This is a genomic window from Bradyrhizobium sp. UFLA06-06, from assembly GCF_054820065.1.
Window position 1 is genome coordinate 1 of the sequence record NZ_JADFUD010000047.1, and the last position, 57,671, is coordinate 57,671.

The window sequence follows — 57,671 nt, forward strand, 5'->3', positions numbered from 1 at the left end:
ATGTGTATAAGAGACAGAGATGCTACAACGTGACGCTAGGTACGAATCAAGTTGTTTGAGCTGCGGCGCGCGCCATTAAAATCTGAACTCCGATTTCTAACAGGCAGCTAATCAATCCGCGAGCTGCCGCAACAGTGCATGCCATATTCTGCTTATGTGCCTGTGCTTGTACCACGTGAGCGCTTGGAGATTTTACCAGCGCGGTTTGTGGAGTCTCCGCACAGATCACTGCAGCGACGAAGCTTTGCGACCGCAGGTTAGGTCGCGCACGCTGTAATCACGCTCAAGTGGTTCCAGAAAGCACAGCCGAGCGAACGCGGCTGCAGGTCGAATAGCGTCGGTACGGATCGGAACTGGCGTGCGCTTGTTGATTTGCTTGTACGAAGAATACGAAGCGGCGGCCAAAGAAATTCAGCGCAGGAAGCATGAGCGCGGAATTCCCCCAGTAATTCGAACTGATCTCGCAGAAAATCAACAGCATGACCGTTCCATTCAATGAGCTCCCTACGCCTAAGCTCCGGGATCGTCCGATTCGCTTGCGCAGTCGAGAGGCCGCATGCATCGGCGACGTCTTGCTGCATGACGGGGACATGAAGACGACCATTGTCCAGCAGCCCACGAGCTCAAGCCGCGCAGATAAGAAAGGGAGGCGGCGCTTCTGCTCGATCGTGTTGGCCGTCATGCCCGCCAAGATTCTGTACGGAATGCTCGGATCTGTGACCGCAATGGCACACTGAGCCGAGGTAGCGAGATCGTCCGACCGCAGCGTACCGTGTTTAACGGCGTAAAAATACGGGACTCCAGTACAATCCAAGCGAAGGATGTGCTTGAGCCGTCGCTCGTGATCACCTACTCGAAATGAGGTCCAGCATGAGCCATGCGGCCGGGGACCGCTCCGAAGTGTCGATAGTGACAGAAAAAGAACGAGAGTTGGCGCGGTGCAGGCAGGAAATAGCGCGTCTCAAGAATCTGGTAGTGCAGCTTTCTCAGCTCGTCTTGCGGCACGTCGCGGAAAGTAGCGAGGACCGGAAGCCGCAATCCAGGTGAATCGCTTGGGCGTGTGATCATATGTGACAGAGGACGGCAACTAGACGATTTCCGCTGTGATCCGCAGCGCGGCGGCCCCAGGGGGAGGGGGAGCGGCCCCGCCTTGTTTCCCCGAGGCGGGGCCGCTCAATTTCCGGTCGAACTTTTTCGTGGAACGAAGCGCCCGAGCTAATGCGCGTCGCGTGGCCTGATAGCCGAAACTCTCCATAAGCCGAAACCGGTGACTACAGTCCGGCGAAGGGACGCCTTATTCGTGCCGCCGCTAAACGTCTGCGTTGGGCCAAGTCATCAGCTTCAATTGAGTCCGGCCCGTGAGGCGTCGAACCGGTGCAGGTTGTGCATCGATCGGAAACTAGATCCAAACTGCGCATATGCGCGGCGCTCGCTTTAGACCGATGGCGGTTTGCGGACACCGAGCTGCTCGATGACGCGCTTTGATATGTCTGCTGGATCGCCAACCCCGCTTGTGCCAATCTCGATGACCTTCTTTGCGACGATTTCGGCGATAGGGTCGTCTCGATCAACCAAGCGGAGCGAGCGCATTGTCCGAGCATACGCTGACCGCAGACATTCAATTTGTTCCGGCGGCAGCTTGCTGCCTTGGAGCAATCGATCGATCGAGATTGATCCCCGTCCTACCTCCATGGGGACGCTAACTTTGATATCTTGCACTAAGATACGTCAGAACGCGGTCGGGTTAGTCTCGCTATAGCCACCTTTGTCGTCCCACCTATAAACGACGTAGTCGAGCTGCTTGATGTCGCCCTTGGCGTCGTATTGCAGTGTGCCGATCACAGTGTCCCAAGAGCCCGCTTTAATCGTGTCCATCACCTGTTTCGGATCTACGGTGCCAACTTTCGTTGCGGCTTGCGTCCAGACCTGCACCGCAGCGTAGGTATATAGCGTGTAGCCCTCGGGGTCGATATTCTTGGCTCTGAACTTATCGACGATCGCAGCCGCCGTCGTCTTCTTGCGTGGGTCGGGCCCGAAAGTGAAGAGCGTACCTGCTCCAGCTGCGCCGGTAATCGAAGCATATTCCTTATCAGCCAACGCGTCACCCGACATCAGGACGGTCTTGAGGCCCTGATCGCGCATCTGGCGCAAGATAAGGCCCGCTTCTTGGTGATAGCCGCCGACATAGACGAGGTCGATATTGTCACGCTTCAGTCGCGAGACAATCGCATTGAAATCCTTGTCGCCCTTATTGTAGGACTCGTACATCTTTTCAATGACACCGGCCTTATTGAGTGCCTTCTTCGTCTCGTCGGCAAGTCCCTTTCCATACGTTGTCTTGTCATTCAGAATCGCGATGTTCTTGCCGTTGAATTGCTTCGCGATATACTGGGCGGCAACCTGGCCCTGCTGGTCGTCACGGCCGCAGACGCGCGCCACGTTCCATAGCTTGCGTTCGGTGAATAGCGGGTTGGTCGAAGCCGGCGTGATCTGCAGCACACCGCCATCCGCATAGGCTTCCGAGGCCGGGATCGATGACGAAGAGCAAAAGTGCCCAGCAACGAACGGGATCCTGGCGGCAGCGACCTTTTCCGCTACCGATCGCGCCTGCTTGGGATCGCAGGCATCGTCCTCGATGTCGAGGGCTAGCTTCTTGCCGAGTACGCCGCCGGAAGCGTTGATCTGCTCCACCGCCATCTCGGCGCCGTTCTTCATTTGCCGACCGAAGGCGGACTCGCCCCCGGTTATCGGTCCAGCGACGGCGATGGTGATTTCCTCAGCCAATGCCGCGGTGAATAGCACAATCGATGCTCCAAGTGCAAAGCCGATTAGCTTAAGTGATTTCATGGGGAGTCCTCACAGGGGTGAACGCGGCGGCGAGCAAGCTTGAGCAGAGCAAGGCGACCGCGCGGCGGTCAGTGGCAGGAAGCAGCCCGAGATAAAGTGACGGTCGCGCATCGAACCGTTCGATTGCGCCGCTATGTGAGAGCAGGAGTCTACCTTGACTTGATGAGACAACGGTTCGTACTGCAGGAATATACAACGGTTCGGGAGCTATCGGCAGACAGCCCATCGCTGCGCGTCCAATCTCATACCGCCCGCTAGCTCAACGAACAGGGCTATCTTAGTTGGAGACTAGCTGAATCGGGTGTTTATGAAAGAGATAGATCGGTCCGTAACGTACAGGCTCGTCGCGTCAGAAGCGTCGTCGCTTGAGCCACGCGGTCGATCGAGCCGAAACGAGAGACGGTCGTTCAGCTCGTGCGCGATCATCGTCTTTCGAGACGCAGAAACACTTGATGCTCGACGGCGTGATCGCCTTGATAACACGCGCAAGGCAACCAGCGCGGTTTCAAATGAAGGCAAAGACGAGCAGGCTCGAGCAGAGTAGTGCGAAGCTGGTCGCGGTCAGCACAAGGAGGCTACCGGAGACAAGATCATGATTGCCCATGAAGCGCACCCTCGATTGCAGCTAAGGAGAGACGCGCAGCAGCAGCTCGTCTCTTTGAGCTTCGACAGCAAATTATGCGATTCTGGTTGCGCTATTTCCGCGTCGTCCGGGTGAATGCTGCATTTTTGCGGCATTATTCAGCGGTATTCTGTTGAAGTTCGGCGTAAGAAGTGGGGCGGATGGAGGCTCGAAACGTCAGAAATAGACAGCTCTTATGCGGCGAGCGTCGAATGGTGATTTGGCGCCCGGGGCGAAGCTGAGGGCCCACCATCCAAGGAAGCGCCGCCGACGGCAGGCGAGCACAACGTATTGCTAGACTAGCTTGGTGACGCGACCATCGGGAGATGTACGGCTGGCCAACAGCAAAGCCACCGTACGCGAGTAGGCGCGTCGAACAAGAGCTTACAAAGCCCGAGCGTTTCATTGCGCTTGACGGAAATCGTCGCGCGATTATCGCTTAGTCGGCCTGACGCCTTCGTCGATTTTCGCGAGGGCAAGGCAAGGAGCGTCCAGCTAGGCGCCTTTCGTGTGATGAAGTGTTGATTGCTGCGTTCCGGCCCCTGCCAGCAGGCTGGGTCACTTGATTGGGCGGAGTGGCCGGCTACGTAATGCCTTCGTCGGGGTTGCGATCTCCCCTCGCATTTCGCCAGCTGCGTACTCGGTCGCATCGTCGTTCGAGTGTACCGAGCCGAACGGCCTTTCCAGCATACGACGGACCCGTATCGGCGCGGGGCCGACGTGGAAATGAATTGCCCGCTGCTCTAGTATACGTTCCGACCGCGTCGAGCGGTTCCGCCAACGCAAGTAGTCGAGCCAGGTCGGGCAATGATAGCGCTCGGTCCACATTTCCGGATCGGCAATGTCGCGCGCGATCGACCAGCCGTAGGCGCCGTTGCGCTGGCGAGACAATTGCACATCTTGCATAACACTATGAAACGCTCTGGCATTCTCCTGTGCAACGCGGTATTCGATCTCCACGACGAGCGGGCCGCTGCGTCCGGTCAAGGCGAGCCGTACCTCGGGGTCGGCGAGCGGCTCAGGCTCCTCACCCCGCGCTCCGATGCGGGGCATGGGCAGCCAGCGGCCGATGAGTGGTGAGGCAAGCATTAGGGCGGCCGATACCAGCAGCGCCGTTTCGACGCCGGCCGCGTCGGTCAGACGGCCCCAACCCCAGCTGCCGACGGCAATCCCGCCTGAGCTCGCCGCCTGATAGGCTGCAAGCGAGCGTCCGGCCACCCAGCGCGGCGCCGACAGCTGCACCCCAATGTTGAATACCGCCCACACCATCATCCATACGGCTCCCGCCAGGACGAGCGCCGCCGCGGTCAATACGGGCTCGTGACTGAGCGCAACCGCGGCCATCGCCGCGCCCATGGACAGCGCACAGGCGCGGATCGCGGCCTCGCCGCTCAATCGCTTGCGCAGCTCGGTGATATTCAGTGCACCGACCACCGCACCCAGGCCAAAAGCGCCAAGCATGATGCCGTAGGTCTGCGCGTCGCCATGCAAGAGATCGCGCGCCACCAGCGGCATCAGAGCGGTGATCGCACCGCCAATGATGCCGGTTACCAGGCTACGGATCAGCACAATCTTGATCGACGGCGAATTGCTGATATAGCGTACGCCAGAAACCATCGCGCGGCTCAATCTTTCAGGCGGCAGGCGTGAGGGTGCGCTGATGCGTTTCCAAAGCAACAAAGCGATAATCAGCGGCACATACAGCAACGTGTTGAGCGCGAAAGCGGCCACTGCACCCGCGGTTGCCACCACGACTCCGCCGATTGCCGGACCTATGCTCCGCGCGATATTGTAGCTGATGCCGTTCAGAGCGATCGCCGCAGGCAGCTGTGCTTCCAGGGGAACTTGTTCGCTAACCGACGATTGCCAGGCCGGTCCCATCAACGCCATGCCACTGCCGACAACGAGGCATAGCATGAGCAAGAGGTTTGGGGTGGCCAAGCCAAGCCAGGCAATCACCGTCAACCCGGTCGCTCCGGCGAGCGCCAATCCAATGGAGACCAGCGCCACGATGCGGCGGTCATACATATCCGCGATCGCCCCGGCTGGCATCGAAATCAGCATCACTGGCAGTAACAGCGCGGTCTGCACCAACGCGACTTTGTCGGCCGACGACGTCATCTGCGTCATGGCCCAGGCTGCGCCAACACCTTGAATCAGGATACCGACATTGGACAGGAGGCTCGCGAGCCAGATGCGCCTGAAGGTCGCGTGCCGCAGCGGCGCCGTGATGCCGTCGGCGCTACGTGTCTGGGCTTGAGGTGAATCGGTCATATCAGCTCGTGATAATCTACCATGATTTGATCTTGCTAGGGATCACAAGGGTGTTCCTGGCGCGATATCGCGTCAGATCCTGGCATGGTCGTGAAATGAGATGCTTCGATCGCGTTTGGTTGACAGTGATCTACTGCTTCTGTCGCCTTGCGCCTGATAGCAAAGGCAGCGGCGCAGAAAACAGGAACAGTCACCATCGCCGGTGCTGCAATCTCCTATCGCAGTAGGATCGCTTTCTAATCGTGATCGGATGACTTAAAGCCTGCCTCATACCTATTCGCTCCAGCACGCTGGTTGTATGCTCTTGTTGAGAGGTTGTGCTCGCTGGCAGATGCCCAGTTTTGTACGAGGCGGACAATGCGCGAGACCTCTAAGCGGGACACGGTCTGCATTGCGAGAAGCTGAACTAGCTCCCAGGAACCGCATCTCCATCTCGCGGGATTCTTTTGGGGCGGCGCATCAGTCAGCCTCTAAGAGAGGTCCGCCCGGATGATTTAGACGCGAAATGCCGAGTTCATTGCTGCAGCTGCATCCGCTTTTCGCGAGGGGCTGATGACCGCATTGCTGCGCTAGTGTGCCACGGCGGCATTTAGACCAGGCGCGGGATCTTAGGCTGGGTCATGATGTCAAAACCTGCTCGGGATGGTCAATTCTCGGGTGAAGGTGCACGTGAGACGCTCGGGGGATAGGAAACGAGCTGGTTCGTCCCTTGCGTACTGAGTTCGTTCGAGCGCAGCCGAAGGGAATCGAGGTATTCATTGCCGGCATGGCAGACGGACATGGCAGAGCCGCTCTAGATCATCGGGGACGACAGATGAGCAGTGGAAGAGCGATGCGCAAGCAGGAGACTGTGCGCCTCAAAGCGCATGTCGTGAAGATTTAAGATAACGTCACGTGACATAGCAATAAGGGCTGGGAGTGACCGGAATTGCTACAGCAGAATTCCAGGCCCGGAGGGCGCCAGAAATGACATTGTCATGAGATCATTCGCTTTTCAGCGGTTTTGGCCGAACAAGACTGGGGCGACCTCCATCGAGTACGGTCTGATCGCGGTGGCGGTCTCCGTTGCACTTATCCTTGCGCTCAACGGTCTTCGTGCAAACTATAACGCTGATTGCAGTGCTGTGCCTGCGCGCAGCGTTTCGACCGGCGAGTTCGACAAGATGGATCTCGCACGCGAACCCGGCACAGGCAAGCAACAGAACTTCGAAAAGGCCTCCGCTGGATCCTTGGGCCGATGATGTGAAGTCGATGGAATAAGAAACGCGACCGGTGTTATGAGCTCGATAGAAATCTCGTCCCATGCCATTGGAAGAGGCCCCTTCGCCGCCGACCCTCCAGCTCCTCGTAAGTGGCTAGTTCACAGCCTGCGCGGCCCCGCGCAACCATTCTGCAAGCCGGAGCAGTGATGTCCCGATTCGAAAAGCTTGCCATCTTTATCGACGGTCCCAACCTCCACGCTACCTGCAAGGCGCTTGGTTTCGAGATCGACTACAAGCGCCTGCTTGAGGAGTATCGGAGGGCGGGCCGGTTGCTGCGGGCATTCTACTACACGGCGACTGCCGAGGATCAGGAGTATTCGTCGATCCGTCCGCTCATCGATTGGCTCGACTATAATGGCTACACCGTCGTCACGAAGGCAACCAAGGAATTCCTTGACGCCAGCGGTCGGCGTAAAGTGAAGGGTAACATGAACATCGAGCTTGCGGTCGATGCCATGGAACTCGCGGGGCATATCGACCAGATGATCCTGTTCTCTGGTGACGGCGACCTCCGTTCCTTGGTCGAGGCCGTGCAGCGCCGCGGCGTCAGTGTCACCGTCATCTCCACCAATACGATCCAGCCGCCGATGATCGAAGACGAGCTTCGGCGGCAGGCAGACGACTTTATTGAACTAGCACAGTTGAAGCCGAAATTGGGCCGCGATCCGACCGAACGGCTCGGGCCCGCGACGGGGGCTGGCAAGCGAGAGTCAGCCAGCGCGGAATAGCGCATATGGTGATGCGGGGACGACAAGTGGCCATGATACCCGGCAGTCCCGCCGGCGCCATCCGACAGCACGACCATCACATGATGGCTTGCTCCTGCCAGGGGCGTCTCGCGCCTGTTATGGTGTTCTAGACGCCGATGCCATCCTCTCTCGCAACGGTCGGCTCCAACAGCGCTTGTTGCTTGTAACGCGGTGCGCTCTCGGCAGCGCGACGTCCGGCGTCCTCAGGTGGGTCTGACGATAGCTTCGGCCGCATCTCGCACCGGCTGACACGGTGCGCTGGACCGGTGGTTGGATTGTCGTAGTTCGCTCCCAAGCCGCATCAGGCTGCACCGCAGCCACAGCCCTTCCTGCTTCTCGTGCGTGCTACGCCGAAACAATGTTTCAGCATATGCCCGCATGCGGAATCGGTAAAGCAGTCGGTAGAAATGACTGGCCATATCCTGCTCTTGGTCCATTTCGCCAACGAGAAGCTTTTCATGCCATCATTGTCTTCAGTTAGCGCGATGTTTGAATGCAATTTTGGCCCAGCTCACGCATGAAACCGGCCTTGAAGTGCCTCTCTTGATGAATTTTCATCGCCCGGATCGTGGTTCACGAGATAAAGCCGCAGTGAGCAAATTTGATCTCCGCCATTCAAACTTGGCTATGAGTGAGTCTTGACGACGAAGATCAAGTCGATGTCGTGCAGCACTTAGCGTCATCTACGATCAAATCGCCGTGCTAGGATGCCGCGAGAATTCGTGCAAGCCGCCATAAAAGCATCTAGCAGGATGTGAAGACTTTCAACGTCTGCTAACAACCTATCCGATTCTTCGCGCTCTGTTGTGCCGAGCGCATAAGATGCGCAAAGTCGCCTGGCGTGGTTGACCCTTTCGCGGCCGTTTGCGGCTCGCTTTTCGGCAAACTCAAGCTGCGTGGGATCATGACGGAGCTTGTCCAACTCGCCGAGCAGCAACTTCGTGACCGTTTGTCGCTCATAGTTGGTGATATCCGCGCTGTAGAGCACGCTGAGATAGCGATCGATGTTGGCGCGTGCGACGTACCGGTACATGTCGCCGGTCCCCTGTGTCCGGGGCGGTCCCTAGGTAAGAGCCCATTGTACCGTCCAACGGCATCGAGCACTAGCAATTGTCACTGCTTGCGCCCGCCATTGCGGCACGGCTCGACCGTTGCGTTCGATTATCATGGCGCGGATGGTTCAGAACGTGCCCTTGTGGTGCGCGTCGACGATGATAGCGCGCACGCCCGTTTCGCACGAAACCCGTGCCGGTTTTGAGGTCGATGCACTCCCGGCACCGGCGCGCTTTCTAGCCGTGATCGGCAACCGGGAAGCGGGGCAAAAACAAACACCGCCAGACATCAGGTATCGAATTGCGCCGCTCCGTTGGGTGGCGCAGACTCTTGGCGTCGACCGTCGGGTTAACATCCGCACGTAGGCCATGCGCGGCGGCCAAGCTGGCTCATTCCTTCTTCCGCGGCTAAGCGCGTATCTGTGCGCACATCGTAGTCGGCCGCAAATCGTTTCTCCCGGAGTGGTCGTACCAGCCTGATCGCCTCCTAGCATAGGCCATGCGCTTTACGAGCTCCGACTTCCGTCTCGTTGTCGAATTCGGCATAGACCACGACGTCGATATCGTTGTCGAACTGGTCGATCTTGCGATTGCGAGCGATCTCGAGCCGACGTGCATGTGGGATTGTTGTGAAAACCGGCAGGAGCATGATGGTCCGAAGCTTGTTTGCAAGTCGGTTAGACAATTATCGTTAGGTTGTCACGCCGCAGCGCGTCATGAAGGTCCATGGTTTGAAGCGCTGGAATTGACAATGGTGTCGCGAGTGCTCCGGTACGGAACGTGCGCTCCTGATACGATCAGATCATGCTCCCTGAGCAAACGCGCTCCGATTGTCCGTTTTGTACAAAGTTTGCGCGCGCATGAGGAAGCACAATCTGCCACATAGCTAGATGAGGGCGGAATGGCCCGCACCGCCACTGGTTCACTCTCTCGGCGGACGTTGGGTGAGGGAGCCTGCTTGCAAGTCAAAGATGTACGATTAGTCGCGCCGCTGAGCGATCTTGGTGCGTTTGGTCGCGACGGCCAAAAGCGGGATTCGGCCGAGCAGGAGGCTTGTTCGCCGGAGGGCAGTCCATTACCGATGGACTTTAGGTGCCGTGCTTCTCGGCCAGCGGCGCTTCGATTTGCTTGCAAATTGTCGTGCGTCGATGACATGACTCAAGCTGAGATCCGTGCCACGAAGACTCGGTCGGTAGCGCGCTGCCGCGGGCGGTAGGAAATTCGATCAATGAATACGCCGCTTGATGGCTATGTCTCGGCCCTAAAAGCCTTGAATGAAGACGATCGGCTCCGTGGCCTGAAGCCGCGCAAAGGGACCGATTTTGCTTCAAACGACTATCTGGCGCTGGCGAGTGCGCCCCGTATGAAGAAGGCGTTGTTCACCGCGCTCGATGCCGGAACGCCGATCGGAGCCGGTGGGTCACGGCTCCTGCGCGGAAATTGTGAGGAGCACGAAGCTCTCGAAGCGGATGCGGCGCGGTTCTTCCGAACGGAGACAGCACTGTTCTTCGGCGGCGGTTACATCGCAAATTTTGCCGTTCTGACAACGCTGCCGCAGGAAGGCGATTTGCTTGTTCTCGACGCGCTCGTGCATGCTAGCATTCATGAAGGCGCACGAGCGAGCCGAGCCGAGTTCCGGATAAGCGCCCATAATGACCCCCAGTCGATCGAAGACACGATTGGCGACTGGCGCGCCAGGGGCGGAAAGGGACGCGTCTGGATCGTGGTAGAAAGCCTCTACAGTATGGACGGAGACTTCGCACCGCTTACAGATCTGGTCGCAATCGCCGAGCGCCATGAAGCGTTTCTGGTCGTGGATGAGGCACATGCCACAGGTGTTTACGGCGAGCAGGGACGGGGCCTTACTGCGCCCTATGAAGGGCGCGAAAATCTCTTAGTGATCCACACCTGCGGCAAGGCGCTGGGCGCGGCGGGTGCCCTTGTCACGGCTTCCGGCGTATTGCGCGACTTCATGGTCAATCGGTGCCGTCCATTCATTTTCGCTACCGCTCCGTCACCCCTAATGGCCGTCGCGGTGCGAGAGGCAATCTTAATCCTGCAGGAGGAACCCGACCGGCAACGGCATCTGATCGATTTGATCGACTTTGCACATCGGCAGTTCGCTGTGTGCGGTCGCGCGAGCTCTTCGAATTCACAAATCGTTCCTTATGTTGTGGGCGACAACGCCCGTGCGATGCGGCTCGCTTCTGCGCTACAGGCGCGCGGCTTTGATATCCGCGGGATACGGCCGCCAACGGTGCCTGTGGGAACGGCACGGTTGCGGATCTCGCTGACACTTAACGTCGGGCAAGATGATGTATCCGACATGATCGATGCGTTGGTCGAGGAGACCTGGGGCGACGTGCAGTGAGGCCGCGCAGGATGACCAGGCTGATGTCGGGATCGGCAAAACGGTCTTCACAGGTGCTTGCCGACGCACCCGCTTCGGAATTCAAATTGGCAAGGCGCACCCGCGCAGAGCTACTACAGCTCGTTGGACAAGTTCTCAGGACGTCCATCAATCCTTGAGTGCCAGGCTCGACGGATGTAGGCGACGCGCAGAAGAATATTCTGCGTTCCAGCCCGTGATCGCAACTGTCGCGCGCGCGAAAATTGCCGGTTTATTGCGGATCCAAAGTATGGTCTTACAGTTTCAGCGATGCTGCGTTTCCGAGATTGGCGGTCGCTTCGTTGGCTGATGCAGGAGAGACCGTCAGATGCCGTCGCGAGCAACAGTGTTCCTCACATCAGCAGGCTGGACCGCCGTCGTGATCCTAATTCTGCTGTATGTGATCTTCAGCCCGATCTGAGTCGGGGGGCTTAACGGAACGATCTCTATCGGTTCCAAAACGGATGATCGGGCGAGGATATGAAATTTGTCCGGTGTCGCCGAGCCCCGCTTCGATCCCGACATCCATCGCAGCGTATTTCTGCGGCTTCAGCCAACTGTGTTGACCAGTGCATTGACGGAAGGCATTGACCCTGTTCGGTCGCGGCATGAATTGTGTGGGTGCTGGCCGCGCGTTGCCAACACAAGTACGTAAAGTAAGAGGAGGATAAAGAGCCCGCGCATACAAAGTGGTGTCCTGTCCCGAAGCTGTATGTCAATTGTGCAGCGGATCACATCCGGTGCATCTACCGATGGACGGGTGAGTTTTGCGGAACGCAACCGAAGCCGTGCTGGGCGGTTCAAACGACTGCGAAAGTGCAGGTCAGTTCAGTAGATCGACCCTGCCGGTGTCGAGCCGGTACAGACCCCCGACGACCTCTAGTCTGTTCTGCTCAACTGCCGCGTTCAGAACCGGGCCCGCCGATTTAAGTTTCTCGACGTTATCGATTACGTTTTGCCGGGTGGCATTGGCGAACGCATCACCGGGTTGCTGGCGCGATTTCCGAACGGCAGGCGCAAGCGCAGTGACGAGGGATGGAATATGCCCCGGCGCCGGCTTGTCGTCGTTGAGCGACTTGATCGTGGCGTCTATCGCGCCACAATGATCGTGACCGAGTACTAAAATCAACGGTGTATTTAGCACAGCGACCGCGTATTCCATGCTCGCGATCGTGACATCGTTGGCAAAATTGCCGGCGAGGCGGCAGACAAACAGGTCACCAAGTCCGCTGTCAAAAGCAAGTTCAGGCGCTATGCGAGAATCGGCGCAGCTCAGAACCGCCGCATATGGATTTTGTCCATCGACTAAAACCTGACGCGCGCGCTTGAAATCGTCGCCTCGTGATGCGCCCTGGACAAATCGGTCATTACCTTCGATCAGCCGCCTGAGCGCAGCATCCGGCGAGAGCAGATTGTCCGGCTTGGGCAGCTGTTTTGCTTCCTTCGCATTAACGATGTTGTCGCCGAGCCGCATGCCAACCGCCGAAAACGCGAACAGCGACAGCAATAGCGACCGGCGCGACGGCTTGATCATCGGCGAGCAAGACATATTAGGGGAACGGTCTGCGTGCATGTGTCGCCTCATCGCGCCGCTTTACGCCATCCATTGGCTTCAGCCTCCGCTTCGCTGCAGAACCATCGATCACCCAGCTTCTTCGTCATATCGATTTGTCCGTAACCAAGTTGCCCGGGCATGTGATAAATGCGCTCGCCCCCGCGGCCCAGCGTGCCCTTTATCAGACATTCGGGTGAGGGCGGGTCGGATAGCAAAGCGGATCCGAGCAGGAGTTCCTGAGTGTCGATCGGTATCGAGCTCGCGCCGACAACGATCGTCCCCTTGTTGCGGCGACGCCAGTCCCAAGGAGCGATGAACGCCCCCGACCATAGGCCCGCATAGGCATTGCTCGCTACAACCTCATAGATAATGTAGGTGTGAGGATCGGATGATAGTGCCCAGCCCGAGCTTATCATCCATGCGTTCACGTCCTCGCCCGCGATAAAGCAGCTGCCGAGTGACCGGCCGTACTTATCCACCCCTGTGGTATGACAATCCCACGTTCGTCCATTCGAATGCCTGATAAGCTCATCGCGAGCAGCTATGCCGCAAGCCCATTTCTGGCCGTGGGCGTCGAGGCAGATCTGATCCGTCTCTGGCGCCTCGATACCCGAAAGCCGAATTTTGGTTTGCTCGATCTCAATGGTATTGCCATCGACGATGCGCGGAGGGCCGCTGAGTTTCGCTGCGCAAGCCGGAGACGTGATGATGGCGAGCAATGCGGTTATCATCGCGCGACGTTTCATCCCGACAGCCTTTCGCTCTTGGTCCGTGCGCTCAGAAACACGTGCAATCCGGCGTCGCCGCATTCGACTGCTTGATCGCACCATGTCGGTTACTTGGCCTGTGCTGCATCATTCGATGTTTGGTTGGTGGAAGCTCGATTGTGATTGCCAACCTACGGCCTGACGTAACGTGAGATTCAAGCGATTTCTTGTGTGAGTTGCGATGGGCTTCCGGCCTCGATCGTCTCTCTCAGTTGGCGCACACCGCACCGTGCTTAAGATCATCGGGCACAGCGTCGAACTCGGTGCATAAAAAAGCAACTGAGTGCTCCCGGAAAGAGAAAGCAATCAAAGTAAATGAACATGGCTTGCAACGCGTTCGCGAGCGCCATCGTACGGCGCACGATCGTTCGATGTAGATTCGTCGATGTGCCAGACATCGGGCGCGACCGTTAGAGCATGCTGTCTTTACACAGAGCGTAGCCCGAAGTTTTGAGGTAGTTGGTGCACTCTTCCTCGGAAGAGATTGAGGAGTTCACCAACCTTTCGCCAGGCGGCCTCGACATCACGAGGCGCAGCTCGCATGAGGTGTTTGAGTTTGGTGAAGACCTGCTCGATCGGATTGAGGTCAGGGCTATAGGGCGGCAGGAAGATGCGGTGGGCGCCTCTGGCGCCGATAGCTTGGCAAGTCGCTTTTCCTTTGTGGCTGCCATAGTTGTCGAGAACAAAGATCTAGCCAGGTGCGAGGGTAGGGGCCAACACGTTCTCGACGTACAGCGTGAAGAGCTCACCATTGATGGGGCCAGCGCGCTGATCCGATCGTGACGCAGCGTCGCGATGAAGGTCATGGTCTTCCAATGGCCGAAACGTGCAGATGCTTGGAGGCGCTGCCCACAAGGCCTCCAGCCGCGTAGCGGCGCCATATTGGTCTTGATCCACGTCTTGTCGATGAAAACCAGCCGCGCGACATTGATCCTGCCTTGGTGCGCTTTCCAGCAGGTCCGCTTACGGGCGACGTCTGGGCGATCCTGCTCGGCTGGCAGAAGCGTTTTTTTGAAGCTGAGCTCCTCGGCGAGAACAACAGTCCACACCGCCCGCACGCCTGTTTTGATCCCCGTGCAGTCAGCTCCCAGCTTGCGCAAGGTGAATGGCCCCGAGCGAATGCGTTCGCGCAGCCAGTAGGCGTTGGTATCCGACAGAACCCGCTTCTTATGACGGCCGATCTAACCGGGGCCAGGCCCCCGATATCCCGTCTCAGATTCTTCCAATTCGTCACGCAGGGACGGGCTGATCTGTAGCGCCTCCGCAATCGAACGAACCGTCTCGCCCGCGTCAGCCCGCGCCATGGCTCATTCGCGGATGTCTTCCGAATGGGGGCGCGTCATCCATGCTGGCCTCCGCCTCCAGCATGGAGGTCGAATCAGAAATCCCACCCGAGGGGAATCCCGATTCCAGAAAACAACAAGCTCCTAGTCAGCTTACGGTCAGTTTCGCCTGGCTACTTTGGCGCGGCCCAAAGCGCCTCAAATCAATAAGAAACCCTCTTGCCTTAGGAGTACGGATCCTCATGTACGGTCGAATTGGTGGGTATTATGAAGCAGTTACGTGGGCATCCCACGACGAACACGCGGATGACAGAGATTTCGAGGGCAGGTTCGCTAACATGCACCTGTCCGCAGCGGAGCCGACCTCCTCTTCTGCAGCGCCAACGTATTCCCTCGTGACCAAGCCTCCGATAGAGCCGATCGACAAGGATACGTTTCGCAGAGAAGCAAAGATCTTCCAAAATGATCATGAAATAATGCGCATCGCCGAGAATCCGCGGGAGTACTCGCGTTTCGTATCGACACGAGCCAAGAACGTCAGAGAGGCTGCGGAGGACTACGGCTCGACCAGAGATTCGGAGGAAGCGCGATACTACAGCTATAATCTTGGAAACAAAACTGTCGCACTGCTGCGGACGGAAGGCGGATACAGCATGAACGAATTCCACGACGACAGGTGGCGAGAACTGTTTCCCGGGCGAGAACACATCACCTCCGTCGTCGATCTTCAGCTTGCCCATCCCTTGGTGGAGAACGCAGGCGATATTCTACTCGAATATCAGCTTCGGCGAGATGCGCGAGAAGGCGAGCAACCGTTGCTTAAATGGTATCCACTTAACGAAGAATCGAAAGCTCGCGCGGCGAAGTTAGGTTTCGTAGAGGTCGACGATTGCAATATGGTACTTGATCCTACTCAGCATCCTGACAAATGGACAACGAATAGCGCAGGTGAATGGCAGCGCGCCAACAAACCTGAACGATATCTCGCTAAAGTAGACGACGGCGAGCGTCGTAATACCCATGTAGCAAGCTCCGGATACGCGTACGAGGATGACTTTATGTGACTTTAACCGTGAGCGTCACGAGAGGAGCACTGGTGCCCGGGCTTGACTTGCGCGGAATGCTCTGGATAGCCCGGTCGGGATGATTGACGCTGCCGGCGCGCGGTGATGGGGTGATCCCGGTTTGGAGCGGGTAACGGGGATCAGAATGACCAGCGAGTCGCAGCTGCGCGAGAAGCTTCGGAAGATCGAGGCGTTGTTCGCGGGTGCAGGAACTGCTGGTGAGCGCTTGGCAGCGGAAGCCGCGCTGCAGCGGGTGCGTGCCCGGGTCGAGGAGCTCGCTCGCCACGATCCACCGATCGAGCAACAATTATCACTTCCTGACCAATGGTCGCGGCAGCTGTTTCTGGCACTTTGCCGCCGATACGGGCTGCGGCCGTTTCGTTACCGCCGCCAGCGACGCAACACGGTGATGATCCGCGCGTCACGGGGCTTCGTTGACAAGGTTCTGCTGCCGGAGTTCACCGAGCTGGAGAGGGCGCTGCAAGTCTATCTGCACGAGGTGACGCTGCGCGTGATCCGCGAAGAGATTTATGACGACACCAGCGACGCGCAGGAAGTTCCCGACGCCCTCCCGTCAAATTGATCAGGCAGCGAGCTTTGTCTCCAGAGCATCGCGCTCGGCCTTCCATGTCCACGGCAGCAATGTGTGCAGCTGATTGATCTTGGTGCGTCCGGAGACGATGCGCTCGAGAACGTCGGTCAGATAATGCCGTGGGTCGATATCTTGCAGCTTTGCCGAGTTGATGAGCGACGCGAGAATGGCCCATGTCTCGGCGCCGCCTTCGCTGCCCGCGAACAAATGGTTCTTCTTTCCAAGCCCTATCGGCTTGATGGTGCGCTCGACCGTATTGTTGTCTATTTCAATGCGTCCGTCATCGATGAAGCGCGTCAGGCCTTCCCAATGGTTTAGGGCTGTCTCTTATACACATCGTTCGTCGGCAGCGTCAGATGTGTATAAGAGACAGGCATAGAACATCGCAATCCGTTGCAGCGCTTCCGCGGCAATCGGCGACTTCGTCGCGACGTGAACGTCCCAGAACTTCCGCCGCGCATGCGCAAAGCAGAATGCCAGTTGCACCAGATGGCCGCCGTTCTTGATCAGACCCTTGTAGGCGGCATAGCCGTCAACCTGCAGAATGCCCCGGTAGTCTCCGAACAGCTGTTTGGCGCGGATCGCCTTGCGATCCTCGGCGAACACGTAGACCACCGCCGGCGGTGCCGGGCCGCCCCACGGCCGGTCATCGGTGGCGATCGCCCAGAACTGGCAGATCCTGGTCCTGCCACGGCCGGGATCAAGAACCGGCAGCGGTGTCTCATCGGCAAACAGCCGCGGGAAGGAGATCACCGTGTCGCGCAACAGCGCGTGAAGCGGCCTCAGCCACCAGGCGACGCGGCCCATCCACGAAGCCAGCGTCTGACGGTCGAGCGCGATGCCCTGCGCGGCAAACATCTGTTCCTGGCGATATAACGGCAGCTGGTAACCGTATTTCATCACCGCGATGTGAGCCAGCAAGGCTTCCGTCACCATCCCGCCCTCGACCGCCTGGGCCGGCGCGGCCGCCTGCAGCACACCCTGGCGGCACCCCCGGCAGCCATAGCGTGGGCGCATGATGCGCTTGACCCGGTACTGCATCGGAACGACATCGAAGGCTTCCTTGACGGTCTCCCCGATCCTGTGCAGCCGTTCGCCACAACAAGGACAGATGTCAGTCTCGACGTCGATCACGACATCAATGCGCGGCAGATGCTCCGGAAGCCTCCCCCGGTTGCGTCGCGCCGGTTGCTTTCCACGAGCCTCGGATCTGTCGGGCAGCTTGGCCCCGGGCGCATCATCATTGCCGGCCGCAGAAGCCGCCTGCGCCGCAATGGTGAAGAGAGACTGCTGTCCGGAATCCAGTGTCTCGGAGCGGGGACCGAAGATCGTGCGCTTGTACTGCGACAGGATCACCAGGAGCTTGTCGTTCTCCTGGATCGCAGCATCGCGCTGGGCGATCGCCGCATCACGTTCGGTCGCCAGCGTGCTACATTCCGCCGACAACACCGCAAGCCGTGACGACAACGCCATCACGGTTTGCTGGAGCAATGCTGGATCAGAAGGCAAATCAATCATGCAGCGTGTTTCTACTACAGCTCTGCATGAATGACGAACTACTCTTGACGATGATCAACCAGCTCGTGTTGGTTGATCCACAACCCGCATCGGCACACGCTTCCAATCCGAACCGTCAAGCAGTACCGAGAGCTGAGCATGAGATAGCGGCATGACGCCTTCCTTGATCGGCGGCCAGGTGAACTGCCCCTCGATTCTCTTGTAGTAAAGGACAAGGCCGCTTCCGTCCCAGGTCAGAATCTTCACGCGATCTCGGCGCTTGGAGCGAAACACCCACAGCCCGCCGTCGAACGGATCGGCTCCAAACGCCTCGCTCACCAGCAGCGCCAGCGAGTCCATGCCGCGACGGAAATCGACCGGCTGCGTCGCGATCCAGATCGACAACCCAGGTCGGAGCCCGATCATCGGCCAACCGTCCCGACTGCCGCCAGCACCTCGCAGAGTGCCCGCCGGTCGACCGTTCCCACGACACGGATGCGAACCGCGCCGACCTCGATCTCAATCGCCCCCTGCTCCTCGCATACCGGCAATTTGCCGCCGCAGCCAGTAATCGTGACCGGCACAAAGCCTGGTGCCACGCCTCCATCCCTGCGCGCCGCGACCTTTGCCCGCGTTGCCTGACGACGCCAAAGAAATAACAGGCCCGGGCTGATGTCGTACCGCCGCGCCACCCCGGAAGCGCTTGCACCCGGCGCGAAACTCTCCGCAACAATCGCCGCTTTCGCATCCGTCGACCAGCGCCGTCGGCGGCCAGTCCCCGTGATGATCTCGATGCGCTGCAACGTGTTAGAGCCGTCCTCAAGGATAGCCGTATGCCTATCCTTAGCGCCATCCTTACAACTATCCTTTGACATGGTGACCTCGTGAAAAACCAATCCACGAGGTCTTCCTAGCCGACCAGATCAGCCCTCAGGGCGTGGTCACCGGATGACGCTCACCTTTAACCGGTGAGGACACGTTGACACACTTCGTCTATCTTCCCTGATTCTCGCGAACGATGGTCGTAGACTGCAGTGCGCGCCTGGGGTGCGCCTGCCTCATTTGCCGCATCCCGTGGGCTCAATCCAGCTTGAAGTGCGCTCTGGCCACACGACGAGGGCCAGAGCATGAAGCGCAATTGTTTTACGGAAGAGAAGGGGTATTCGGTGCCTACGGATTGCGCCACCGGAATTCCGCCTTCGGACTTGAGACAAGCCAGTGAAGTGCATTTCCGTGCGGCCCGCCGCGCTCATTCCGACTGAACACGAGCCAGGTTTCAACTTGCCCGGTTCCGGGGGGGGGCCATTTCCGCATCAAAGGTTTGATGCGAGATCGGTATTTGTGCGCCCTCCAATGCGCTATCTTTCAGAATACGACATGGTCGATGCGCCGGAATTGGTACGTGGTGAATCGGTGAACTTGTAGAACGCTGCCCATCCCGCCAGTTGACGGTTGGCCGGCGATCATGTCGACCGTGCTGACACTTTGATTGCCGGAAAGGCTACTGTGAGCCCGCGAACAAACACCTTCGCCTTTTCCTGGGTATCGTTGTGACGACGGACAAGCGCCCGTGCGCCCCTCGCTTGCGAATGAGGTTCCCGCGTGGCGTCAGCATGAACGTGTCCGTCGGACCGCAATGAACACATCACTCAACGCAGCGAAGCCAGGCGTCCCGCGCACCTCCACGCGGGCGCCCTGGAACTCAACCGTCACGACGGCTGCATCCCCTGATCTGGAAGGCCACGCGGCGGCCGGTAGCGCCGACTCCGACACTACCGGCACGAACGATCTGCGTGCGATCCAGCCGTCGCGGATCGGAGTTTTCCGAAAGCCGCTCGTCGGCCGCTGGCATCAGCGCCGCGAATTTGGGGCAGGGCAGGGACCTCGGGGTAATCGTGCAGACGTTGCCAGCGGTCTATCCTTTATAGACCAGCTCAAGATCGGTTCGCGGAAAGTCGTCACCCTTGTGCAGCAGTGGCGCGCGATAGGTCTTGGCGCAGGCAGAGGCGAAACAGTCGCCAAGATTGAGCTGAGCCGGATGTCGCGCGTTTCCGAACCGATCGAATGCCATGGCGGCGGTCGATATCATGCCGTCGGCAATCGCGCACACGCGGATGGATCCGGCGTCGAGAACTTTCGCACTGCCGCCTCCGCTTCCGGCGCACCCCATGCGTTGACGCGCATGAGAGCACAGATCGTTCGTATACCGCGATGGTGAGGTAAACGGCGCTTTGGCGTCCGCAATTGCCATGACGACCTCAGCCGCGTCTGGCTCGCGTAGCAAGATTACGACCAGGGCTGAGGCATCGATCATCATCAGGCATCACCGGACAGATCGTCGAAAAAATGCCTTATCGGCGGTCAGGCCGGTTTTGGGAGCGCGGGTGCGATGCGGTCGAGCAGCGGTTGCACCTCCCAGAGCGGCGTCTTTAGGCGTTCACGCTGAATTTCATGTTCGCAAGCCTCGCGAATGCAATCGAGGATCGGCTTGCCTTTGAGGGTGGCAAGTTCACGAATGATCCGGTCAGTGTCGCGGTCTTTAATGTTGTAGGCCATGGGTACCTCTGCTCAGGTATATAGGTGTCCATACTTAGGTACCTTAGCAAGGGCGCGTTTCCACGCTCTAATTGATATTACAATTATATTTGTCGCAAAATGGGTCGCGAGAGAGACGAGCCACCAATTTGCAGGTCCGGTTTCATGCAGCAACGACGAGCTCTGCGGTCGGGCCTAAATCGGGATCTGGCACCGAAGGACTGCAGGCCGTGTTCGGTCCGATCTATGCGGTCAGCCCGGTCTTCAAAAGTCTTGATGCATAGGGACCAGGCGGCGCCTCCGCACGATAGCGAGTGGCTCAGCTGCGCGAACTTTGTGGTCAGACGATCGGGTACGCCGGCGAAAGGCAGAGCGATCCAGGCTTAGCGAATTTGACAACATCGAGCGCTCCGTCGGCGCGGAGAAGGCGTCCGACCTTCGGAAGGCCATCGCGATCCAGGGGCGCAGTGGGCAGCCGTGAACTGCCGAGCTCTTGTTACAGGCTTGAAGCGGACGGCCGACTCAAAGCCGAATTTGTAACGAGAGACGGCGCCCGGCGGGTGGGGAAGAGCGAAAGAAGCATGCTTCAGATCAGGATTTACGACGCGCAAACGATCCGCGTGAGGAAATCTAGATCTTCCGTCCCAATTCTGCAGTCGATCCGACGCAGCATGGCTGCAGAACTCCTCGCCGGGGGTACTCGGGAAAGGGCCCGCCGCCATGAGGTATGCCGGCGTCGCTATCACTGCCCCGTTCCCGGGTACCCTTTTAACCGGTCTCGTCGCTGCACTCGCTCCCGCGTGCCGCCTTCGGCGTCACGCTCCTGCGGGTGCCATTGTCCGTTGAAGCGATGCGCTGCGCGCACGCCTGGTCAGAGCAGGGGCCGCAAGCATCGCTAGGCCAACTCCCCCGAAGAATGGATCTAGAGCTGGCCGCGTCGCAGATTGGCGTCCGCTCGCTGCATGTGAGCGGGGAGGGCTAACCGGCTCTCGTAAGCTGGCACGTGCGCGCCTGGTCAAGGCATCGCTTGCTTCGCGGAATGGGCCGAGAGCAACGGTACTGCCCTATGACGAGCTGCGAGAGGCTGGCGGTTTGTCGCAAAAACGTTACAGGACAAGTCAGCGCTTCCGAACGCGTGTGCTTTGCTGCTACTCCGAGGCGCTCAGCGTCAAGGAGCTGCGCCGCGATCTTGCTTTGTGTGACCATTGGCCGAGGCCTTTCGCGCCCTCTCTATTGCTTCCCGTTCACTTGGCTCTATCCGATCGAACCAGGAGCCTGGAGGATAGGCCGCGATACGCTTAGCGAAGGAAGATTGCGGCTCCCAATCTTGTCCCTCGCTCTTCTCGAAAGTGATGACGCCGTTGTGGGTAAAATAATGGGGGCCTGGGATGTTACAGTTCACCAAAAGCAGAACGCGCCACAGATCGCCCTTCTCGGTCGGCTTGGCATTGGGTTTCGACACGTAATCCACTACAACGGGTTCAATGATATGGCAGCGGCCGTGCCGCAGAAGATTGCCGAGCTTGCCTTGCGCAGTCGTCACGAAGTTGAAGTTGGCCGGATCATGCAGAAAGTGAAGATTCGCGTCCCTTTCGCCATCTGTAACCTCACTGGCGATCAACGAGAGCGCCAAGGCGCGCCAGCCCAATTCAATCGGCTTTGCATATGTCGATGCAAGTTTAATCGTCCCGTCAGTCGCGATCTTCCAAGTGATAGCGTACTGTTCGTCTGATCTGTTGTCCGGGTGCCTGGTCCATGAAAAATAAACGTACTCTGTTCGGTCAATTCCTTCAGCGACTCCCCACGATCGAGGCACAAAGTGAGCCACCTTCGAGACCTTGGAAATGATTTGTTCTATAGTCTCACCATCTTGCGCTCGCCACGTTGACTTGACCCTTTCGACAAGCGTGTGGTCGTTGGCGCGAACATTGTTGCTCGTCGCCGCCAGCCCGGCCAGGCAGATCAGCGACCGAGCGATACAGAACCAAAGCACGCGCTTTCCAGACTTTTTCTTCATTGCTTCCGGCTCATCTGGTTATCATCCACACGTCAATCCAAAGCGGCACGTCTTCCTCAGCGTGCTTTGCGCAGATCGCAAGAAGTTAGCGGCAACGTGACGCAGGCGCCTGCCGATGTCCCGCGCGAGCAGGCGCCGTCCCTCGATGTCACGCGCCGCTAACTTCAGTGGTCAGCCAAAGCCTCAATTTGCAATGCTGGACCTGCCCAGGAGGAGAAGCCTGGACATGATGAGGACTTGCATTGTTCGTGCCAGGCAATAACCGGCAGTTCGCGGCAGATTTGTGCTGTCTTTGTCGACTTACCGACCTACGCACGTTCTAATGTTACCATTCAGCCTATTCGCCACGACTTCCGTGAATGATTCTTGTCACGCACTGAATCTTCGACAGCGGGCGAATGCCTCGCTGCCAGAGTCTTGACGACAATTGGGAGCAGGTATGCCGCCATCGATCCGTGTGATCCGGGGGCGTTGCCGCTACTACGAATGTCGAGGGCGCCCCAGCCTGTTGTGCTTGGCACTTTGCGGCCTACACCAACGCGGAGCCGCCCTTCAGCGGCGGGCGATTTGGAATCGATGTTAAGGAACTTCACGGATCAAGCAGGGGACGAGACGTGGCATTCTCCGCTCGCGCAACGTTAGGGGCCGTCGTCTACCTGCTCGTCATTGCAGTCAACATTCAAGGAGCTGCGCTTCCACGCAGCCGTGTCGACCGGCAAGAGGGAAGCCTCAGGTCTTGCTAGCTTCGGCTCGAACTACTCAACACTTCCGAGAGCATCTGTCTGACGGGGCGGCTCATAAAAGGCCTTGCCATCCAGCCGAACAGACCGACAGTAAAGACGGCAGCAGCAAAGACGCCGAGGGCGCTCCAAACAGCCATTTTCATTGCGAGGGTCTCTTTTGGTTGTGGTGATTCAATATGCTTGCTTTGGCCAGTATCACCAAAACGTCGGCGTGACGCCTACCAGGATTGGCTGGTCGCACATCGACACGTCCGCTGAGCACGCTGCTGGATTAAGCGAATACCTCTTGCGCGTATTCGCCACTGATCCATGGTTATTAATGGAGAAGGGAGGGCGCATCGAAGCGTGCTCGATGAATCGTTCAAAAGCCGGGCCGCATGACAAGCGTCTTGCGCGGCGCCGTGAGCTTCTTCGTGCTGGGCGCATTCGTCTCGTGCACAGATCTGACCCGCCGCCCGACGCCAATGCGTCTCCGAGATGGTCATTCCGATATCCTATGACTGGAGATGGCTTCTACGTCGCGATCAAGCGTGGCCTCGGAGGAGCATTCGCGTAAGAGAGGTCGCAGCACCAATTTGAGAGGTTGACGGCCGAGTTCTCTTGCCGATAATCCAAGTCGTCGAGGTTCTCCGGTTTCCGTTTGATCCGGAGCTAAGAGGGAAGCCGGTGCCAATGCCGGCGCTGCCCCCGCAACTGTGAGCGGTGAGCCACTGTCCAACAAAGTCACTGAAGCCCGCGCGGCTTCGGGAAGGCCGGACGGCGGCAATGACCCGCGAGCCAGGAGACCTGCCCCGACAAAATATTCATCCACGGGCGGGGTGTCCCGGTGGTGCGCCAAGCAGCCGTCGCTCGGGCGACTTCTCCTGCCTGCGTCCGCCATGGCCTTTGCCCCCAACATGGGGTTAGCGCTATGTCTCTTCTCTCCCTTCCGGTTGCCACGCTCGGAACGCCGCGCATCGGTCCAAGACGCGAGCTCAAAGTCGCACTCGAAGGCTATTGGGCCGGAAGAATTAGTGAACAGCAGTTGCTTGAGGACGCAGCCGGCCTACGTGCCGCGAACTGGGCGCGCCAGAAGTCCCTCGGTGTCACCGTGATTCCGTCGAACGACTTCTCGTTGTACGATCAGGTGCTCGACACCAGTGTCATGGTCGGCGCCATCCCGGAAGTCTACGCCTCGAAAGCCGAGCCCGTTTCCCTCAAGACGTATTTCGCCATGGCACGCGGTTCACAATACGACGGCCGGGGTGCGAGTTGCGGCCACGGATCTCGCGGCGATGGCGCACCCGCGCAGGAGATGACCAAGTGGTTCGACACCAACTACCATTACATGGTCCCGGAATTTCATCGCGGACAGACTTTCAGGCTGTCCTCTCGCAAGCCTATCGACGAGTATGAGGAAGCCAAGGCCCTTGGCTTTCAGACTCGCCCTGTCCTGATCGGCCCGGTCACATTCCTAAAGCTAGGCAAGAGTGCTGATCCTGCGTTCCAGCCACTGTCACTCCTGGATGACCTGATACAGGTCTATATCGAGGTTCTGCAGGAATTGGCCAAACGCGGGGCAAATTGGGTTCAGTTCGACGAGCCCTGCTTGGTTCTTGATCTGGATGAGGAATCAAGACAATCCTTGCTACATGCCTATGACCGGCTCGCCAAGGAAGGGCCGGCCATCAAGATCATGGTCGCCAGCTATTTCGGTGGCCTCGGCGACAATCTTCCCACCGCCTTGCGCCTACCTGTCGCCGGGCTGCACGTCGACCTGGTTCGGGCGCCAGCGTTATTGGACCAGATCATTACCGCCAAGCGAAGTGATCTCGTCGTGTCACTCGGCGCGATAGACGGCCGCAATGTGTGGCGGACGAATTTGTCGGCACTGCGCCAACGGCTCGATCCCGCTATCGCGAAGCTGGGCAAAGATCGCATACAAATCGCTCCATCCTGTTCGCTGCTTCACGTGCCGGTCGATGTTGAACTCGAGACGGAGCTCGCTTCAGACATCAAGGGTTGGCTAGCATTCTCCGTTCAGAAGATTCGCGAGCTTGCGACCTTGGCGCGCGCTCTTGCAGGCGATCAGGATGTTGCTGGCGCTCTTGCGCAGTCGGAGCGCGTCACCACCGATCGTGGGACTTCGCCAAAGATCCGAGATGCCGATGTCGCCATCCGGATGAGAGCGATCAACCAGGCCACGCGCCGGCGCGCCAGTCCATTTGCCAGCCGTGCCGAGATCCAGCGCAAGCGCTTCAAACTACCGGCGTTTCCGACAACGACGATCGGATCGTTTCCGCAGACTGCAGAGGTTCGTAATGCCCGCGCAGCGCACGCGCGAGGCACGATGAACGACGGACAATACGACGAGTTCCTCAAGGAAGAGACTGCGCGTGCCGTACGTTGGCAGGAGGACATTGGCCTCGACGTGCTTGTGCACGGCGAGTTTGAGCGCAATGACATGGTGCAGTACTTCGGCGAACAACTCGCCGGCTTCGCATTTACCAAAAATGGCTGGGTACAATCCTATGGCTCGCGCTGTGTCCGGCCGCCGATCTTGTTTGGCGATGTCTCACGGCCGAAGCCGATCACCGTGGGGTGGTGGCGGTACGCGCAATCGCTAACCAAGAAGCCGATGAAGGCGATGTTGACCGGACCAGTGACGATCTTGAACTGGTCGTTTGTTCGCGATGATATTCCCCGAGCCGAGGTCTGTCGTCAAATTGCGCTCGCGATCCGAGACGAAGTCGGCGATCTCGAAAATGCTGGTGCAGCCATGATCCAGATCGACGAGGCTGCGCTGCGCGAAGGATTGCCGCCGCGCCGATCGGAGTGGACGGCTTATCTCGAGTGGGCCGGGGATTGCTTCCGCATCTGCTCATCGGGCGTCGCCGATCAAACCCAGATCCATACCCACATGTGCTACTCGGAATTCAACGACATCATCGATGCGATTGCTGCAATGGACGCGGATGTCATCTCGATCGAGACTTCGCGGTCGAAAATGGAGCTGCTCGACGCGTTTCGGAACTACAAATATCCAAATCAAATCGGGCCGGGTGTGTACGATATCCATTCTCCGCGCGTGCCCGAGTCGAGCGAGATGAAAGAGCTCGTGGCTTTGGCTCGAAAGCGGCTGCAGGATTCGCAACTTTGGATCAATCCGGATTGCGGTCTGAAGACGCGCAAATGGGAGGAGGTTCGCCCGGCGCTGGTGAACATGGTCTCCGCCGCCCGCGAACTACGCGCTGCATCCACTCCAGCCGACCGTTGACCTGGTCTGGTCTTTCGTCGAGAAGGCCGGTCGCCTGTCAACGATTTGCGGGCTCGATAATTGTGGGAGGCATTGGTGAGCAGAAAAAGGCCCGGCCGCCTTTAGCGGCCGGGCGGAAGTGTGTCCGGGAGGAGCGACGCTGCTAGGCAACGTGCTGACTTCCATCGGCGGAAGGAGGGCGCCGATGGTTCGATTACGGCGGGGACATCCGCCGAAATCTGACCCCAGTTAAGGCGCAAGCTCAGCGTAGCTCAATCATGCCCTGGTATGCGGCCGATATAGCCTAGATTTGAAATCTACACCAAGGTTTGTCACTTATGAGTAGTTTCGCAACGCTCTGCAGGGCCGAGAAATGTGGGGCGGTCGTGCCGGGCGATCATGGACGGGCACCAAGCGCACGTTGGTACGCTTTTCTGCCGGAAACGATGGGCTCGATCAACGGGACCATACGATAACGCGCACAGCAAGGATCTTATCGTGGTGACCAATGCAATCTGCGGCTTGCTATTGATCCCGCTTCAGCTAGTCATTGGTCTAGTCAAGTTTTTATACCAACCTCTGTTGGAAATCTTGTGCGGCTCGACGAAGAGCCGGCGAACGGGATGCCGATCAGCGTGCTCTTGATCGCCGCGACTGCTCGCGATCCAGAGCATAAACCGGTTTGGTGATGTCGAACTCGGATCTGAAACGGCTCGGTTCGGCTTCGTCTGGTTTAGACCGCCAGACTATGTGTAGCCCCGCTCCGAGTAAGGTGAGCGTCGAAGATCGATGCGACGCTCCGGGCCAGGAACTCTGCGCCACCGGCTATCGAAAGCCGGCTATCATCCATCACCACGACGCCATCGGCGATAAGGCCGTCGAGGCGAGAACGATCAACGACGGCCAAGCTTGGATCCCGGCCGTAACGACGGGATGTCTCGGAAAGATCGACTGTCAAATCGCACATGATTCGTTCGATAATCTCGGCGTGGAAGCGATCGTCGTCAGTCAGTAAATAGCCCTTTGCGATGGCCAGCCGATCCTCGCTGATGCGAGCGAGGTAGTCCTTCGTCGGGACGGCGTTCGCGACAAAGCCCTGTTGCATACGGCCGATGGCGCTGGCGCCCAGACCAATCAAGGTGTCCGCGCTATCGTCAGTGTAGCCCTGGAAATTGCGCCTCAACCTGCCTTCCTGGCTCGCCAGGGCGAGATTGTCGTCCGGTAGGGCGAAGTGATCGATTCCGACGCGGACATATCCCGCATCAACCAAAGCTTCCGTGATCGTTTCGGATTGGACGTGGCGCGCAATGCTGTCGGGCAGGGTGGACGCATCGATCAGACGTTGATGCTTCTTGAAGGAAGGAATATGCGCGTAGCCAAAGGCCGAAAACCGGTCCGGATGAAGCTCGAGGCATCTGGCGACGGTATCCAGGCACGAAGCGACCGTCTGCCGGGGCAGGCCATAGAGCAGGTCGAAATTGATACGTTCGACGCCGGCACGGCGCAACCGATCGACCGAGGTCGCGGTCTGTCCGAAGCTCTGCAGACGGTTGATGCCCTGCTGAACAACTGGATCGAAGCTCTGGACACCAAGGCTCGCCCGGTTGACCCCGCAATAGCCAAGAGCCTCGGCCATCGGCTCGCTCAACATGCGTGGATCGATCTCTACGGCGATCTCGGCATCAGGCAGGACCGCGAATGAATGGCGCAACGAACCGACCAGATCAGCGAACGTTTCAGGTGTCATGATCGTCGGGGTGCCGCCCCCGAAGTGGATATGAGTGATCGGTTGCCGTCGGCCAAGGGTTTCTGCAACGAGGTAAGCTTCGGTCCGCAGTCCCGCTGCATAGAACGAGATCGGCTCCTGGCGCTTCGTGACAGAAGTGTGGCAGCCACAATACCAGCACGTGCGTCGACAAAACGGCACGTGCACGTAGATCGATGCGGATTGCTGCGCGCCCAACGACTTGAGCCACATTTGATAGTCGGATTCGCAAATCGAAGCTGAGAAATGGGGGGCCGTCGGATAGCTGGTGTAGCGCGGCAGCCGTTGCTGCCCGTAGGCTTGTGCCAAGTCCGGTCGCATTCAGAGTGCCTTTCTTCCCTGGCCAACCGATTACCGGACACGCGGCGGATAGGCTTTGCGCTGGCTCAAAATATCCGCGTTGTTGATGGCGATAGCGGCCCTAAAGCCAAGATTGGTAGGGCATGCCGGCAACGTACGCATCGCACTTTGGATCGCGATGAAGGTCCTGCCCTCTTCCGGGCAAGAAGAGGTCCAGCAGTGCCGCAACGATCGATCGCGGTCGGTCGGTGGACGTAAGGGGCACTCATATTACGTAATATCACTGGGGCGCTGGTCGAGCGGTATTGCCAATTGCCCCGCGACGTTCACGTCACGGGACCAGCCGGACCCCGGCCGTGCTGTTTGCGAAGGGACCGGCTGCAAGTGATCATCGGGCGCGGATGTCGCGCTGGCCGCGCGCGGCGTACGCGCCAGAAGGACTGTCACCTTCATTTCAATGAGATGAGCATGACCTGCACGGCCCGGCGTGCAGAGTCAGTGATCAATTACGGTCCATCGGCTTTGGCGCCATCTGGCGGCTTGCCGGCCATTGCGGACGAAAACGCCACCGAACTCCGTTCGGCTTCAGCTTCTTGCTCTAATTGTAGAATATGCGCTCTTAGTGCATCGGAAGTCGCTTCCGCCGTCTCGCTGAACAGCAGATCCCCATGATCAGTGCGGGCGGAAGCGATTTCCGTCCAATCCTCAGCCGATAGAGCCTTGACGGCGGCGGGGAAGAAATCTCGCTCTTCCCACATCATGTGGTGCCGCTCCCGCAATATAAAGTCGCGTACGATGTTACCGACGTCTTGTCGAAGGATTTCACGATCCGCGAGGATAGCATCGATAGCTTGAGCAAAATGGTGCAGGCGGTCGATGACTTCCTGGTGTTCATGCGCGAGATCGCCGACGATTGCAGCCGCATCCGGATCGCGAGTTCTAAGCTTGGAGAAAATCAAATCTTCCTGAGGATGATGGTACACCTCCGGGTAAACCTCGAAGTAGCTGATAATCGCGCGAATGACCTCATAGTCAGGACGGGCCCCATGCTCAAAGATCTCCAATTCACGTTGGAGGGCGACCAGAAGTAGGTCAATATTGCGATGCTCTCGAAGCAAAAAATCGATGATCATTGCGGTGCTCCAGGGCGGAACAATGTAAGCGAGCGATCCTGCCATCTGTGCGCGATCGCCCAAGCCGATGTTCGGGTGTCGTTCACGTGCTGCGATCCGTCGGCGCTGATCGGTGCAAGGAAGTCCGCGCATTTCACAGCGCTTCTTGAGCTTAGCCCAAGTTCTGTGCAACGTGGCTCGGCAGTTTGTCGTTACGTAACTCGATTCGGCGCAAGGTCGGCAAGGCAATCACGCCATTCTGCTCGAGTTGAGTGAGGGTGCGCGAGACCGTTTCGATCGTCAAGCCAAGATAGTCGGCAACATCCTGCCGTGACATCGGCAGCTCGATCGCAGCGTTCTTCGTAGTACGACGAGACATATCGAGCAGAAATGCCACGACCCGCTGTTCAGCGCTGCTGATCAAAAGCATCAGATGCTCCTGAAAGCGGCGGAGCTCAAGCGCCATCGCGTCCCAGAGCTGCCTTGTGAGCTCGCAATCTTGGCTGGCGCGAACGATGAGGGCGCTGCGCTTCACCATCAAAAGGTGCGTCTCACAGACCGTCTCCGCCGAAGCGATATGGCTGTCTCCGGCCTCAAAGCCGAAGATGTCACCGGGCAGATAAAACGCACCAATCTGACGACGCCCATCTTCCATAATCTTGTAGGTTCGTACAGCACCCGATACCACCTGGTATAGGTGTTCGGCTGCTTCGTCCTCGCCGTAGATCTCGCTATTGCGAGCGAACCGCATCGGGGTCGCAACCATACCAAACGGTCCATAGGTACGAGATTGCCTGCACAAGACGCTGCTCGGATGATGGCTGATCTCGTGAATACTTGTGGCCTGAGCGTACATGGCGGACTCGATCTTCGAAACGTCAATGGAGCGGAGATTGGCCGCTTCTGATGAACTGGAAAATTTCGATGTTTCCCCTAAGTAGAACCCACTAAGTATTTATACGTATGCCGTGAGAAGAATTCTCGATGGGGGCGACGCAGCCTTTCGGTATCTCGAATGCGGCTCAAAGCCGACCAGCCGCGTTTGAATGAGGAAGCTGCATTCTGACTTGGCCGTTCGGCTTGAAGTTGAGCTCGGGCATCCTCGGGTGGGCGGTGACCAGATTGTCCCGCTCCTCTAGACCGGCAGCCTACGTGCAACGTTCGAAAACCGCGGCGCATGTTCAGCGGTTTCGCCCCGCCTCGTCGATGGAGCGACGGCGGGCCCGCGAAAGCCGGGACAAACGGCGCTCCTGTTCTCCAGATCGGCGGGCGGCTGGTGCCTTGCCCCGCGCCCATCGACTGGGTCCGGGGCGCATCTGGCGGCATATCGCATCTATATTTCTTGCCTTCAGTGCGACATCAAAACCGGAATGACGTTTGCACGAAGCAGATTTCCCGAAATGCCACCGAGCAGCCTTTCCTGCAGCCGAGAGCGGACGTATCCGCCCATCACCAGCAGGTCGAGGCTTTCGTCCGCCACAAGCGACAGGAGGGCGCGGTGTACCGACTGGGGTGCTGGGAGCGACACGATCTTTGCAGGAAGGCCCGACCTTTCAAGATACCGTCCCAAATGGTCGGCGGAGCTCTCCGCCGGGACCTTGTGCGCATCAGTCATCGCGATGATGGTCAGCGCGTCCGCTTCGCGCAGCAGCGGCATCGCGTCGTGCAACGCGCGGGCCGCAAGGCGGCTGCCGTCCCAGCAAATCCCAATTCGTCTGGCCGAAAAAGAGCCGTGGATGACGCTTGGCAGATACAGAACTGGCTTGCCGGCCTGGAGCAGGACGTCCTTGGGAATAACGTTGTCATAGCTCTCGTAGCCGCTCTGGGGCTGCGTGACGATAGTCATGTCGTGCACTCGCGCGCTGGCGCAGATGCTTCGACGCGCCTCCGCTGGAACCGCACTGAGCGCGCGGCTCGCATAGGATATGCCGGAGCTCCTTGCCCGCAGATCAAAGACACGGAGTGCCGCTTCGGCTCTCTCCAACGCACGCGCCTGCTCGATTTCAAAGACCGAAGTGACGGCCACCCCGCTGAGTGCGGCGAGCGGAATAATGGTCCTCTCATAACCGATGGCCACAACGTCAAGATGCGCGCCCGTGCTCAGTGCGAAGGAAATCGAACCGTTCACCGCGGCCCGCACCGGGAGCTCCGTGGGAAGATGGACCAATATGTTCCCGAACATTGCCGTTCTCCGGGCGTGAAAGGATTGCTGCCGATCGGAGCACAAATCTGGGCCGGACAATTGATCTGCTTCATACGCTCGCCGATTTAGTTAGGCAGGATCAAACCGGCCACGGACAGTTCGCGCAGAGTCCGATGCCAAGTAGAAGCAGCATGGCATGTGTTGCATCGCTCATGTCAACTGCGAATCCTGCACGATTCGTGCACAGCGATTTTTGCTGCACAGATTAGGGGGCGGCCCGAGATCGCGGATGCCGTCGATTCTCCCCGTTGCCTGCTCGACATTCACCCTCATCGACAACAGGTACACTGAGAGGATCGCCAGTACGGAAGATGATGTGCGGCTGGTTAGTCCGCGGTCAAGCCGAATACGCCAATGCTCAAGCCTCTCCAACGGCTGCCGGGGGATCAATCAGCAACATGAGAGGACATTGTCGCAGACGGAGAGCGGGCGCAGCGCGACGTGCGGGTGCATCGTTCGCTGGGCTCGTCTTGATTTTCTCCATTGCCGGTCTGTGGCCTATGCTCAAGGCTCCGCTGGACAATGCGTTTTTAAGGCGCGCCATGCTCGCGATTGAGGATCATTCCTGGACGAATTCTCCAAGATCTTTCGAGCCCTTGTTCGTCGCCTGGACCGTGCCGCTCGCGCCCCTGCTAGAATCCTGCGGCGATGGCAATCCGCATCAACTCAGACATGCTGCGTACATTGGTCTTGGCCATCAGGTTGGCGCGATAAACCTCGACCGTCCGGGGGCTGATGCCAAGATCATGGGCGATTACCTTGTTGATCTTGCCGGCTAATAGTCCCTGCAGGACGTCACGTTCGCGCGACGAGAGGTCGGCAAGGCGCCCTTCTGCCTGCAGTTTCGCTGCGTCATCGTCTGGCTTCGTTGGCCGCGCTTCCAAAGCAGCGTTGATGGCACGCAACAGCACCTCATCCTCGAACGGCTTCTCGATGAAATCGACCGCACCCGCTTTCATCGCTTCAACTGCGAGTGATACATCACCATGACCGGTTATCAGGACGACCGGACAGTCGAGGCGATCGGCCTTCAGCTTGCGGACCAGTTCGAGGCCGCTCATTCCTGGCATGCGGATGTCTGATACAACGCAGTCGATCGGACCGCTTGCAATGTCATTGAGAAACTCGGTCGCGGTCTCGTAGGTTGCTACCCAGAAACCACTAATATCAAGCAGAAACGCCAGCGAATCCCGCATCGCGGCTTCATCGTCGATCACAAGAATGCGCCGCCCGGTCATGCTTCTTCACCGACGTCCGCAAATGGCAGCGTGAACTGAAAGATCGTGCCGCCACCCGGATTTGCTTCCGCCACGATGTGGCCGCCATGGGATTCCACGATTGTCCGGCAGATTGATAGTCCAACACCCATGCCGTGTTCCTTCGTCGTGACAAAGGGTTGGAACAGGCGGTCGGCGACATCAGGGCTGATACCGGAACCCGTATCAGCAACGGTAAACCTGGCGAGACCATCGACCTTGCTGACTCCGACGGTCAATTCGCGGCGCGGACAGGAAGCCATCGCCTCGATCGCGTTGCGTATCAGGTTCAGAGCGACTTGCTGGATCTGGATCTTATCTACGATCATTGACGGCAGATCGCGGTCGCTGCGCATTGTCACCCGCACGCCTTGCTCCTTGGCGCCGAGCAGGGCCAGCGCTACAGCCTCTTCAAGTAGCGTGAGCGGATTTTCCACAGAATGCTGCGTCTCGCCTTTGGCAACGAACTCCCGCAAGCGCTTGATGATATCGCCGGCGCGCAGAGCCTGTTGGACGGCGTGTTCGAGTGCATCACCAATGCGATTGGCGTTCGGCTTGTCTGACGCCAGCAGAGCCTTTGCGCCGCGCATATAGTTTGTGATGGCGGAGAGCGGCTGGTTGATTTCATGGGCAATAGACGATGCCATCTCACCCATGGCTGTTAGCCGCGACACATGGACGAGTTCGGACTGCAGCTCCTGCAGCCGCCGTTCCTGCGCCCGCCGTTCGGTTAAGTCTCGGATAAAGCCGGTGAAGAAGCGTTCGCCGCGCACTTTGGCCTCGCCGACGGCAAGCTCCATCGGAAAGGTCGAGCCGTCGCTCCGCTCGCCCACCACGATGCGACCGATGCCAATGATGCGCCGCTCGCCGGTGGTCAGATAACGTTCAATGTAGCGGTCATGCTCGGCCCGGTAGGGCTGCGGCATCAACTTGGATACAGTCTTTCCAACCACTTCGTCCGGCAACCAGCCAAATAAACGCACTGCCGCGGCGCTGAACGAGCGAATGATACCCTTCTCGTCAATGACGATCATGGCTTCCGGTACGGTGTCCAGGATCGACTGCAGATGAGCTTGCCGATACCGCGCCTGCTCCGATTCCTGCCGCAGCCGGTCGCCCATGAAGCCAAGCATGGGACCTAGTACCGCAAATGCGGCAATATCGATCATGTTTGCGGAAACGGTGATGAGGCTTTTCCCAAGAAATGCCGCGCTGATGACGAGGCAGAGCAGGGTCGCGAAGCTCGCTGGTCCGCGGCCGCCGGCGAAAGCGGCAAAAACGATCGCCGGAAGGTAGATGATCGTAAATGAGCGGTCATCGAGATACGGATTGAGCGCCGCGCGGAGCACGAGGGCGAGCGCGGCGGCTGCCGCGGCAGTACCATAGCGATACCAGATGTGGTCGGACATATTTGCCGGCAGACCCTCTTATGAGATCGATCCTACATCGTTTGGCCGCGGGAGGGCCACCGGAGGCAGATGCGCGTCAATTCGCGCCGTTATATTGTTGCAGGATAGCCATCGCTATTTGAACCAAATGCGCCAGTGCGTGGGCTGCACAGCGACGTGTTCTCCGGTCTTCGCCTTGATCCAGCCGCCAAAGATGCGGCGGCAAGGGAAGACCAGCCGATGAATGGTATTACCCTCGATCACGCCAATCTCAAGGTCGCGATCGAAGGGCGCCGTCTCGATCCGCTCCCACGTCACGTTGCCATTAGATCCTGGACGGTGTTCATCGCCGCCGACTGACAAATTCAAGTAACCTTTCAGACAGTACGAACCACATCGCTTGTCCGCCCCGCGACCTGGTTCAGCCCAATATTGCGCAGGCGGCGCGCGGTTCGATCGCAGCAGTCGCCGCCTCGGGTCTGTCGGCGGAGGCATCGTCGAACCCATCGTGCTGGGTCATGGCCCTCTTGCCGATCCAAATATCGGGATTGATGCTACGAAGCACCTTGCCACCTTCGGTCGAACTGATTCGAACCTGCTCAAGCCTTCCCCGGTTGGTCATGATCGGGTGTTTGCAGAAACTGGACTGGACCGCGGCCCACAATTGAGCCCCTCGCCGAGCGAGTTTCGCCGTGGCCTGTCATATCGAACATCCTTTGTTGGTGGGACATCTCCTTGCTACGGCGTCGGTCGTGGGACGGATCGGCTAGCTGCGCTCGGCCCCGCGCGTCGGGCCGGTCCGCGGGTCGATGACGTGGACACCATCGCAGGCGATGCAGGTTACCGGGTGCAGGTCGTTGGCGCTTGGCTCGACTGCGTCGTTCGGCAGCAGTGCTTGAACACGGTCGCCCGTATTTGAGCACGAAAAGATGATGGGGCGCCAAGTCTTTCTGTGAGCCATATGTCTGACCTTGACTGGAGATCGTTTCTATCGCTCGGCCGCCGCTGAAGTATTGATCCAGGTCAAAAAAAGCGATGCGCGTCTAGAACGACCGACGGCGTATGGCTGCCGCGAGCAGGACAGGGGCCAAACATGTTCCCGTTCAGATGATTTGCTCGCCTCGCGCCTTGATCCCGACAAGCCCTGGAACGGCCGGATTGATGGAAATCAAAATAGAGGCGATGCAATCATGCGAATGTTGAAGCGCACTGGACGCGCATCGGACCATGACACACGTGTCATCAATGATGCGAGAGGCGCAAAGGAGACCCTTAGTGATTGCTCGCCTCGCATTGTCGGTGGTCTTGCCGGCGCTGATCGCAGCCATAGGCTTTGGCGCGGAAGCCCTGAACCTTGGCCTTATCGAAACCTTGGCTGCGGCGAGCTTGGTCATCGGCTTTGCCATTGCGGCGGCAGGGTGGGTCGTCAGGCGCGAGATAGGGGCGGTTCGCCCCATTTGCTCACGATCACGGGGACGCAGGTCTGGCTAACGACATGCCGGGCCGCCAGCACGCGTCAGAACAGTCTCTGTCACGGTAAGTGACCGATTACTTTGGATGCTGCTTGAGACAAATCAAATACTCTCCGCGCGCTAATGGCAGAATAGGCACGGATAAGCAAACCCACCGCAAGAGGGTAGTCATGCCTTCATTTAACGTTCGCTTCATTAAGACCGTCTGTGACGATACCGGCCACGAGCATCGTGCCTGTCAGGCAGCGTTCAAGGTCGATGCCGCATCGCTGAGTGCTGCTGCACAGCAAGCGGAGAGCGACTTTTGCAAGCAAAAAGGTGTCCGCGATTGGACCATTTTCGCGGATGCGATGGAGCTTCGAACCCCGCCTGCGTTGCCCCCGGCATGGGGCGGCTAGCCTGAGTTCGGCTAGCGCAGGTCCTTGCGAATTTCATGGCGATGGTCAATCCGCGAGTTCAAGCGCGATCTTTTAAAACATCGCGCCGAGTCGATTCGAAGGAGCTCGCGATGCTGTCGCTAATGCGGCAGGCGGGCTGTTGCCCGCAACACGAAATGGGCCTCGGCGCAGTCTCGCAGGCGCCCCGGGGTAGAGCGATCCGGATCGAACGATTTGCTCTTACATTTGATGCAGGTCAAAAACAAACCTGCCTCCAGCAGCTATGGCTGCTTCGAGGGACATGACACATGGTCAGCCAACCTGCACATATCGGTAGTCCTTGGCGGTTTAGGAATTTGCTCAGCCGATTGCGAGCGAGCCTGTCTCGGACGTCCGAGCTGGCTTGCTTGAGCCCGCAGGACATCGATGCGATCGCGCGCGAGCTTAATCTGTCTACATCCGCTTTTCGAACCCTGGCACAAAGTCCGGGCTCTCCCGAACTCTTGAGCAAGCGCCTCGCACTTGCCGGTTTTTCCGAGCATGCGCTTGCCGCCCGCCATGGCGACGTACTGCGCGATCTGCAGCGAGTATGCGGCCTATGTCAGGCCAAAGCCCGTTGCGTCGCCAACCTCCAAACAGGGAACTATCGAAATCCGCTGAAAGACTGCCCCAACGAACAAACCCTGCGCGCGCTCGGTCGTGAGGTCGACGACGGCCTCCCGCAGCGCTTTTGCGATTGATGAACCCAATCGCTTAGCTCGCCGGAAATAATTCCCCAAGCATCCCGCTTTCAAAGAAGGCCAAGCCATGACAAGCCCATCCTTTGCCTCGAAATCCACGACGATGGGTGAAGCAGGCCTGATGTCGGTATTTGCAGTTTCTGCCTACGTCTTCTTTTTCGCCGGAGCGATGGGGCACGATTCTGCGTTTACCTTCCACGCATTGCTGGCTTCCGCCGCCAGTCTGACCGCAACGGGCGTCATCCTCAATCGCTACTACGAACGGCCGGCGCAATTACCGCCGGCGCAGATCAATGGCCGACCGAACTACAATCTCGGTCCGATCAAATTCGCCTCGGTGCTGGCGATGTTCTGGGGCATTGCAGGCTTTTCCATCGGTCTGCTGATCGCCTCGCAACTTGCCTGGCCTGCACTGAATTTTGATTTGCCCTGGGCGAGCTTCGGTCGGCTCCGGCCCTTGCACACATCGGCTGTGATCTTTGCGTTCGGCGGAAACGTGCTCATCGCGACCTCGTTCTACGTCGTGCAAAAGACCTGCCGCACCCGCTTGGCTGGCGATCTGGCGCCATGGTTTGTGGTCGTTGGCTATAATTTCTTCATTCTGATCGCAGGCACTGGCTATCTGTTCGGTGTCACCCAGTCGAAGGAATATGCCGAGCCGGAGTGGTACGCCGATCTCTGGCTCACCATTGTCTGGATCACTTATCTCATTGTGTTCGTGGCGACACTGTTGAAGCGGAAGGAGCCGCATATCTTCGTCGCCAACTGGTTCTATCTCGCCTTTATCGTCACCATTGCGGTGCTCCACCTTGGCAACAATCCCGCATTGCCGGTATCGGTGTTCGGTTCGAAATCCTACATTGCCTGGGGCGGCGTGCAGGATGCCATGTTTCAGTGGTGGTACGGCCATAACGCGGTCGGCTTCTTCCTGACCGCCGGCTTCCTGGCGATCATGTACTACTTCATTCCGAAAAGAGCCGAACGGCCGGTCTATTCTTACCGTCTCTCAATCATCCATTTCTGGGCGCTAATCTTCCTCTACATCTGGGCCGGACCGCACCATCTGCACTACACCGCCCTGCCGGACTGGACGCAGACGCTGGGCATGACGTTCTCGATCATGCTGTGGATGCCCTCATGGGGCGGCATGATCAACGGCATGATGACGCTCTCGGGCGCCTGGGACAAGCTCCGCACCGACCCGGTACTTCGTATGCTCGTGGTCTCGGTTGCCTTTTACGGCATGGCGACATTTGAAGGTCCCACCATGGCAATCAAGGTCGTCAACTCGCTTAGCCATTACACGGACTGGACGGTCGGCCATGTGCATTCGGGCGCACTGGGCTGGGTTGGCTTCGTATCATTCGGCGCGCTGTATTGTCTGATTCCCTGGCTTTGGAATCGACAGCTGTATAGCCTCAAGCTCGTCAACTGGCACTTCTGGATCGCCACGATCGGGATCGTGCTCTACATCTCCGCGATGTGGGTGTCCGGCATCCTGCAGGGGCTGATGTGGCGCGCCTATACTTCGCTCGGTTTCCTCGAGTACTCGTTCATCGAGTCGGTCGAGGCCATGCATCCCTTCTACATCATCCGTGCCGCGGGTGGCGCACTGTTCCTGATCGGCGCGCTGATCATGGCCGCCAATCTCTGGATGACGGTGAATGCGCGGGAAGCTGATCAAATCCAGGACGCTCGAGCGCTCCAGGTCGCGGAATAGGTCATCGCATGTCGCTCTGGAACCGACACAAGATCTTTGAGAAGAACTCGATCATCTTAATCGCTGGCATCCTTGCCGTGATAGCGATCGGTGGCCTGGTCGAGATCACGCCGTTGTTCTACCTCAAGAGCACGATCGAGGCGGTGGACGGCGTGCGGCCGTATACGCCGCTCGAGCTTGCCGGCCGCAACATCTACGTACGCGAGGGATGCTATGTCTGTCACTCGCAGATGATCAGGCCGTTACGCGACGAGGTCGAGCGCTACGGGCATTACTCGCTGGCCGCTGAGAGCATGTATGACCATCCGTTTCAATGGGGCTCGAAGCGGACTGGCCCGGACCTCGCACGTATTGGCGGGAAATATTCCGATGAATGGCACGTCACGCATTTGACCAATCCGCGCGCGATCGTGCCGCAATCGGTGATGCCGGGCTATCCGTCGCTGGCGAACACCGAGGTCGACCTGACCGACATGGTCGCACATCTGCGCACCAATCGGGCGATCGGCGTCCCCTATAGCGAGGACCAGATCAAGAACGCTGTCGCCGACATGAAGACGCAACTCGATCCTGACAGCGCGAACGTCGAATCGTTCCAGAAGCGTTACCCGAAGGCCGCTGTGCGCAATTTCGACGGCAGGGCCGGCAATCCGACTGAACTCGATGCGCTCGTCGCCTACCTGCAGATGCTCGGCACGTTGATCGATTTCAAGCTCTACGACGAAAAAGCCAATCTGCGCTGAAGGATCCTCTGATGAAAGCGGTTATTTCCATCGAGAATCTGGCATCGAGCTTCGTTGTGACGCTCTGGACGCCGCTGTTCGTCGGCATCTTCATAGCCATCGTCGTTTACGCGCTGTGGCCTCGCAACAAGAGGCGTTTTGATTCTGCGGCGCGCATGCCGCTGCGCCGGGACTGACAGATCATGACCGAGCACAACGACATCGATCACATCTCCGGCCGCTCCACGACGGGGCACGAATGGGATGGTATAAAGGAACTCAACACGCCGCTGCCACGCTGGTGGATTCTGAGCTTCTACGCCACAATCCTTTGGGCGATAGGCTACTGGGTCGTTTATCCGGCATGGCCGCTCCTCTCAAGCTACACGACAGGCGTGTTTGATTATTCGACCCGCGCCAGCGTCGTCAACGACCTCGCAAGTCTTGAGGAGCTGCGCGGCGAGAAGATGGCCGTGCTGGGCAAAGCGTCTCTTACCGAGATCGAGAAGGATCCGGCCCTGCTGGGATTGGCTCGCGCGCGCGGCAAGACGGTGTTCGCGGACAATTGCGCGCCATGCCACGGGAGCGGTGGCGCGGGTGCCAAGGGGTATCCGAATCTCAATGACGATGACTGGTTGTGGGGCGGATCGCTCGACCAGATCCTGCAGACCATCCAGTTCGGCGCACGTTCCGGGCATGCCCAGGCGCATGAGGGACAAATGCTGGCCTTTGGCCGCGACGGCATTCTCACGAAAACCGAGATTGTCACCGTAGCAAACTACGTGCGATCGCTGTCAGGCCTGACCACGGCAGCCAAGTTCGATGCTGCGGCCGGCACCAAGATCTTTGCCGAGAATTGCGCGGTCTGTCATGGCGAGAACGCCAAAGGCAATCAGGCGCTCGGCGCACCGAATCTGACTGACCGGATTTGGCTGTACGGCTCGGACGAGGACACGCTGGTCGAGACCATCAGCTATGGCCGCGCCGGCATCATGCCGGCTTGGAGCGGGCGGCTCGATCCCATCACAGTCAGGGCACTTGCCGTCTATGTCCATTCGCTCGGCGGCGGACAATAGGCGAGATGCGCCGCAAAACCTGCGCGCCGGTGACCCAGGATCAACGCGAGCCATCCGCGCCCGATGTCAGGTCGGTCATGAAGCCCACCGTAAACAAGACCGTTTCGCTCGATGAGCCAGTGAGTGACGAGGATGGACCCCTCTATACAGCCCATAGGAAGGTCTATCCGCAGAGCGTCCGCGGTACTTTCCGCACGATCAAATGGCGGCTGATGGTCGTGTGTCTGGGGATCTACTATCTGCTGCCCTTCGTGCGTTGGCATCGCGGCCTCGGCGCTCCCGACCAGGCGGTGTTGCTCGATTTTCCAAACCGGCGGTTCTACTTCTTCTTCATCGAACTGTGGCCCCAAGAGCTCTATTACTTCACCGGTTTGCTCGTGCTTGCTGCCATCGTGCTGTTCCTGATGAACGCACTGGGCGGGCGGATTTGGTGCGGTTATCTGTGCCCGCAGACGGTCTGGACCGACCTGTTCTATGCGGTCGAGCGCTGGGTCGAGGGCGACCGTCGCGAGCGGCTGAAGGCCGCCGCGCGCCCGATGACAGCAGGGCGCGCGGCAAAGCGCGTGCTGAAGCACGCAATCTGGTTGATGATTGCCTGGTGGACCGGCGGCGCCTGGGTGCTCTACTTCGCCGACGCGCCGACCTTGGTGCACGATCTGGCAACGTTCCAAGCGCCCGCAACCGCCTATATCTGGATTGGGATCCTGACCGCTTTGACATATCTGCTGGCTGGCTACATGCGCGAGCAGGTTTGCGTTTATATGTGCCCGTGGCCGCGCATCCAGGCCGCGCTCACCGACGAATGGGCCCTCAATGTCGCCTACAAATACGACCGCGGCGAGCAGCGCTGCTCATTGAAGAAATCATTCGATCTGCGCGCACGCGGCGAAAGGGTCGGAGACTGCATCGATTGTAATCAATGCGCGGCGGTCTGTCCGACCGGGATCGATATACGAAATGGCGCCCAGCTGGGCTGCATCCAGTGCGGGCTGTGCATCGATGCCTGCGATGCCGTCATGAAGAAGATCGGGCGCAAAAGCGGCCTGATCGGTTACGACAACGACATCAATATCCGCCGGCGGATGGACGGCAAGCCGGAGCTGTTCAAGCCGGTGCGCCCGCGCACGCTCGTTTATGCCTTTTTGATCACGATCATCTGCGCGGTGATGGTTTATGAGTTGTTGTCGAGAACGATGCTCGATCTCAGCGTTCTGCATGATCGTAATCCCATGGCTGTCAGACTCAGCGATGGATCGGTTCGCAACGCCTATACCGTGCGTTTGCTCAACAGGCGCGACTTCGATCGGGTAATCGCGATCGACATCGATGGGCCGCCCAAGACGTCCGTCCACGTCGTCGGCGCCGATTCGGTGACCGTGGATCGGCCGATGATCGTCCTGGCTCGCGATACGACGACAGAACTGCGTGTGCTGTTGACGGCGCCGGTTGACGGCATGGCGGAACGCTCGATGCCGGTGAGGTTTCGGGTCACCGACCTTGGCCTCGGCGAGGTCGCCTCCGCATCGGATCATTTTGTTCTCCCCTGACGATCACTGACGGGATGTGACCATGACCGCATCAAATCAAGTCACGTGGCCCATTACCGGGCGCTTCGTCCTGATCGCGATCCTTGCGTTCTTTTCGGTCGTGATCGGCGCCAATCTGGTCATGATGCGCTTTGCCATCGTTACGCTGCCGGGGACGGAGGTTGACAGCGCCTATCGTGCGAGCCTCGCCTATCAGCGCGAGATCATCGCGGCACGGCAGCAGAACGAGCGAAACTGGCAGGTGCAGGTATACATCCACCGGCAGTCGGATGGTGAAGCTGAGCTTGCGATCGAGGCGCGCGACCGCCTAGGTGCGCCTCTCGCCGGAATGAATTTCGTGGCCCGCCTCGAGCGCCCGGTCGACCGCCGGGCCGATCGGGCGATTGATGTCTCGCAGGCCAATGCTGGGATCTACCGCGGCAGCGCCTCGGGCGTCGCTGTCGGACAGTGGGATCTCGTGATCGAGGGCGACGATGACGACCGCCGCATGTTTCTGTCGAAGAACCGCATCGTCCTGAATTGAGAGCGTGTGCACATGCAGTCCGACATCGACTTTTCTCACTTTCTGAAGAGGACAGGCGCGGGCCGTCTCCAGCTTGACCTTGCGGTGGAGGGGATCAGTTGCGTGGGCTGCATGGGCAAGATCGAGCGCAATCTGTCGAGCATTCCGGATGTGACCTCGGCACGCGTGAACCTCACCGATAATCGGCTGGCGCTCGAATGGAAGGCCGGAGCCCTCGATCCAGCTCTATTTGTCAAGCGGCTCGCCGAATTAGGCTATAGGGCATATCCGTTCCAGCGGGACAATGCGGAGACGCTGGAGGCGGAGAGAGCGCAGGAATTGCTGCGGCGGCTGGGCGTCGCCGCCTTTGCCGCGATGAACGTGATGATGCTGTCGATCCCGGTATGGTCCGGAAATGTCTCGGATATGCTGCCGGAACAGCGCGACTTCTTTCATTGGCTCTCCGCGCTGATCGTCCTGCCGGCCGCGGCTTATTGTGCGCAACCATTCTTCTCTTCCGCTTTTGCCGTGCTGCGGGCGCGCGGAACCAATATGGACGTTCCGATCAGCATCGGCATTCTGCTCGCCCTGGCGACATCGCTGATCGAGACCATCGCTCATGCCGAGCACGCCTATTTCGATGCGGCGATCATGTTGATCGCCTTTCTGCTCGCAGGTCGCTATCTTGACCAGAACATGAGGCGACGCACCCGCGCCTTCGCCAGCAACCTTGCAGCACTCAAGGCGGAGACTGCGGCGAAGTTCATTAGCCCGACCGAGATCAGAACCGTTCCGGTGGCGGCGATCAAGCCGGGGGACATCGTGCTGGTGCGCCCCGGCGAATGCTGTACAGTCGACGGCAACGTGATCGAGGGAAGCTCCGAGATCGATCAAAGCCTTATTACCGGCGAGACTTTGCCGGCGATCGCGACGCCCGGCAGCGCGGTGTTCGCCGGCACATTGGTACGGTCCGGCACCCTGCGCGTCCGTGCAGCGGCGACCTCGGACGGCACACTGCTTGCTGAGATTTCCAGGCTGCTCGATCATGCCCTGCAAGCGCGCTCGCGCTATCTGCGCCTCGCCGAACGCGCGTCGCGACTCTATGCGCCGATCGTTCACATCACGGCCTTCCTGACCATGCTGGGTTGGCTTGCCTCTGGCGCCACCTTTCATAATTCGGTGGTCACGGCGATCGCAGTCTTGATCATCACCTGCCCCTGCGCGCTGGGTCTGGCTATCCCCGCGGTGCAGACGGTGGCCGCCGGCGCACTGTTCCGTTCCGGCGTGCTGCTCAATGCCGGGGATGCAATCGAGCGTATCGCCGAGGTGGATCGGGTGATCTTCGACAAAACCGGGACGCTGACGCTGCCTGAACTCGATGTCGCCAATCTCGCTGGCATTCCCGAGGATGTCGTCAAATTGGCGGGCCGGCTGGCGCTGTCGAGCCGCCATCCGGTCGCCGCCGCCCTGGCGCGTGCTGCCGGCGCAAACGAGCCGTTGGCCGATATCGAAGAGGAGCCGGGACGGGGCGTCCGCGGTTACTATGAGGGCGCGCCGATCCGGCTGGGCCGCCCCTTGTTCTGCGGCGCTGACAGCCTCGCTGACGAGATCCTGTGCCATGATCCCGAGGCCTCCGTCGTCGCGTTCAGCCACGGCGAGGCGAGGCATGTCTTTGCCATCAGGCAAAGGATGCGGCCGGACGCGGTCGAGGTCGTCACAAGCCTCGCACGCCTTGGCATCATGGTGGAGATCGTTTCCGGGGATCGCGAGCCGGCTGTTCGGCGGGCGGCCGAGACGCTTGGCATTCACAAGTGGCGGGCCAACGTCTCGCCGACGGACAAGGTCGCCCGGGTCGAAGATCTGACGAGCAGGGGATACAAGGTGTTGATGGTCGGCGATGGCTTGAACGACGCGCCCGCGCTCGCAGCAGCCCATGCCTCGATGTCGCCTGTCACCGCTACCCATATGAGCCAGGCGGTCGCTGATGCGATCTTCCTCGGTGCGCATCTTGGGCCCGTGATAAAGGCGGTCATTGCCTCGCGCGGGGCGCTGCGGCTGATGCGGCAGAATCTCTGTCTTGCTGTCGTCTACAACGTCCTGGCTGTGCCCGTTGCGATCGCCGGCTTGGTGACGCCGCTGATTGCCGCCGCGGCAATGTCATGCTCGTCGGTGCTGGTCATGCTTAACGCGCTGCGGGCGCGAAGAGGCGAGGCCCTCTGATGGAAGTGCTGATCTATCTGGTTCCGCTCGCCCTTTCACTCGGCTTCCTCGGTCTGCTTGGCTTTCTGTGGTCGCTGAAGAGCGGCCAATATGACGATCTCGACGGCGCGGCCTGGCGCGCCATCGCCGATGAGGAGCCCGATCAGCCTCCAGTGCCGGTCCAAATAGTGCCAACGGACCAGCGCATTTGTGGAAGCGGGCGTCGACGCGAGTACTAACTCGCCCGTCCAGGCGGTCCACCGCCGCAACTGTGGGACAGGCGAAGGTCGGACGGTTAGCAGCCTGTTGATGGCGGCAGGGCGCCGTGATCAGCAGCGGCTGCTCAGTGGCCCACTCGCTATCGATGACCATAGTATGAGAGCGCGATGGTGTCTGCCGGATTCAATGCCTGATCCCCTCTGAGCTGGATACAAATCTCGACCCTACCTGAAGTTCTCTGGCTAATCGCAATTCCCTTTCTCATGGTGTTTCAAAGACTTGTAACAACCTGCTAGGTTCCAACAACGATGTGTCAATTAGGAGACTGGATACGCCAATTCATGGCCAAATTTCTCGATACGAAAACCTCCACGAAACTAACAACTGGGAAGGCGCTGTAGCTATTGCTTCTGAACACATGACAGAGCCTTGCACCTTTGCGCGAGGTCTATGCTTGCCTCCTTTTTACGGTCGTCGCTGTGAAAAAACTATGTTAGAAGCCGCTCCTCTCAAAAGGAGCATTCATTGTGAAAAAAGCAACCAAGAAACGCGTTAAGCGGCGCGAGTGGACTAAGGCAGATATCAAAGAACTCAAGGTCCATTCAAAGGCTCGGACCCCGGTCACGAAAATATCAAAAATGACCAAACGCTCTGTCGGTGCGCTACGCCAGAAGGCCTTACATCTCGGAATCGGACTGGGACATCAGCGGTAGCTAATTGGGCTGCGCTGTTGATTGCTACAGTAGGGCGGCTCCCGGGCCGCCCTTATTGGCTGTTGGATTGTGTCGCAACAGCTGGTTCCGCCCAACCGTTGATCAACCAGCTTCGAGCCCGGGTAATTTCCTATCGATTTCAGCGCCGCGATTGTTGCTGCTGTCCGAGAACGTAGCATTGTCGGAGCTTTATAAAGTGAGGTGATCGAATCCAGCGAACTCAGTGAGTACAGTCTGCATTCCTGCTACGACGAACGTCTGGTCTGCTTCTCGGCGTGTACCTGCCAGAGGACTGGCCGCTTGGTTCTGCAGCCGATCAGCTTTGACGAGGTCCCGGAGTCCTCAGCTGGCTGATGAGAGGAGAGCTTCTCACCTACGACGTTAGGGGCGGTTACCTCAACAAGGAGCTTCTCCAACACAGGGCAGGGCGTGTGTGTCCACGATCGGCGGCGCGTCAAAGATCTTCGTGGCTTCGACCGACGATCGATTTGCAGATGAAGATGGGCTTTTCACACCACGTGCTGGGCGGAGCCTGGCGATGGCGGAGCGGCCTCGAGCGTCCGGCATCTTCGATGAGATTTTTGGAAAGCGCTTTGTGGCAATATCTCGGCAAAAAGCTGGTGACACGCTAAGTCACATGAGCCCGCAGATCTAAGCCAGCTCTGCGCGATTTGCTTAAGCGCGAGATTCAGCTCCCGCCACATCGAGGTCTGTACAGACGACGCGCCCGAAACCGCTCAAGAATGTTCAGCTTTCATCAGGGGTCGGCTCGTAGCTACCTCGTTGTTACTGCGACGGTCCCCTTTGGCTGACCACAGTTGAGAAGGTCGTCGTTATGGCCTAAGAGTGGATTCTGCAAAAATTGGGACGCGGCGCAGTCATGGGCCCACGGGTTAGCCGATAGAAACAACCTTGCGAGTGGGGCGTTCCTCGAAGATCATTTGGGCGCAAGAGTGCCCCGCCCAGCCTGCTGGTGAGCTCGAGCTTCGGAACGATACGGCGCGCTCAGCAGCAATAAAAACAGCGCTCGGTTGGCTTGATATCTGGCGGCCGAGCGGCTGCGCCCTGAGCCCGTCATCATCTGCTTGCCCTCGTCGGTATGCACGGACCACAACCACCTTCGTCGGCGCTGCTTCAAGGAAAACTCGAAGACTGGAAGCGTTGACATGGCTACGTGGCATCATTTCTGACGGACGTGCGTTTGGTCTTCGGAAGGCCAGAACCGCTCTCGCGGTAGACCTTCTCCAGACGACGCCTGACTGCAGCCAGCTTGGCAATGAACTCGCTTGATCCGTTAACCCCGAATTCATCAGAAGCGAGCTCATCCAGTGCTTCCTGCCCTGCCAAAGATGCCAGACGTTTACGAGTTTTGGCTGTCAGCGTCATCTGCACGACCCGAGCGTCGCTTGCGCAGTGCTTGCGCCGCAGGAATCCATTTTTCTCGAGCAGCTTTGAATGGGTCGTGACGAAGGAAGGATCGACGTGCATCAACTTTGAAACCATGTTGACGGGGACACCATTCTCTTTCCCCAAATAGGCCACGGCCATCAGGATCATCCACTGTGGCCCGGTGATGCCAAGGACATCGGCTCGGGATCTCGCAAGCTCTTCGAGCCACGCACTGATCGATCTGATCTCCCACATGAACGGCCGGATCGTCTCCAGTTCGTCAGTAGAGGTACTGCCAAGCGCGTTTGCTGGGCCAGGCAAATCCGGCGGCATCGAAGCTCTGGTTCCATCTTTTACCAGCTTGCCTTAGCGCGAATGAGAAGTGGCGACAACGCCGTAAGAGCAGGCAAATCAAATGCTTGGTACGGTACGGACGAAAGGGGAGTGTGCCAATCATGAACTGGCCGGAGCAGTTGCGGCAACAGAGCGCTCATTGTCTTGACGAACCGGCGGCATCCACTTGTCGGGTCGATCCCACACGCCGGTAAGATTGATGCCCCTACCAACGAGACGTCCATGGTCTGCTTCATTGGTTACTCGCCGGCTTGCTCACTCCTTTGCCGGATCATCGAGCGGTCAAAGTCTCGAGCGAGGAACGTTAGAACATCTGCGCCGCGTGTCGCGAAATCTCGACGCGCCATCTTTCCCTCTGATTAAAGGATACGACTTGCTCTTCCCACGCGGTCGGACTGCAATGTCCAGCACCGCGAGCCGTTGGGCGCAGACCATCAGCCTCGATGAGATCGGGCCGATTATGCAGAAAGCGATCGATAAGCGACAAGGCAAGTTCAACGACGAGGTCCGCCGGTGGGCTATCATCGAAGCCAATGCAAATTGCTTCCGAAGCCGAGACGATACGTCTTGACGCTCGGTTGCCTGGGGCTAGTGTCGTCGCTTCACGCCTTCGCCAACAGTGTTGTGTGGTGGTTGCCCGATAAACCGCAGTATAGTCTTCTCATCCGATTCCATATCGGCGGCTTGCCTTCGTATAGTTGAGCGGGCTTTTGGTCACAACTAGCCTTGCGAGTAGGCGGCAGGCTGCCGATTGCAATTGCCAAAAACGCTTGCGCGATTCATCAATTCGACGGATTCAGACCATGAATTGCAGGCGCCTCCCTCCTCGTATGGCAAAGTGTCGCGAGCGATCGGCCGATGGGAAATTGCGCGGCCGCCGTCGTCCTCGAGCGAACAAGTGTGTGGTCCGGGGGGCGCTTTCCTCGAGCGCATCAGGAGCGGTATTTTGAGCCAGGATGCAAACCGCGGGGCCACGGTCTGCTTTCTGCTCGGCCTTCCACGGTCCGGAACGACGCTGTTGGCGCATTTGCTCCAACAGCATCCGGAAATTACAGCTCCACCAGAGCCTTGGCTCTGTCTCTTATACACATCGTTCGTCGGCAGCGTCAGATGTGTATAAGAGACAGGTGCGTATCTGTCCTCGGCGGGCAAGCGCATCATCGTGGACAAGACACCACGCTACTGGATGGTGCTCGACTATTTGGATCTTCTTTATCCTGAGGCGCCGCATATTCTTCTGATGCGCAATCCCTACGCCATTGCCGCATCCCTGAAGTCGACTTGGGGAGTCCCCCTTCAGGCGAAAAGCTCCCGTTCGGTCAGCTTGTCCTCGCTTGCTGATCTCATGCTCCGCCTGCCTGACGTTATTGCCTCTTCGCTTGCTGATCTGGTTCTCGGCCTGCCCAAACTCGCTGCGCACCGCGATCGCCGGCAGACGATGGTGGTGCAGTACGAACGCCTGGCGGCGTGTCCGGAGGAGGAAATCCAGCGTCTCATCGCTGGCCTTGGCTGTGATCCAAAAGACACCGCAGCTACGTCGACGGCTCGGGCCGATTATCTTCACTCCAGCAGCTTTGGAGATCGGAAAATCCTTGAAAGAAGGACCGTCGATGAGAAGTCTGTCGACGCGTGGCAGGTCCAATTGAGCGTCGAAGAGATGCAAACGATAACCGATCTGATCGGCGTCGAGCTGATGATACAGCTCGGATATGAAGCGGAATTGCGGTGGTTGATAAAGGGCGCGAGGTCACCGAGCTATATCGTCAGATATTTCGAATGTGGTGGGATCTGCGCCTCAGCAAGGAACGGGCATGGTCGAGCATTTCAGCCAACCCCGGTAAGCTGACCCCTGGCATTCGGCGGCCAATCGAGAACTCATGCTCCACACCAAATGCGTCCACAGGGCACGATGCGCAGCATCTATCCGGAACCGACTTCGACCAAAATCAGGAGCTGACGAGTTCGATGGAGGCGCAGTTGCGCATGGCACTCTTGGCTTCGGAATCGGATCGAGGTGCACTGCAAGAGGCCGTTCGGCATCGCGACGCCGTTATCGAGGCGCTGCGGGGCGAGATTGTGCGGCTCAAGGAGGGGAGCAACAATCACGAGCGATGATCCTCCCAGGACTATGGTCAAAATGTGCTGCCTGCCTTATCGAGCTCGTTGTCTAGCTGGCAAGCGGAAGTAAGTCCGCCGGCTCGCGTGTCCAGCCGCGCTTCGATTGGTTGCTGGCAGACGCCGAACGAAGGATGGACGCTATCCGCTGTTTGACCCGGTGGACGCCGATGCGCTATGGCAGGCAGCCGATCGCTGCAACGCCTATCGGGCCTATCGCAAGGCAAACGCGGTACTGAACGAACTAAAGATCCCGCATCGTAGAAGACACATGCTGCCGAAACATCTGCGCCGTCTCGAAGCTGAATCGATCGAAATCATGCGTGACGTGGTCGCCGAGTTCAAAAAGCCGGTCATGCTCTACTCGATCGGAAAAGACTCGAGCGTGATGCTGCATATTGCGATCAAGGCCTTCTATCCCGCAAAGCTCCCGTTTCCCCTGCTTCACGTCGACACGACCTGGAAGTTTCGTGAGATGATCAGCTTCCGGGACGCGACAGCCAAGCGCCTCGGCCTCGACCTGATCGTCCATGTAAACGAGGAGGGCATCGCGCGCGGGATCAATCCGATCGACTCCGGCTCCGCGCTTCATACCCGGGTGATGAAGACCGACGCCCTGAAGCAGGCGCTCGACCTCCACGAATTCGATGCCGCCTTTGGCGGCGCCCGGCGTGATGAGGAGAAGAGCCGCGCAAAAGAACGGATACTCTCCTTCCGTTCGTCCGGGCACGTCTGGGACCCCCGCAATCAGCGGCCGGAGCTCTGGAACCTGTTCAATACGCGGATTCGCCAGGGCGAAACCATGCGCGTTTTTGCGATGTCAAACTGGACTGAGCTCGACGTGTGGGAATACATTATGTGCGAGAAGATCCCGGTCGTCCCGCTCTACTTCGCCAAGCAAAGACCGATCGTGCGTCGAAATGGCGCGACGATCATGATCGACGACAAGCGATTGCCGCTTCGGTCTGGCGAGACGCCACAAATGCGGATGATCCGTTTCCGCACGCTGGGCTGCTATCCGTTGAGCGGGGCTATTGAATCCGACGCGACGAACGATCGAAGACATCGTCGCAGAGATGCAGACGCCCGGCCACGAGCAGTATACTCGCAACATGGCAACGGGCGCCTCAAACGCCCAGCTCGCTATCATCCTCATCGATGCCCGCAAGGGCGTGCTGGTTCAAACCAAGCGCCACTCGTTCATCTGTTCGCTCCTTGGTATCCGCCATCTCGTCCTGGCAGTGAACAAGATCGACCTCGTCCACTACAGCAAAGAGAGCTTTGATCGGATCGTCGCCGACTATGTGGCCTTTGCCAGCGATCTTGGCTTCGAATCGATCGTTCCGATCCCGATCTCTGCCAGGTACGGCGACAATGTCGTCGACCGCTCCGGCAACACTCACTGGTACGATGGTCCCTGCCTGCTCGGCCAGTTGGAGAGTATTGATATCCGGTGCGACAGCTCCGGGCAGGCCTTCCGCTTTCCAGTACAGTGGGTGAACCGGCCGGACCTGGATTTCCGCGGCTACGCCGGGTCCGTGGCTTCGGGAAGCATCTCGGTGGGCGACGACATCGTCGTCGCAGCGTACCTGCGCCGAGGCCGGCGATGCAATCACGATCACCATTGAAGACGAAATCGATATCGGCCGTGGCGATCTCCTGGCACGTCCGACCGAGCGGCCGGAGCTCGCCGACCAATTCGCCGCTCATCTGATCTGGATGGATGAGGACCAGCTCGTTGTCGGGCGCAATTACATTCTGCGCATTGGATCGCAGACCATAGCCGGCAGCATTACCGCGATCAATCATCGGATCGACGTCAATACACGGGAGCACCTGTCAGCCGGGACGCTTGGCCTTAACGAGATCGGCTTTTGCAATATATCAACCACCCGGCCTGCGGCGTTCGATCCTTACGAGGCCAATCGCAAGACCGGATCATTTATCGTCATCGACCGGTATACAAACCGTACGGTCGCGGCCGGGATGATCGCATGTCCACTGCGGCGGGCGACCAACGTCGCTTGGCAACCCGTTGCAGTGGGACGGAAGGAGCGGGCCGACCTCAAGAACCAGAAGCCCTGCATCATTTGGTTCACCGGCCTGTCCGGCGCAGGAAAATCGACGATTGCCAACATCGTCGATCAAAAGCTGTTCGCAATGTCCCGGCATGCCATGCTGCTGGATGGGGACAACCTGCGGCACGGATTAAATGCGGACCTCGGCTTCTCCGAGGTCGACCGCATGGAAAACATTCGGCGCGCCGGGGAGGCTGCCAAGCTGATGGCGGACAGTGGCTTGATCGTAATTTGTTCGTTCATCTCGCCCCACAGGAGCGAACGAGACATGGTGCGCAGTCTGGTCAGCAAGGAGGAGTTTGTCGAAGTCTTTGTCGATACGCCGATCGAAGAATGCGCGCGTCGCGATCCCAAAGGTCTTTATTCAAAGGCGAAGTCCGGTAAGATCAAGAACTTCACCGGCATCGATGCGTCCTATGAAGCGCCGATAAGACCCGAAATTCATCTCAGGACCATGGAGCAGACACCTGAGCAAATGGCCCAGGCCGTGATCGATGTGTTGATGGCTCGCGCAATTCTTGGCCGTTAGTGTTCGTCAAACCTGTCACCTCGCATCGCACCATCGATAGCAGGAGATGCCCCCCACTAACCTGCTGGCCCGGCCACGGCGACTCAGGTTAAGCAAAGGCATCAATCAGACTCAGGCTCCAAAGGAACAAAATGGTTGCGTCCACACGTCGATTGCCCGCTTCTGGTTATGTGCTCGAAATCGACGGTCAATTGAAAACCGAATTCGCAACCAGGGATGGGGCCTTCGCAGGAGCCCAGGAGCTCAAGAAGCGCCGTCCCATGCTCCAGGTCAGAATCTATGACGCCAGGACAAAGGCCAGAGAGGAAGTCCGACTTCCAGTAGCTTGAAGTTTCGCTTGATGCCGTTTCCCGCGCGTCCGACTAGCGTCATGCCTAGGCTCTCGTAACCGAGCTGCCGGCGTCTCGGACATCCAGCTTCGATCTCTCGCGCACGATGAAGAAGGGCAACTCGTTCCTCCGGGTCTAGCCGCATCCGGCGCAATTGTTTGCCAGTACATTGACTTGGGAAGCAGGAGCAGCCTGTCCCGACGCTCGGGCGCTAGGCCTACCCTCCGGCGCGCTGTCTTCAGTTTGGGCCGTATCCCTCACCTGCGCGCGAGCTTCAAAGGGCCGTCTGCGGGGCTGGCTGTGAACATGTCTGCACGAGGCGGGCCGGCAGGGGACAATGCGAAAGCCGCGGGACAGGCTCGCGACGCGGGTCGCCCCCCACACTCAATTCATGCCGGACCGCTCACCTCCTCAATGAGCCTGCAGCTTGCTGGCGTCAGTTCTCGTGGGGAAAAACTCGACCCAAGGCCGCTAACGGCCCCAGCGAGGGGGTAGACGCTAAGGGCGAGGCTATCGCTGGCTCGATTTCCGGCATTTTCGACGCTCTGTCTTGAGCTTGAGCGACACCGGCCTCGAGCCGGACGCCGGATCGAGAGTGCGCTCGACATTTGGCAGATCTAGCAGAGGAGCCAACCGAGCAGAACGGCTCGAAGGAGCTAGCCGTCGAGGTCAAACGCCTCATGACTGCGGGCAGGCTCATCGGTCCGCAAGCCGTTGAGCTGCTCCGCGATCGAGTTGAGCATTCGAGCTCCACGACGGCGCACTCCCCGCGGCGACACTCTGGATCAGCCGTCAACCACGACACGCCCACCGCCGTGATGATGGACTGCGGGACGATCCTGACGTCGAACTATGAAAACTCCGAGCTCGCTTGCCGCAAATCACATCGTTCAGCCGCTCGAGTTGGCTTATCGCTCCTTTTGGAGGTGCACGTCAGAAAAAATTCACACGAGAAGAGTTCGGGAGAGGGTTGAAACGCACCTAACGTCAAGTTGTACGATCTGAAAATGGACGGCAAAGGTCGTCAACGTCCCGAATTCTCCAACGAGTGACAGTATGCGAATGTCCCAAGTCTCAGGCTCACGCAGGATCAGGCTCATCAGCAACGGAACGCATCATGTCCGTCAGGCGCGGATCGATATCCGCACGCGATGGACCCGATGTGCACGTTCGTCCGAACCTCAACGTTCGCCTGAATGCACGGTTTGGCGTAAACCGATCGACGCCTAGCTAGCAATGCGATGGCGCTCAAATCCTTGCATGCATGATGTGGTGGGCTGCTGGCGATGCTTGCCCGCGCCTATGGTGTTTCTCCCAGCAGCAGATGAATCGAGAAAGCCTGCGCCCAAGGGGGTGAGGTCGCATCATCGCGCTTCAGATCCATCGACGAATACGGTTTAAGGGGAATTGGTGTGACTAGACAACGCTCTCTGCTGACGCCTGGTCCATTGTCGCTGTCGCTGGCGGTCAGGAGCCAGATGCTGCTCGACCTCGCATCGCGCGATGGTGAGTTCAAGGAAGTGACCGCCCGCATGAGGCGGCTGATGCTCAATCTGCTGGGAGGTGCCAAGGACTATTCGGTGGTCCCCATTCAGGGGGGCGGGTCCTTTGCAATGGAAGCCGCGCTCTCTTCATTCGTGTCCAGGAACGACAAGCCGCTCGTTTGCATAAACGGCATCTATGGCGAGCGCATTTTCAAGATTCTGCGGCTGTGGGGCGTCGAAGCGCTGAAGCTTGTCAAGCGAGCGACCGAGCCCCTGGACCCCCAGGAAGTTGCCGAGCAGCTGAGCCGAAATCCCGGCGTTACTCACCTATGTCTTGTGCATTGCGAGACAACAACCGGAATCGTCAATCCGCTTGACGCGATCATAGAGGAGGCGAGGCGGCGTGGTGTGAAGACGATCGTCGACGGCATGAGCTCTTTTGGCGCGATTGACATCGACCTAAGCCGTGGTGGACCGGATGTCCTGGTCACATCGAGCAATAAGTGCATCGAAGGGCCGCCAGGAGTAGCTTTTGTCATCGCGTCTCGCGAGCTGCTGGAAAAAGCGGTTCAAGAACCAAGGTCATTTGTGCTCGACGTGAGAGACCAATGGCTCTCGCTCGAGCGTACCGGAGAGTGGCGATCGACCCCACCCACCCACATCGTTCAGGCAACAACGAAGGCTTTGGAGATTCTGGAGGGGGAGGGCATTGATGCCAGGCGCCGCAGGTATGAGAAGGTCAGAGACGATCTCGTCCAAGAACTCGAAGGGGTAGTGTCTCCGCTGCTATCCGCCGAATTGCAGTCTCCGGTCTGCGTCGCGTTCAGCGCGCCGTCCGGAATCGCGGATCAGGCAGGCTTCGATGGGCTATATCGTCACTTGGCGGCCCACAATCTTTATATCTACTCGAAGCTGCATCTTGCGACGCGGAGTTTTCGGGTCGGCTGCATTGGCGAGATCCAGCCCAGTTGGATCGAGCAGTTGGGGTGCGCCTTTCGTACATATTTTCGGTCCGGCCCGGCTTCATCCATGGGGACGCCGTCAACCCGCCAGGCCTGCGAGCGTGGGGTCGAGATGTCATCGTCCTTCGCAAAGGACTCGCAGCTGCCGTTCTCTGCCGAAACTGCTGTTCTGCACGCCGGCTACCGACGCGATCCGGTGACGAAAGCTGTCGCAGTGCCGATCTATCAGAACACGGCTTACGAACTTGATGGCGATCTGAATCACATTGCGGACGTCTATAACGTCAAGGCTGATGGATTCACCTATACGAGGATCATCAACCCGACGACCCGCGCGCTGGAAAAAAGGTATGCCGCGGTCGACATGGGAAGCGACTCGCTCGCCGTCGCATCAGGTCAAGCGGCAACCTTCCTTGCCATCGTCAACCTGTCAAGCGGCGAGGTGGGGGACAATATCGTCGCCTCACCGTATCTCTATGGCAACACGTGGAATCTGCTCCATAACACGCTGAAGCGTCTTGGTATCAGCGTCAGAACGGCAGACCCCCGAAGGCCCGAGACCTTCGAACGTGCCATCGATGATCGCACGATCTGCCTGTTCGGAGAGGTGATTTCAAATCCTTGCCTGATTCCGCTTCCGGTCAAACAGCTGGCTGAGATCGGCCGAAAGCACGGCGTTCCGTTGGTGGTGGATAATACGACGACCCCGCTGGTATGTCGGCCGTCAGATCTCGGTGCTGCGATTACGACCTACTCCGCTACGAAATACATATGCGGCCATGGCACAACGCTGGGCGGTCTGATCGTTGACAACGGCAAGTTCAGCTACCGCGGCGCCTCTCGCTTTCCCTTGTTCAACAGTCCTGACGAGGCGCATGGCGGGATCATCTGGCGCAACGCGCTGCAAGATGTCGACGATCTCGGAAAAAGCGAGGTTCTCTTGAAGGCTCGCATGACCTGGTTGCGCGATACTGGCGCGGCCATTGCCCCCTTTGCGAGCTTTCAGCTGATCCAAGGCCTTGAAACGCTGCCCCTTCGCATGAAGCAGCACTGCGCAAACGCCAGGATCGTGGCCGACGTTCTTAAGGAGCATCCAAAAGTGCGCCGCGTCTTCTACCCGGGGCTGTTCGAGGGAGCCGATCGGGAAACTGTCGACCAGACACTCAATCCCGCATACGGACACGGCGCGATGGTCATGTTCGAAGTTGAGGACGAGCAGGCCGGGCGGAAATTCATCCAGAATGTCGACCTGATGTATCACGTCTCGAATGTCGGGGACGCCCGTACGCTCGTAACGCATCCTGTTTCGACCACCCACACCACTGTTCCGCGGGAGAAGCGCGAAGCCGCCGGCATATTTGGCGGCTCGATCCGACTTTGCGTGGGCATCGAAGATGTCGACGACATCGTGCGCGATCTGGACAGGGCGCTTTCCGCAATCTGACAACTTGTAAGGCGATCAGGAGGAGGTTCTCATGAATCAGGCAGACGCTTGGAAACTGAGGTCGTCTCGTTATGAGGCTGTTCAGTTCAGCCGGGAGATCAATAAGCAATTGTCCGAGCTGAGGCCGGACAATGTGATGGGAGCGATCTACATCGCCAAGGATTACGCTGTAATTGCCGCTTGCACGCTCGCGACGCTCTGCGTCTCCTGGTGGCTGTACCCGCTCGCCGTTCTTCTGATCGGTGCCTACCAGCGCGGCCTGACGACGATCGCTCATGATGCGGCTCACCGTACGCTCGCGAAGAACACGACCTGGAACTACGTCCTCGGCATTCTGTTCGCGGCCTATCCCCTGTTCCAGCGCCACTGGGCCTACCGGATCTCGCACGTCTATCTGCATCATCCGTATCTCGGCGACCCGGAGAAGGATCCCGACCTGAAGTTCTTCATGGCCAATGGTGTTTACGACGTCCAGCCTCCCAAGCGGTACGCCTTCAATATCATCTGGAAGCCGATATTTGGTGGCGCGACACTGGCCTACCTGAAGTATCTCTGGACCAACCGGTTTTCGATCACAGATTCCGAGGACCAGAGCCGGTCAAGCATACTTGTCGACAAGTATGGCTTTTACCTCTTCTGGATCGGCATCCTGGCCGGATCATACGCTCTTGGGCTGCTCCACATCGTGATCCTGTTTTGGATCGTCCCCTATCTCACAACGTTTCAGGTTCTTGGCTGGTTTGTCGAGCTCGCCGAGCACTCGCCGATGTGCGAGAGCGAAACGAAGAACGTCTATCTAACCAGGAATCGGAAAGGCAATTTCCTGGAGCGGGCGATCCTTGGACAAAACCTGGACGAGTATCACCTCGAGCATCACCTCTCGCCGGGTATCCCATTCTGGCTGTTGCACAAGGCCCAGAAGATCCGGATGCAGGATCCGGGTTACGCAAAGGTTGCCGCGAGCTGGGGAGGGCTCTTCGTCAAGGGGCCGCAAGGTCAACCCAGTGTCATAACTCAGTTGAAGGAGCGAAATCGACGCTTGTATGAGCAATCGCTTGCTGATGCCCATGCGAAGGGGCACGTGGCGTGACATTGCAACGCTCAGACAACGCTCGCGCCGTGGTCGGCGTCACCTCGAACCGTCTTTTGGTCGATGGTGTGCATCGCGACTGGCTACGGCAAAAATACCTCAA

At 58.7% G+C, this 57,671-nt stretch carries 44 protein-coding genes, 3 pseudogenes and 1 riboswitch (1 of these 48 running past the window's edge); of the genes and pseudogenes, 23 read left to right on the forward strand and 24 right to left on the reverse strand.

Going from position 1 to position 57,671, the window contains the following annotated elements; genetic code table 11:
- Positions 1-283: 283 nt before the first annotated feature.
- The 3 genes from IF803_RS30465 to IF803_RS30475 form a co-directional block, all read right to left on the reverse strand.
- The gene (locus tag IF803_RS30465) at positions 284-481 is read right to left on the reverse strand and encodes a hypothetical protein (protein WP_016842082.1); all 198 of its coding nucleotides are present in this window, start codon (positions 479-481) and stop codon (positions 284-286) included.
- Between the two features lie 1,247 nt (positions 482-1,728).
- Entirely contained in the window at positions 1,729-2,847 is a 1,119-nt protein-coding gene (locus IF803_RS30470; protein WP_026192388.1) for a branched-chain amino acid ABC transporter substrate-binding protein, read from the reverse strand.
- Between the two features lie 1,180 nt (positions 2,848-4,027).
- Entirely contained in the window at positions 4,028-5,743 is a 1,716-nt protein-coding gene (locus IF803_RS30475; RefSeq protein ID WP_018270225.1) for an MFS transporter, read from the reverse strand.
- Between the two features lie 977 nt (positions 5,744-6,720).
- On the opposite strand from IF803_RS30475, the gene IF803_RS30480 reads away from it, so the two are divergent.
- Both IF803_RS30480 and IF803_RS30485 read left to right on the forward strand, forming a co-directional pair.
- Positions 6,721-6,984 carry a Flp family type IVb pilin gene (locus tag IF803_RS30480; RefSeq protein WP_016842074.1) on the forward strand — a complete coding sequence of 88 codons (264 nt, stop codon included), beginning with the start codon at positions 6,721-6,723 and terminating at the stop codon, positions 6,982-6,984.
- 167 nt (positions 6,985-7,151) lie between these two features.
- Entirely contained in the window at positions 7,152-7,733 is a 582-nt protein-coding gene (locus tag IF803_RS30485) for a LabA-like NYN domain-containing protein (protein WP_016842073.1), read from the forward strand.
- A gap of 700 nt (positions 7,734-8,433) precedes the next feature.
- On the opposite strand, the gene IF803_RS30490 is transcribed toward IF803_RS30485, so the two are convergent.
- Together IF803_RS30490 and IF803_RS30495 are read right to left on the reverse strand one after the other, a co-directional pair.
- The gene (locus IF803_RS30490) at positions 8,434-8,787 is read right to left on the reverse strand and encodes a hypothetical protein (protein WP_016842072.1); all 354 of its coding nucleotides are present in this window, start codon (positions 8,785-8,787) and stop codon (positions 8,434-8,436) included.
- A gap of 506 nt (positions 8,788-9,293) precedes the next feature.
- Positions 9,294-9,455, reverse strand: coding sequence for a Dabb family protein (locus IF803_RS30495; protein ID WP_016842070.1), 162 nt, complete (start codon positions 9,453-9,455; stop codon positions 9,294-9,296).
- A gap of 579 nt (positions 9,456-10,034) precedes the next feature.
- Here IF803_RS30495 and IF803_RS30500 point away from each other — a divergent pair.
- Positions 10,035-11,177 carry an 8-amino-7-oxononanoate synthase gene (locus IF803_RS30500; protein ID WP_016842069.1) on the forward strand — a complete coding sequence of 381 codons (1,143 nt, stop codon included), beginning with the start codon at positions 10,035-10,037 and terminating at the stop codon, positions 11,175-11,177.
- Positions 11,178-12,018: 841 nt separating this feature from the next.
- Here the strand turns inward: IF803_RS30500 and IF803_RS30505 are convergent.
- The 3 genes and pseudogenes from IF803_RS30505 to IF803_RS30515 all read right to left on the reverse strand — a co-directional run bounded on the left by IF803_RS30505 (position 12,019) and on the right by IF803_RS30515 (position 14,821).
- Positions 12,019-12,768, reverse strand: coding sequence for a carbonic anhydrase (locus tag IF803_RS30505; RefSeq protein ID WP_233475711.1), 750 nt, complete (start codon positions 12,766-12,768; stop codon positions 12,019-12,021).
- A gap of 8 nt (positions 12,769-12,776) precedes the next feature.
- On the reverse strand, positions 12,777-13,496 hold the full coding sequence (locus tag IF803_RS30510) for a thermonuclease family protein (RefSeq protein ID WP_018270226.1): 720 nt from the start codon (positions 13,494-13,496) through the stop codon (positions 12,777-12,779).
- Between the two features lie 431 nt (positions 13,497-13,927).
- Positions 13,928-14,821: pseudogene (locus IF803_RS30515) on the reverse strand (IS630 family transposase).
- Positions 14,822-14,862: 41 nt separating this feature from the next.
- Here IF803_RS30515 and IF803_RS30520 point away from each other — a divergent pair.
- Positions 14,863-15,864, forward strand: a complete 1,002-nt coding sequence (locus IF803_RS30520; protein WP_276325455.1) for an effector protein NopP — start codon at positions 14,863-14,865, stop codon at positions 15,862-15,864.
- Positions 15,865-16,009: 145 nt separating this feature from the next.
- A complete protein-coding gene (locus IF803_RS30525) occupies positions 16,010-16,447 on the forward strand; it encodes a hypothetical protein (protein ID WP_018270227.1) in 438 nt (145 codons plus the stop codon).
- Here the strand turns inward: IF803_RS30525 and tnpC are convergent.
- The 6 genes and pseudogenes from tnpC to IF803_RS30555 form a co-directional block, all read right to left on the reverse strand.
- Positions 16,448-17,929: pseudogene (tnpC, locus tag IF803_RS30530) on the reverse strand (IS66 family transposase). It lies immediately after the preceding gene.
- 99 nt (positions 17,930-18,028) lie between these two features.
- A complete protein-coding gene (gene tnpB / locus IF803_RS30535; protein ID WP_026192390.1) occupies positions 18,029-18,379 on the reverse strand; it encodes an IS66 family insertion sequence element accessory protein TnpB in 351 nt (116 codons plus the stop codon).
- Positions 18,376-18,828 (reverse strand): IS66-like element accessory protein TnpA, encoded by a 453-nt coding sequence (gene tnpA, locus IF803_RS30540; RefSeq protein ID WP_050999399.1) that lies wholly within the window; start codon positions 18,826-18,828, stop codon positions 18,376-18,378. The genes tnpB and tnpA overlap by 4 nt, the downstream gene beginning before the upstream one ends.
- A gap of 1,040 nt (positions 18,829-19,868) precedes the next feature.
- On the reverse strand, positions 19,869-20,270 hold the full coding sequence (locus tag IF803_RS30545; protein ID WP_016841992.1) for a type II toxin-antitoxin system VapC family toxin: 402 nt from the start codon (positions 20,268-20,270) through the stop codon (positions 19,869-19,871).
- A 44-nt stretch (positions 20,271-20,314) separates the two neighbouring features.
- Positions 20,315-20,509, reverse strand: coding sequence for a type II toxin-antitoxin system VapB family antitoxin (locus IF803_RS30550; protein ID WP_016841991.1), 195 nt, complete (start codon positions 20,507-20,509; stop codon positions 20,315-20,317).
- 1,147 nt (positions 20,510-21,656) lie between these two features.
- The gene (locus tag IF803_RS30555; protein WP_016841977.1) at positions 21,657-22,505 is read right to left on the reverse strand and encodes a hypothetical protein; all 849 of its coding nucleotides are present in this window, start codon (positions 22,503-22,505) and stop codon (positions 21,657-21,659) included.
- Between the two features lie 1,348 nt (positions 22,506-23,853).
- Positions 23,854-24,056: riboswitch (cobalamin riboswitch) on the forward strand.
- Positions 24,057-24,158: 102 nt separating this feature from the next.
- Here IF803_RS30555 and metE point away from each other — a divergent pair.
- The gene (gene metE, locus IF803_RS30560; protein ID WP_018270234.1) at positions 24,159-26,504 is read left to right on the forward strand and encodes a 5-methyltetrahydropteroyltriglutamate--homocysteine S-methyltransferase; all 2,346 of its coding nucleotides are present in this window, start codon (positions 24,159-24,161) and stop codon (positions 26,502-26,504) included.
- A gap of 712 nt (positions 26,505-27,216) precedes the next feature.
- On the opposite strand, the gene hemN is transcribed toward metE, so the two are convergent.
- From hemN to IF803_RS30605, 9 genes are all read right to left on the reverse strand, one after another.
- Entirely contained in the window at positions 27,217-28,569 is a 1,353-nt protein-coding gene (hemN, locus tag IF803_RS30565) for an oxygen-independent coproporphyrinogen III oxidase (RefSeq protein ID WP_026192392.1), read from the reverse strand.
- 485 nt (positions 28,570-29,054) lie between these two features.
- Entirely contained in the window at positions 29,055-29,681 is a 627-nt protein-coding gene (locus tag IF803_RS30570; protein WP_035632897.1) for a hemerythrin domain-containing protein, read from the reverse strand.
- Positions 29,682-29,832: 151 nt separating this feature from the next.
- On the reverse strand, positions 29,833-30,516 hold the full coding sequence (locus IF803_RS30575; RefSeq protein ID WP_233475709.1) for a helix-turn-helix domain-containing protein: 684 nt from the start codon (positions 30,514-30,516) through the stop codon (positions 29,833-29,835).
- A gap of 492 nt (positions 30,517-31,008) precedes the next feature.
- On the reverse strand, positions 31,009-31,842 hold the full coding sequence (locus IF803_RS30580) for a universal stress protein (RefSeq protein WP_016841970.1): 834 nt from the start codon (positions 31,840-31,842) through the stop codon (positions 31,009-31,011).
- Positions 31,843-32,495: 653 nt separating this feature from the next.
- Positions 32,496-33,101, reverse strand: coding sequence for a response regulator FixJ (fixJ, locus tag IF803_RS30585; protein WP_016841969.1), 606 nt, complete (start codon positions 33,099-33,101; stop codon positions 32,496-32,498).
- Positions 33,098-34,528, reverse strand: a complete 1,431-nt coding sequence (locus tag IF803_RS30590; protein ID WP_016841968.1) for a PAS domain S-box protein — start codon at positions 34,526-34,528, stop codon at positions 33,098-33,100. Before IF803_RS30590 ends, fixJ begins: the two co-directional genes overlap by 4 nt.
- Before the next feature lie 114 nt (positions 34,529-34,642).
- Positions 34,643-34,876: a hypothetical protein gene (locus tag IF803_RS30595; RefSeq protein ID WP_311990172.1), complete on the reverse strand. Its 234-nt coding sequence runs from the start codon at positions 34,874-34,876 to the stop codon at positions 34,643-34,645.
- 52 nt (positions 34,877-34,928) lie between these two features.
- Complete coding sequence (locus IF803_RS30600) at positions 34,929-35,129, reverse strand: hypothetical protein (RefSeq protein ID WP_018270235.1); 201 nt, start codon at positions 35,127-35,129, stop codon at positions 34,929-34,931.
- A gap of 481 nt (positions 35,130-35,610) precedes the next feature.
- Positions 35,611-35,901: a hypothetical protein gene (locus tag IF803_RS30605; protein WP_125459131.1), complete on the reverse strand. Its 291-nt coding sequence runs from the start codon at positions 35,899-35,901 to the stop codon at positions 35,611-35,613.
- Positions 35,902-36,149: 248 nt separating this feature from the next.
- Between IF803_RS30605 and IF803_RS30610 the strand changes: the two genes are divergently transcribed.
- The 10 genes from IF803_RS30610 (at position 36,150) to ccoS (ending at position 45,101) form a co-directional block, all read left to right on the forward strand.
- Entirely contained in the window at positions 36,150-36,377 is a 228-nt protein-coding gene (locus tag IF803_RS30610) for a hypothetical protein (protein ID WP_075968369.1), read from the forward strand.
- Positions 36,378-36,763: 386 nt separating this feature from the next.
- A complete protein-coding gene (locus IF803_RS30615; protein ID WP_125459132.1) occupies positions 36,764-37,096 on the forward strand; it encodes a hypothetical protein in 333 nt (110 codons plus the stop codon).
- A gap of 67 nt (positions 37,097-37,163) precedes the next feature.
- Positions 37,164-38,816, forward strand: coding sequence for a cytochrome-c oxidase, cbb3-type subunit I (gene ccoN / locus IF803_RS30620; protein WP_026192393.1), 1,653 nt, complete (start codon positions 37,164-37,166; stop codon positions 38,814-38,816).
- A gap of 8 nt (positions 38,817-38,824) precedes the next feature.
- On the forward strand, positions 38,825-39,559 hold the full coding sequence (gene ccoO / locus IF803_RS30625) for a cytochrome-c oxidase, cbb3-type subunit II (protein WP_018270237.1): 735 nt from the start codon (positions 38,825-38,827) through the stop codon (positions 39,557-39,559).
- A gap of 11 nt (positions 39,560-39,570) precedes the next feature.
- Positions 39,571-39,735, forward strand: coding sequence for a cbb3-type cytochrome c oxidase subunit 3 (locus IF803_RS30630; protein ID WP_016841961.1), 165 nt, complete (start codon positions 39,571-39,573; stop codon positions 39,733-39,735).
- 6 nt (positions 39,736-39,741) lie between these two features.
- A complete protein-coding gene (gene ccoP / locus IF803_RS30635) occupies positions 39,742-40,614 on the forward strand; it encodes a cytochrome-c oxidase, cbb3-type subunit III (protein WP_018270238.1) in 873 nt (290 codons plus the stop codon).
- A gap of 77 nt (positions 40,615-40,691) precedes the next feature.
- Positions 40,692-42,161 (forward strand): cytochrome c oxidase accessory protein CcoG, encoded by a 1,470-nt coding sequence (ccoG, locus tag IF803_RS30640; RefSeq protein ID WP_026192394.1) that lies wholly within the window; start codon positions 40,692-40,694, stop codon positions 42,159-42,161.
- A gap of 22 nt (positions 42,162-42,183) precedes the next feature.
- On the forward strand, positions 42,184-42,684 hold the full coding sequence (locus tag IF803_RS30645) for a FixH family protein (RefSeq protein ID WP_016841957.1): 501 nt from the start codon (positions 42,184-42,186) through the stop codon (positions 42,682-42,684).
- A gap of 12 nt (positions 42,685-42,696) precedes the next feature.
- Entirely contained in the window at positions 42,697-44,883 is a 2,187-nt protein-coding gene (locus IF803_RS30650) for a heavy metal translocating P-type ATPase (protein WP_016841956.1), read from the forward strand.
- Complete coding sequence (gene ccoS, locus IF803_RS30655; RefSeq protein WP_018270241.1) at positions 44,883-45,101, forward strand: cbb3-type cytochrome oxidase assembly protein CcoS; 219 nt, start codon at positions 44,883-44,885, stop codon at positions 45,099-45,101. The genes IF803_RS30650 and ccoS overlap by 1 nt, the downstream gene beginning before the upstream one ends.
- Before the next feature lie 1,863 nt (positions 45,102-46,964).
- Here the strand turns inward: ccoS and IF803_RS30660 are convergent.
- Positions 46,965-47,516 (reverse strand): MarR family winged helix-turn-helix transcriptional regulator, encoded by a 552-nt coding sequence (locus tag IF803_RS30660; protein WP_018270242.1) that lies wholly within the window; start codon positions 47,514-47,516, stop codon positions 46,965-46,967.
- A 919-nt stretch (positions 47,517-48,435) separates the two neighbouring features.
- Here IF803_RS30660 and IF803_RS30665 point away from each other — a divergent pair.
- The 7 genes and pseudogenes from IF803_RS30665 to IF803_RS30695 form a co-directional block, all read left to right on the forward strand.
- Positions 48,436-48,657, forward strand: coding sequence for a sulfotransferase (locus IF803_RS30665; RefSeq protein ID WP_461194625.1), 222 nt, complete (start codon positions 48,436-48,438; stop codon positions 48,655-48,657).
- Between the two features lie 42 nt (positions 48,658-48,699).
- Entirely contained in the window at positions 48,700-49,383 is a 684-nt protein-coding gene (locus IF803_RS30670) for a sulfotransferase (RefSeq protein ID WP_461194624.1), read from the forward strand.
- Between the two features lie 540 nt (positions 49,384-49,923).
- Positions 49,924-51,280: pseudogene (cysD, locus tag IF803_RS30675) on the forward strand (sulfate adenylyltransferase subunit CysD).
- A gap of 91 nt (positions 51,281-51,371) precedes the next feature.
- Complete coding sequence (gene cysC, locus IF803_RS30680; RefSeq protein WP_016841948.1) at positions 51,372-52,259, forward strand: adenylyl-sulfate kinase; 888 nt, start codon at positions 51,372-51,374, stop codon at positions 52,257-52,259.
- A 1,807-nt stretch (positions 52,260-54,066) separates the two neighbouring features.
- A complete protein-coding gene (locus IF803_RS30685; protein WP_016841945.1) occupies positions 54,067-56,478 on the forward strand; it encodes a 2-aminoethylphosphonate--pyruvate transaminase in 2,412 nt (803 codons plus the stop codon).
- Positions 56,479-56,509: 31 nt separating this feature from the next.
- Entirely contained in the window at positions 56,510-57,568 is a 1,059-nt protein-coding gene (gene rtxC / locus IF803_RS30690; RefSeq protein WP_016841944.1) for a dhydrorhizobitoxine desaturase, read from the forward strand.
- A protein-coding gene (locus tag IF803_RS30695; protein WP_016841943.1) for a gamma-glutamyl-gamma-aminobutyrate hydrolase family protein crosses the window boundary here: on the forward strand, positions 57,565-57,671 show its 5' portion. It continues 712 nt past the right edge of the window; 107 of the gene's 819 nt are visible here — the first part of the coding sequence; the start codon lies at positions 57,565-57,567; the stop codon falls past the right edge of the window. Before rtxC ends, IF803_RS30695 begins: the two co-directional genes overlap by 4 nt.

Coding starts and splice junctions, on each gene's coding strand:
- IF803_RS30465 (WP_016842082.1), bottom strand. CDS start 481: ATGCTGTTGATTTTCTGCGAGATCAGTTCGAATTACTGGGGGAATTCC.
- IF803_RS30470 (WP_026192388.1), bottom strand. CDS start 2,847: ATGAAATCACTTAAGCTAATCGGCTTTGCACTTGGAGCATCGATTGTG.
- IF803_RS30475 (WP_018270225.1), bottom strand. CDS start 5,743: ATGACCGATTCACCTCAAGCCCAGACACGTAGCGCCGACGGCATCACG.
- IF803_RS30480 (WP_016842074.1), top strand. CDS start 6,721: ATGAGATCATTCGCTTTTCAGCGGTTTTGGCCGAACAAGACTGGGGCG.
- IF803_RS30485 (WP_016842073.1), top strand. CDS start 7,152: ATGTCCCGATTCGAAAAGCTTGCCATCTTTATCGACGGTCCCAACCTC.
- IF803_RS30490 (WP_016842072.1), bottom strand. CDS start 8,787: ATGTACCGGTACGTCGCACGCGCCAACATCGATCGCTATCTCAGCGTG.
- IF803_RS30495 (WP_016842070.1), bottom strand. CDS start 9,455: ATGCTCCTGCCGGTTTTCACAACAATCCCACATGCACGTCGGCTCGAG.
- IF803_RS30500 (WP_016842069.1), top strand. CDS start 10,035: ATGAATACGCCGCTTGATGGCTATGTCTCGGCCCTAAAAGCCTTGAAT.
- IF803_RS30505 (WP_233475711.1), bottom strand. CDS start 12,768: ATGCACGCAGACCGTTCCCCTAATATGTCTTGCTCGCCGATGATCAAG.
- IF803_RS30510 (WP_018270226.1), bottom strand. CDS start 13,496: ATGAAACGTCGCGCGATGATAACCGCATTGCTCGCCATCATCACGTCT.
- IF803_RS30520 (WP_276325455.1), top strand. CDS start 14,863: ATGCTGGCCTCCGCCTCCAGCATGGAGGTCGAATCAGAAATCCCACCC.
- IF803_RS30525 (WP_018270227.1), top strand. CDS start 16,010: ATGACCAGCGAGTCGCAGCTGCGCGAGAAGCTTCGGAAGATCGAGGCG.
- tnpB (WP_026192390.1), bottom strand. CDS start 18,379: ATGATCGGGCTCCGACCTGGGTTGTCGATCTGGATCGCGACGCAGCCG.
- tnpA (WP_050999399.1), bottom strand. CDS start 18,828: ATGTCAAAGGATAGTTGTAAGGATGGCGCTAAGGATAGGCATACGGCT.
- IF803_RS30545 (WP_016841992.1), bottom strand. CDS start 20,270: ATGATGATCGATGCCTCAGCCCTGGTCGTAATCTTGCTACGCGAGCCA.
- IF803_RS30550 (WP_016841991.1), bottom strand. CDS start 20,509: ATGGCCTACAACATTAAAGACCGCGACACTGACCGGATCATTCGTGAA.
- IF803_RS30555 (WP_016841977.1), bottom strand. CDS start 22,505: ATGAAGAAAAAGTCTGGAAAGCGCGTGCTTTGGTTCTGTATCGCTCGG.
- metE (WP_018270234.1), top strand. CDS start 24,159: ATGTCTCTTCTCTCCCTTCCGGTTGCCACGCTCGGAACGCCGCGCATC.
- hemN (WP_026192392.1), bottom strand. CDS start 28,569: ATGCGACCGGACTTGGCACAAGCCTACGGGCAGCAACGGCTGCCGCGC.
- IF803_RS30570 (WP_035632897.1), bottom strand. CDS start 29,681: ATGATCATCGATTTTTTGCTTCGAGAGCATCGCAATATTGACCTACTT.
- IF803_RS30575 (WP_233475709.1), bottom strand. CDS start 30,516: ATGTACGCTCAGGCCACAAGTATTCACGAGATCAGCCATCATCCGAGC.
- IF803_RS30580 (WP_016841970.1), bottom strand. CDS start 31,842: ATGTTCGGGAACATATTGGTCCATCTTCCCACGGAGCTCCCGGTGCGG.
- fixJ (WP_016841969.1), bottom strand. CDS start 33,101: ATGACCGGGCGGCGCATTCTTGTGATCGACGATGAAGCCGCGATGCGG.
- IF803_RS30590 (WP_016841968.1), bottom strand. CDS start 34,528: ATGTCCGACCACATCTGGTATCGCTATGGTACTGCCGCGGCAGCCGCC.
- IF803_RS30600 (WP_018270235.1), bottom strand. CDS start 35,129: ATGACCAACCGGGGAAGGCTTGAGCAGGTTCGAATCAGTTCGACCGAA.
- IF803_RS30605 (WP_125459131.1), bottom strand. CDS start 35,901: ATGACCAAGCTCGCCGCAGCCAAGGTTTCGATAAGGCCAAGGTTCAGG.
- IF803_RS30610 (WP_075968369.1), top strand. CDS start 36,150: ATGCCTTCATTTAACGTTCGCTTCATTAAGACCGTCTGTGACGATACC.
- ccoN (WP_026192393.1), top strand. CDS start 37,164: ATGACAAGCCCATCCTTTGCCTCGAAATCCACGACGATGGGTGAAGCA.
- ccoO (WP_018270237.1), top strand. CDS start 38,825: ATGTCGCTCTGGAACCGACACAAGATCTTTGAGAAGAACTCGATCATC.
- IF803_RS30630 (WP_016841961.1), top strand. CDS start 39,571: ATGAAAGCGGTTATTTCCATCGAGAATCTGGCATCGAGCTTCGTTGTG.
- ccoP (WP_018270238.1), top strand. CDS start 39,742: ATGACCGAGCACAACGACATCGATCACATCTCCGGCCGCTCCACGACG.
- ccoG (WP_026192394.1), top strand. CDS start 40,692: ATGAAGCCCACCGTAAACAAGACCGTTTCGCTCGATGAGCCAGTGAGT.
- IF803_RS30645 (WP_016841957.1), top strand. CDS start 42,184: ATGACCGCATCAAATCAAGTCACGTGGCCCATTACCGGGCGCTTCGTC.
- IF803_RS30650 (WP_016841956.1), top strand. CDS start 42,697: ATGCAGTCCGACATCGACTTTTCTCACTTTCTGAAGAGGACAGGCGCG.
- ccoS (WP_018270241.1), top strand. CDS start 44,883: ATGGAAGTGCTGATCTATCTGGTTCCGCTCGCCCTTTCACTCGGCTTC.
- IF803_RS30660 (WP_018270242.1), bottom strand. CDS start 47,516: ATGCCGCCGGATTTGCCTGGCCCAGCAAACGCGCTTGGCAGTACCTCT.
- cysC (WP_016841948.1), top strand. CDS start 51,372: ATGGATGAGGACCAGCTCGTTGTCGGGCGCAATTACATTCTGCGCATT.
- IF803_RS30685 (WP_016841945.1), top strand. CDS start 54,067: ATGCTGCTCGACCTCGCATCGCGCGATGGTGAGTTCAAGGAAGTGACC.
- rtxC (WP_016841944.1), top strand. CDS start 56,510: ATGAATCAGGCAGACGCTTGGAAACTGAGGTCGTCTCGTTATGAGGCT.